Annotated in this window: 37 protein-coding genes (1 of these 37 running past the window's edge); 23 read left to right on the top strand and 14 right to left on the bottom strand. The window is 42.3% G+C overall.

Annotated elements, in window-relative coordinates; translation table 11 throughout:
- Nucleotides 1-345 carry the beginning of a S9 family peptidase gene (locus Q0993_RS05080; RefSeq protein ID WP_299530287.1) on the bottom strand. It extends 1,680 nt beyond the left edge of the window, so only the first 345 of its 2,025 coding nucleotides appear in the window; the start codon lies at nt 343-345; the stop codon falls past the left edge of the window.
- 211 nt (nt 346-556) lie between these two features.
- Between Q0993_RS05080 and Q0993_RS05085 the strand changes: the two genes are divergently transcribed.
- The 3 genes from Q0993_RS05085 (at nt 557) to Q0993_RS05095 (ending at nt 6,512) form a co-directional block, all read left to right on the top strand.
- Nucleotides 557-955: a hypothetical protein gene (locus Q0993_RS05085; protein ID WP_299530289.1), complete on the top strand. Its 399-nt coding sequence runs from the start codon at nt 557-559 to the stop codon at nt 953-955.
- Nucleotides 956-1,027: 72 nt separating this feature from the next.
- Complete coding sequence (locus tag Q0993_RS05090) at nt 1,028-5,362, top strand: CusA/CzcA family heavy metal efflux RND transporter (RefSeq protein WP_299530291.1); 4,335 nt, start codon at nt 1,028-1,030, stop codon at nt 5,360-5,362.
- 10 nt (nt 5,363-5,372) lie between these two features.
- Nucleotides 5,373-6,512 carry an efflux RND transporter periplasmic adaptor subunit gene (locus tag Q0993_RS05095; RefSeq protein WP_299530293.1) on the top strand — a complete coding sequence of 380 codons (1,140 nt, stop codon included), beginning with the start codon at nt 5,373-5,375 and terminating at the stop codon, nt 6,510-6,512.
- A 4-nt stretch (nt 6,513-6,516) separates the two neighbouring features.
- Here Q0993_RS05095 and Q0993_RS05100 read toward each other — a convergent pair whose 3' ends face one another.
- Nucleotides 6,517-7,338, bottom strand: coding sequence for a ZIP family metal transporter (locus Q0993_RS05100; protein WP_299530295.1), 822 nt, complete (start codon nt 7,336-7,338; stop codon nt 6,517-6,519).
- A gap of 2 nt (nt 7,339-7,340) precedes the next feature.
- Nucleotides 7,341-7,997, bottom strand: a complete 657-nt coding sequence (locus Q0993_RS05105; RefSeq protein ID WP_299530297.1) for a metal-dependent transcriptional regulator — start codon at nt 7,995-7,997, stop codon at nt 7,341-7,343.
- A 433-nt stretch (nt 7,998-8,430) separates the two neighbouring features.
- Here Q0993_RS05105 and Q0993_RS05110 point away from each other — a divergent pair, with 433 nt between their 5' ends.
- Entirely contained in the window at nt 8,431-9,585 is a 1,155-nt protein-coding gene (locus Q0993_RS05110) for a lycopene cyclase family protein (protein WP_299530299.1), read from the top strand.
- Here the strand turns inward: Q0993_RS05110 and Q0993_RS05115 are convergent.
- Complete coding sequence (locus tag Q0993_RS05115) at nt 9,582-10,556, bottom strand: polyprenyl synthetase family protein (protein ID WP_299530301.1); 975 nt, start codon at nt 10,554-10,556, stop codon at nt 9,582-9,584. The two genes, Q0993_RS05110 and Q0993_RS05115, sit on opposite strands and share 4 nt — an antisense overlap.
- Before the next feature lie 145 nt (nt 10,557-10,701).
- On the opposite strand from Q0993_RS05115, the gene Q0993_RS05120 reads away from it, so the two are divergent.
- From Q0993_RS05120 to Q0993_RS05145, 6 genes are all read left to right on the top strand, one after another.
- Nucleotides 10,702-11,244, top strand: coding sequence for an RNA polymerase sigma factor (locus Q0993_RS05120; protein ID WP_299530303.1), 543 nt, complete (start codon nt 10,702-10,704; stop codon nt 11,242-11,244).
- Between the two features lie 10 nt (nt 11,245-11,254).
- Complete coding sequence (locus Q0993_RS05125) at nt 11,255-11,659, top strand: hypothetical protein (protein ID WP_299530305.1); 405 nt, start codon at nt 11,255-11,257, stop codon at nt 11,657-11,659.
- Nucleotides 11,660-11,748: 89 nt separating this feature from the next.
- Nucleotides 11,749-12,354, top strand: coding sequence for a TetR/AcrR family transcriptional regulator (locus Q0993_RS05130; RefSeq protein ID WP_299530307.1), 606 nt, complete (start codon nt 11,749-11,751; stop codon nt 12,352-12,354).
- Nucleotides 12,355-13,701 (top strand): TolC family protein, encoded by a 1,347-nt coding sequence (locus Q0993_RS05135; protein WP_299530309.1) that lies wholly within the window; start codon nt 12,355-12,357, stop codon nt 13,699-13,701. It begins immediately after the preceding gene.
- 32 nt (nt 13,702-13,733) lie between these two features.
- Complete coding sequence (locus Q0993_RS05140; protein WP_299530311.1) at nt 13,734-14,900, top strand: efflux RND transporter periplasmic adaptor subunit; 1,167 nt, start codon at nt 13,734-13,736, stop codon at nt 14,898-14,900.
- 7 nt (nt 14,901-14,907) lie between these two features.
- Nucleotides 14,908-18,408, top strand: a complete 3,501-nt coding sequence (locus Q0993_RS05145; protein WP_299530313.1) for an efflux RND transporter permease subunit — start codon at nt 14,908-14,910, stop codon at nt 18,406-18,408.
- 73 nt (nt 18,409-18,481) lie between these two features.
- Here the strand turns inward: Q0993_RS05145 and Q0993_RS05150 are convergent, their stop codons facing one another.
- Nucleotides 18,482-18,829, bottom strand: a complete 348-nt coding sequence (locus Q0993_RS05150; protein ID WP_299530315.1) for a nicotinic acid mononucleotide adenyltransferase — start codon at nt 18,827-18,829, stop codon at nt 18,482-18,484.
- A gap of 255 nt (nt 18,830-19,084) precedes the next feature.
- Between Q0993_RS05150 and aspS the strand changes: the two genes are divergently transcribed.
- The 5 genes from aspS to Q0993_RS05175 all read left to right on the top strand — a co-directional run bounded on the left by aspS (nt 19,085) and on the right by Q0993_RS05175 (nt 24,457).
- On the top strand, nt 19,085-20,833 hold the full coding sequence (aspS, locus tag Q0993_RS05155; protein WP_299530317.1) for an aspartate--tRNA ligase: 1,749 nt from the start codon (nt 19,085-19,087) through the stop codon (nt 20,831-20,833).
- Nucleotides 20,834-20,895: 62 nt separating this feature from the next.
- Nucleotides 20,896-22,002 carry a hypothetical protein gene (locus Q0993_RS05160; protein WP_299530319.1) on the top strand — a complete coding sequence of 369 codons (1,107 nt, stop codon included), beginning with the start codon at nt 20,896-20,898 and terminating at the stop codon, nt 22,000-22,002.
- Nucleotides 22,003-22,080: 78 nt separating this feature from the next.
- Nucleotides 22,081-23,865: a chloride channel protein gene (locus Q0993_RS05165; RefSeq protein ID WP_299530321.1), complete on the top strand. Its 1,785-nt coding sequence runs from the start codon at nt 22,081-22,083 to the stop codon at nt 23,863-23,865.
- 51 nt (nt 23,866-23,916) lie between these two features.
- Nucleotides 23,917-24,168 (top strand): hypothetical protein, encoded by a 252-nt coding sequence (locus Q0993_RS05170; RefSeq protein WP_299530323.1) that lies wholly within the window; start codon nt 23,917-23,919, stop codon nt 24,166-24,168.
- 94 nt (nt 24,169-24,262) lie between these two features.
- Entirely contained in the window at nt 24,263-24,457 is a 195-nt protein-coding gene (locus Q0993_RS05175; protein ID WP_299530325.1) for a cold-shock protein, read from the top strand.
- A gap of 69 nt (nt 24,458-24,526) precedes the next feature.
- On the opposite strand, the gene Q0993_RS05180 is transcribed toward Q0993_RS05175, so the two are convergent.
- On the bottom strand, nt 24,527-24,976 hold the full coding sequence (locus Q0993_RS05180; RefSeq protein ID WP_299530368.1) for a nucleoside deaminase: 450 nt from the start codon (nt 24,974-24,976) through the stop codon (nt 24,527-24,529).
- 74 nt (nt 24,977-25,050) lie between these two features.
- Between Q0993_RS05180 and Q0993_RS05185 the strand changes: the two genes are divergently transcribed.
- Nucleotides 25,051-26,838 (top strand): 1-deoxy-D-xylulose-5-phosphate synthase, encoded by a 1,788-nt coding sequence (locus Q0993_RS05185; RefSeq protein WP_299530328.1) that lies wholly within the window; start codon nt 25,051-25,053, stop codon nt 26,836-26,838.
- Nucleotides 26,816-27,943, top strand: coding sequence for a DUF3078 domain-containing protein (locus Q0993_RS05190; protein WP_299530330.1), 1,128 nt, complete (start codon nt 26,816-26,818; stop codon nt 27,941-27,943). Before Q0993_RS05185 ends, Q0993_RS05190 begins: the two co-directional genes overlap by 23 nt.
- Here the strand turns inward: Q0993_RS05190 and dgt are convergent.
- The gene (gene dgt, locus Q0993_RS05195) at nt 27,940-29,283 is read right to left on the bottom strand and encodes a dGTP triphosphohydrolase (protein ID WP_299530332.1); all 1,344 of its coding nucleotides are present in this window, start codon (nt 29,281-29,283) and stop codon (nt 27,940-27,942) included. The two genes, Q0993_RS05190 and dgt, sit on opposite strands and share 4 nt — an antisense overlap.
- Nucleotides 29,284-29,459: 176 nt before the next feature.
- On the opposite strand from dgt, the gene Q0993_RS05200 reads away from it, so the two are divergent.
- From Q0993_RS05200 to Q0993_RS05210, 3 genes are all read left to right on the top strand, one after another.
- Complete coding sequence (locus Q0993_RS05200) at nt 29,460-29,858, top strand: carboxypeptidase-like regulatory domain-containing protein (protein ID WP_299530334.1); 399 nt, start codon at nt 29,460-29,462, stop codon at nt 29,856-29,858.
- A 502-nt stretch (nt 29,859-30,360) separates the two neighbouring features.
- Nucleotides 30,361-32,613 carry an inorganic phosphate transporter gene (locus Q0993_RS05205; protein ID WP_299530336.1) on the top strand — a complete coding sequence of 751 codons (2,253 nt, stop codon included), beginning with the start codon at nt 30,361-30,363 and terminating at the stop codon, nt 32,611-32,613.
- A 215-nt stretch (nt 32,614-32,828) separates the two neighbouring features.
- Entirely contained in the window at nt 32,829-33,815 is a 987-nt protein-coding gene (locus Q0993_RS05210) for a CAP domain-containing protein (RefSeq protein WP_299530337.1), read from the top strand.
- A 10-nt stretch (nt 33,816-33,825) separates the two neighbouring features.
- Here Q0993_RS05210 and nadD read toward each other — a convergent pair whose 3' ends face one another.
- From nadD to Q0993_RS05240, 6 genes are all read right to left on the bottom strand, one after another.
- Complete coding sequence (gene nadD / locus Q0993_RS05215; RefSeq protein WP_299530338.1) at nt 33,826-34,410, bottom strand: nicotinate (nicotinamide) nucleotide adenylyltransferase; 585 nt, start codon at nt 34,408-34,410, stop codon at nt 33,826-33,828.
- A 15-nt stretch (nt 34,411-34,425) separates the two neighbouring features.
- Entirely contained in the window at nt 34,426-35,025 is a 600-nt protein-coding gene (gmk, locus tag Q0993_RS05220; RefSeq protein ID WP_299530339.1) for a guanylate kinase, read from the bottom strand.
- Complete coding sequence (locus Q0993_RS05225) at nt 35,022-35,879, bottom strand: YicC/YloC family endoribonuclease (RefSeq protein ID WP_299530340.1); 858 nt, start codon at nt 35,877-35,879, stop codon at nt 35,022-35,024. Before Q0993_RS05225 ends, gmk begins: the two co-directional genes overlap by 4 nt.
- 37 nt (nt 35,880-35,916) lie before the next feature.
- A complete protein-coding gene (locus Q0993_RS05230; protein WP_299530341.1) occupies nt 35,917-36,732 on the bottom strand; it encodes a DUF1080 domain-containing protein in 816 nt (271 codons plus the stop codon).
- Nucleotides 36,733-36,835: 103 nt separating this feature from the next.
- Nucleotides 36,836-37,594, bottom strand: coding sequence for a DUF1080 domain-containing protein (locus Q0993_RS05235; RefSeq protein ID WP_299530342.1), 759 nt, complete (start codon nt 37,592-37,594; stop codon nt 36,836-36,838).
- Nucleotides 37,595-37,614: 20 nt separating this feature from the next.
- A complete protein-coding gene (locus Q0993_RS05240; protein WP_299530344.1) occupies nt 37,615-38,667 on the bottom strand; it encodes a sugar phosphate isomerase/epimerase in 1,053 nt (350 codons plus the stop codon).
- Between the two features lie 160 nt (nt 38,668-38,827).
- On the opposite strand from Q0993_RS05240, the gene Q0993_RS05245 reads away from it, so the two are divergent.
- The 3 genes from Q0993_RS05245 to Q0993_RS05255 are packed head-to-tail and all read left to right on the top strand — an operon-like array spanning nt 38,828 to nt 42,755.
- Nucleotides 38,828-40,528, top strand: coding sequence for a GMC oxidoreductase (locus tag Q0993_RS05245; protein WP_299530346.1), 1,701 nt, complete (start codon nt 38,828-38,830; stop codon nt 40,526-40,528).
- Between the two features lie 9 nt (nt 40,529-40,537).
- Nucleotides 40,538-42,247, top strand: a complete 1,710-nt coding sequence (locus Q0993_RS05250) for a GMC oxidoreductase (protein ID WP_299530348.1) — start codon at nt 40,538-40,540, stop codon at nt 42,245-42,247.
- Nucleotides 42,248-42,290: 43 nt separating this feature from the next.
- A complete protein-coding gene (locus Q0993_RS05255; RefSeq protein ID WP_299530350.1) occupies nt 42,291-42,755 on the top strand; it encodes an ASCH domain-containing protein in 465 nt (154 codons plus the stop codon).
- Between the two features lie 103 nt (nt 42,756-42,858).
- Here Q0993_RS05255 and Q0993_RS05260 read toward each other — a convergent pair whose 3' ends face one another.
- Nucleotides 42,859-43,998 carry a Gfo/Idh/MocA family oxidoreductase gene (locus Q0993_RS05260; RefSeq protein ID WP_299530352.1) on the bottom strand — a complete coding sequence of 380 codons (1,140 nt, stop codon included), beginning with the start codon at nt 43,996-43,998 and terminating at the stop codon, nt 42,859-42,861.
- Nucleotides 43,999-44,036 lie beyond the last annotated feature (38 nt).

Below are 44,036 nucleotides of genomic sequence, written 5' to 3' on the forward strand. Positions count from 1 at the left end.
AGCTATCCAATACACATAAATCTCCGATCCCTCTTCCGTACTGCTTACAAAGGCTAAACGATCTCCTTGGGGCGACCAGCGCGGATTGGATTCACCAACCTCCCTGGTGGTCAATTTTTGATGTGCCGAACCATCGTTCCTCACCATCCATAGATTGCCCAAAACCTTATCTTCCATAATGTCAAAATCCATTCTCCGATAGACTACCCACTCTCCATTGGGGGAAATCTGTGGGTCGGATACATATTGCAGGTCAAAAATATCAGTGTATGAGAAGTTTTGTTTTTGGGCCTTCAAGGATTGGAAGAGGGCCAGAAAGACAGCTAAAAAATAGAATTTGCGCATGAAAGAACAATTTGAATTCTATATGAAAATAGCAGAATGAGGTCAATTTCGCAAGCCATAGCAAGCTTTGTTAAGCATAGTAAAAAAAGAAAGCAATAACCCAACACTCCCTTAGTCCCTAAAGCTACTAAATGATGTCTTTAATGGACAAAGAGAATCTTAATTCTTTTCATACCTCCTCGGAAAATCGTATCTTTAGGAATCGTAGAAGATGACAAAACTTATTTCCATAACAATATCCTTGCTCATTCTTTTTCAGAGCTTTAACATCCATGTCAACGATTTGGTGGAATTGGACGAACTCATCGAGCACGCCCAATTTCATGCCGAGGCGTATGGCGATAGTTTTTGGGTCTTTCTTTCCAAGCATTATGGGGAACTCAAAACCGAACACAATCAAAAACATCAGGAAGAACAAAAGGACCATGAGGAGCTTCCCTTTCAACATCAATACTATTCCCTTTCACTTTCAGCCTTCGTTATCAACGACCCGCTGCCCTATACTTCCCAAGTGGAAATAATGTCCCATGATTCCGGCAACTTTCATTATGCCGATTCGTATTCTCCCCTACTTGGAGATGGACTTTTCCAACCCCCACGATACGCATAATCCTTACTGACATACATCATTTTTAGGCAGACAAATTCACATTAGTTTGCCATAACCCTTATTCAGTGGATTATGTTATCGCGAATCATTAAATTAAGTATACGTAATAAGTTTATCGTTCTCCTTTTTACCCTTTTTCTTATCTGTTTTGGGTTGTACTCCTTGACCCAAATACCTATTGGCGCCGTTCCCGACGTGACCAATAACCAAGTACAGGTCATTACTACATCGCGCAATCTTTCTACCCAAGATATGGAACAGTTCATTACCTATCCCGTGGAGCTGGAAATGGCCAACCTCCCCGGAGTTAAGGAAATCCGTTCCATATCCAAATTCGGACTTTCCGTAGTAACCATCGTTTTTGATGATGATATGGGCACGTATTTACCCCGTCAACTCATTGCCGAAAAAATAAAATCGGCCTCTGAAAAAATTCCGGAAGGTTTCGGAACACCTGAAATGGGACCCATTTCGACAGGGCTAGGAGAGATTTATCAATACATCCTAGACGTAAAGGAAGGCTATGAAGATCAGTACACGGTGACCGACCTCAGGACTATTCAGGACTGGGTGGTAAAACGTCAACTCTCGGGCATCCCAGGCGTGGTGGAGGTAAATACGTGGGGTGGTTTTTTAAAACAATATGAGGTGGCCCTCAATACCGAAAAGCTCAATGCTATGGAGATTGATGCCAGAGAAGTCTTTACCGCATTGGAGGACAATAATAATGTAGTGGGCGGTGGGTATATAGAAAAAAGGAATCAAGCTTATTTTATACGGGGTGAAGGGCTTGTTATTTCGCTATCGGATATTGAAGAAATCGTAGTAAAAACTAGGGACGGTATCCCAATTTACATTAAGGATATTGCCGAAGTAGGATACGGTAGTGCCATTCGGTTTGGTGCCATTACAGGAAATGGTGAGGGCGAAAAGGTATTGGGACAGGTGATGATGCTGAAGAATGCCGATTCTAAAAAGGTTATCGATGCCGTAAAGGAACGGGTCGCCAGTATTTCCAAAACGCTGCCCGAAGGCGTTTATATCAACGCCTTCCTAGACCGCAGCGAACTCATTGCCAAGACCACGTCTACCGTAACCGAAAATCTGGTCTTGGGTTGTCTCATAGTTACTTTTGTTGTAGTACTGCTCTTGGGCAATCTACGTTCCGGATTAGTGGTTACATCGGTAATTCCGTTAAGCTTATTTTTTGCCCTTTCACTTATGTATCTGTTTGGAGTGGATGCCAACCTCATGAGTTTGGGTGCTATTGATTTTGGAATTATCATCGATGGTGCGGTTATTATCGTGGAATTCATTGCCTTTCAGATTACCCAACAACGTTCACAACTAGTCGCGCTTTCTAAAAACGACCGACAGAAAAAACGTGATGCCATTACCGAGAGCAGTACTTCCAAAATGATGAATTCTGCCATTTTTGGTCAACTTATCGTCTTCATCGTGTTTATTCCTGTCCTTTCCCTAAGCGGGGTGGAAGGTAAAATGTTCAAACCCATGGCGCTTACGTTTAGTTTTGCGCTTATTGGTGCCATTGTGCTATGTTTTACTTATGTCCCAGTAGCTGCGGCACTTTTCTTGAGGCCTTCCAAAACCGCTGAAAAAAATATTTCTGTACGGTTAATGAACCTACTGAACAGGGGATATGAGCCAGTAATCGATTGGGCCTTGCGCAGTAAAAGATGGGTGCTTGGAATTTCAGGAGGATTGCTTGTGCTGGCCGGAATTCTATTTAGTTCAATGGGGGGGGAATTCGTGCCAACTTTGGACGAGGGCGATTTTGTAATACAGCCCATACTGAAAACAGGTACTTCATTGGAAAAGACCGTGGAGATTACCACACAAATCGAAACCATCCTGCTCGAGAATTTCCCGGAAGTGGAGCAGGTAGTAACCCGTATTGGTGCGGCCGAAGTCCCAACGGATCCCATGTCCATGGAAGAAAGTGATATCATCATTATCCTAAAGCCCAAAAACGAATGGGTCTCCGCAAGGACCAAGGACGAATTGGCCGAAAAGTTTAAGGAAGCCCTGAGTGTAATCGCAGGGATGGAGGTAGAGTTTACACAACCCATAGAAATGCGATTTAATGAACTCATTACAGGCGTGCGGGCAGATATTGCCATTAAAGTGTTTGGGGAAGATCTGGATATCCTAAGTAAAAAGGGCAACGAAATAAAGGACCTGATCCAAAACGTGAAAGGAGCAGCCGATGTTTCCGTAGAAAAAATAGTGGGTCTTCCTCAGATGAACGTAAAATACAACAGGACTAAAATAGCACGATATGGGCTTAATATTGCCGACTTGAACGACATGGTGGCCATGGGCTTTGCAGGTCGCAACGTAGGTAATGTCTATGAGGGGGAAAAACGGTTTGAACTGGTGGTGCGGTTGGACAAACGGCAAAGAAAAGACATCGATAATCTCAAAAATCTGTATGTGGACCTACCCGCTGGGGGAAAAATTCCGTTAAGGGAACTGGCGGATATCAGTTATCAAAAGGGGGCCGCCAAAATTTCCAGGGACGATACCCGAAGGCGTATCGTGGTAGGTATTAACGTACGTAATCGAGACCTGCAATCCGTGGTGAACGATGTGCGTCGATTAATCGACGAAAATTTGCAGTTACCCGTTGGGTACTCCATCACCTATGGCGGGCAATTCGAGAACCTACAAAGTGCCAAAACCCGACTTTGGGTGGCCGTGCCTATTGCCCTCTTATTGATTTTTATCCTCTTGTATTTTGCCTTCAGGTCCGTTAAGGAAGCTTTGCTCATCTTTTCCGCTATTCCTTTGGCGGCGGTGGGTGGCGTACTTTTGTTGTGGTCGAGGAGTATGCCCTTCAGCATTTCGGCGGGAGTGGGATTTATTGCTCTTTTTGGAATTGCAGTGCTTAACGGAATTGTGCTATTGGAACATTTTAAGGAACTCGGACACCAATCTTTTAAAACTATGGAAGCACTTGTAAAACAAGGAACAAAGGATAGATTACGCGCCGTGGTGCTTACCGCCTCGGCGGCGTCCCTGGGTTTTTTGCCCATGGCGGTATCTACCAGTGCCGGGGCCGAAGTGCAACGGCCATTGGCCACGGTGGTCATTGGTGGGCTGGTCACGGCCACGCTATTGACCTTGATAGTGCTACCCGTACTGTATATTATTTTTAGCGGCACGAAAACCAATCTCCCAAAAAAACGGAAGACAAGAAACAAGGTAATGCTGTTGTTGACAGGAATCCTGTTGCCCACTATGGCAAGGGCTCAAGAACGACCATTGGTCTTGGATGATTTGTTATCAATAGCCCTGGAAAACAATGCAGGTCTAAAAGCGGCCAAATTACACGTTGAACAGTCCGACGCGTTGATATCCAGTGCCTTCGATTTTAATAAGACCGAGATCTATTATCAATATGACGAAAATAACCTTACGCTGACGAACGAGCCCCTTCGTGTTTTTGGAATACAGCAAGATTTTCTGTTCCCAACCGTGTATTTCGCGGAAAAACGTCGAAATAAGGCTCGCGCCTTAATGGCGGTAAACCATTACGAAATCGTACAAAAAACTATAAAACGTGAAGTGGTCGCCACATATTACACCTACCTGTATGCCAAGGAAAAGGAAGCTATTTTTAAACGATTGGATAGCCTCTACCGAAGTTCCTCCCGAATGGCACAACGCCGTTTTGAACTGGGGGAAACCAATTATCTAGAAAAGATTACAGCACAGTCCAAACAACAACAAATGACTATTCGTTTGGAACGTGCCATTCAGGAAATCGCCATTGCAAGGACAAACCTGAGAAGAGTAATTCAGACCGATTCCCTTCCGACAATTGCCCTAATACCACTGACCAAATTTGTTTTGCATTCTCCCCAGATGGCCCTAAGTCCCGAGCTCCGATATTATGAAAACAATGCGACTTTGATGCAAGCGGAACGGAGCCTGGCCACACAACAATTGCTACCGGATATTGGCCTTAACTACTTTCAGGGTACCACACCTAACCTAAACGGCACATTGATAGGTTATCAATTAGGGCTTAAGATTCCCCTTTTCTTTAGCGGTCAATCGGCAAGGATAAAATCCAGCAAGATAGCCGAGGAAATAGCCGTAGAAGAATCCAAGGAATATAAAATTCGATTTAGTGCCCGTTATGACGAACTCATGGCCCAATACAAAGCGCATATGAAAGCCTTGGAATATTATGAAAAGGAGGGAAATCAGCTCTCCGAAGAACTTTTAAAGACCTCGGAATCGAGTTTTAGAAACGGAGAAATCGATTTCTTCCAGTATATACTTAGCTTGGAAAATGCCTATGAAATACAGTTGGATTATTTGGATAATCTCGACCTGTTTAACCAAACGGCCATCAAACTTAACTATCTAAACCTTTAAAATTTTATCTATGAAACATTTACCCTATATATCGCTCGTTACCCTGGCCCTTTTAAATACTTTGGGCTGTGGGGAAAACAAAAGTACCGGGGCCTCCGAAGAGAATGTGGAAACGGTTATCAACGAATTTATCGTAACTAGGGAACAGTTTAAGAAAAATGGGATGGAGTTGGGCCATTTGGAGGAAAAATCCTTTCCAATGACCGTAAGTACCAATGGTAGAATAGATGTCCCTCCCGAAAATATGGCGGTTGTAAATGCGATGATGGGTGGTTACATCAAAAAAACACCACTTTTAATTGGGGACAAGGTAAACAAAGGCCAGCTTTTGGTTACTTTGGAAAATCCTGAATTTATTGCCCTGCAACAAGAATATCTGGAAGTAAAGGAGCAATTAGTCTATCTGAAATCCGAATACGACCGACACAAAATCCTTTTTGAGGAAAAAATTTCCTCCCAAAAGAACTATTTAAGGACGGAAAGTGAATTTAAAACCGCTCAAGCCCGATATAATGGGTTGCAAAAACAATTAAAAATGCTGAATATTTCTCCATTAGAAGTAGAAAACGGGAATATCACGGCTACAACTTCACTCTATGCCCCTGTATCAGGCAGCATTACTAAAATATGGGTATCCAAAGGTGTCTACGTATCTCCTTCTTCCCCTATTTTGGAAATTGTGAACAATGAACATATTCATCTAGAATTGGTTGTTTTTGAAAAGGACATTATGCAAGTGGAGAAAGGACAGCCCATACATTTTAGGATTCCCGAAGCTTCGGACGAGACCTTCGAAGCAGAGGTATATTTAGTAGGTACGACCATAAATGAGAATCGTACCATTCAAGTCCATGCGCATCTAAAAAACGAGAAGGAAAACAGATTTCTAATGGGAATGTTTGTTGAGGCGGACATTGTTACGGATGAAGACCGGGCCCCTGCCCTTCCCTCGGAGGCTATTGTGACCATTGATGACAAGACCTACGCACTTCTCCTTGTTTCCGAGAATGATGGCAATTATCAATTCAGGAAACTGCAAGTACAAATAGGGCAGACCCATGCCGGTCATACCGCTATTGGGAACATTGAAAAATTGGATGCCAACGGCAAGTTTTTGGCCAAAGGCGCTTTTGGGCTAATAGGGGAATAAGGTTTTATCCCAATCCCACATCCAACGTCATCATAATAATAAAACCCCCGATAAAACCCATAGTGGCAATGTCCGTATATCTGTCTTGCTGCGTTTCGGGGATTACCTCCTCTACCACCACGAATATCATGGCCCCAGCTGCAAACGAGAGCGCATAAGGCAAAATAGGCTGGAAGGTCAATACGGCCCATGCTCCCAAAACCCCAGCTATGGGCTCAACGATAGCCGAGGCCTGACCGTAAAGAAAACTCTTATAACGGCTTAAGCCTTGACGGCGTAGTGGCATAGCCACTGCAAAACCTTCCGGGAAATTTTGTAAGCCTATGCCCAAGGCCAGTGCTACTGCACCACCAATGCTGGCTCCCTCAAACCCCGCTGCCACACCTCCAAAGAGTACCCCTACGGCCAAACCTTCAGGAATATTATGTAGGGTTATGGCCAAGGTAAGTAGGGTGGTCCTGTGCCAAGGGGTCTTAACACCTTCGGCCTCGCTTTCCTTAAAATTGATATGCAAATGAGGTAGAATTTTATCCAATCCATAGATAAAAATGGCCCCAAACAAAAAACCAATGGCCGCAGGAATCACTTTTACAAAGCCCTCCCCTGGACTCATCTCTATCCCAGGGGCCAAAAGACTCCAAAAACTCGCAGCGACCATAACCCCACCGGTAAAACCTAGCATCCCATCCAAAAGGGCCCTATTCATTCCCTTGAACAAAAAAACCAGGGCGGCACCACATGCCGTAAGCCCCCATGTAAACAAAGTGGCATAAAGCGCTGCTAAAATTGGGTTTATGGATTCAAAATAATCGATTACCTGTTGCATAGCTATTCTGTAATTTTAATATAGAGATTGGCTGCAATCTGTTCGGAAATATGAATATCCCGGCCTTTAATTTTTAAATGTAGCGAGCCATCGAACTCCTCCTTGTCCAAGACCTGTATGGCATCGCCCAAGGCGATATTGTTCTTGTCCAGGAATTTTAGGAAGGGGGGTGTGGAATCCTTGACCCCGACACATATTCCCTCTGCTCCAATGGGTACTTCGTTCAATAGTTTTTTGATCGCTTTCTTAAATTCGCCTTCCTTTGAAGGTATGGGGTCCCCGTGGGGATCAACTTGCGGATATCCCAAATGCTTATCCAAACGATCCACCAATTTTTCACTTTTTATGTGTTCCAACTGCTCCGCAACGTCATGTACCTCATCCCATGAAAAGTCCAATTTTTCGACTAGGAATACTTCCCAAAGACGATGCTTTCGAACCAAGGTCAAAGCCGTTTTCGTACCGAACTCGGTTAGGTATACCCCTTTGTATTTTTTGTAATTGACCAGTCCCTTTTCCGAAAGTTTTTTGACCATATCCGTTACCGAAGAAGGTTTGGTCTCCATTTGTTCCGCAATGGAATTGGTGGATACACTGGTAAGCTCCCCTTTGCTCAAGTGATAAATGGTTTTAATATAGTCTTCCTCCGAAAGTGTCATTCAAATTTCATTTTATACAAAAATACATTTTTATATGTAAAAACAAATTTTTAGACAACACTAAAAATTTGTTTTGCTATAATTAAAAAGAAATCTAATTATCTATTCTCCTTGCATTTCCCAGGTTTTTGTCCCTTTTGTCGGTATGAGTAGAACACTAAACCTGTGAGCTTATTGGAAGGTCTGGTACACACTGAAATGTAAAGTCCCGCTTTCCTTAAAAAAACCAACGGCCCGTATTTTTCCGACCCTACATATATCTATGGGCCAGCTATAGGTCTCCTGGGTTTTTCGGAATGTGCTATCGATTATACTTAAGATTACCCGCCTCCGACCAAAAGCCCAGGAAAGTAGATTAAAAAGAAAGGACTAAGCCGAACCGAAGTATTGCCAAACAGAGGATATTCCATACTTTTAAAGGCAAAACGGGCACTTGCAAAAAGAAAATACACTATTTGATTACATCATTATCGGTGCGGGAGCCGCAGGTCTTATGTTGGCCGAGGCCATGGGCAGGGATGTCTTTTTTAGGGATAAATCGATTTTAGTATTGGACAAGGACGCCAAAAAAATCAATGACCGCACCTGGTGTTTTTGGGAAAAGGGACCAGGCCATTTTGATGATATTGTACACCAAACCTGGGACCATATTTATTTTTCCGGACAACGGTTTTCCGAACGGTTTCCTATTGCGCCATATTCCTATAAAATGATCAAGGGTATCGATTTTTATACGTCATACTTCAGTCGGATTTCGAGCTTCCCAAATATTATATTCAGCCAGGAAAAGGTGTCAAAAATTCAAGAAGGAAAGGACGTGGTAAGGGTGATTACGGAAAAAAAGGAATATAGGGGAAAGCAGGTCTTTAACAGTATTTTTGACTATCGGATGGCTACCGGGCAAAAGAAGTATCCGGTACTACAACAGCATTTCCTTGGGTGGTTTTTGCGAACCACTCGTCCTATTTTTGATGTGAATCAAGCTACCTATATGGATTTTTCAGTTCCGCAACAAGGTAATACTCGATTTATTTATGTCCTACCTTTCTCGGAGACCGAAGCCCTAGTGGAGTATACCCTATTCTCCGAGGATTTGCTTCCAGAGGAAGACTACAAAGACGCCCTGGTAGACTATCTAAAATCTAAGTTGAAGAGTCCCGATTTTGAGATTATGGAAACAGAAAAGGGTAATATTCCCATGACCTGTTATAATTTTAGTGAACATAATACCTCAAAGATTTACCATATAGGAACAGCGGGCGGTTGGGCCAAACCCAGCACGGGTTACACTTTTATGAGTACATCCAAAAAGGTTCCCATTCTTTTGGAGTTTCTGAAAACCGGTAAGCCCCTGAACACATTTCGTTTTAAGAATAGATTTTGGTATTACGATTTGTTGTTTTTAGATGTACTAAAGGATAACAATGCCATAGGATTTAAGGTGTTTGAAGCTCTTTTCAAAAATAGGACGCCCCAACAGGTCTTTAAGTTCCTTGATGAAGAAACCAACATTTGGGAAGACTTGGGAAATATTTGGGGAAGTCCAAAAATTCCGTTTACCAAGGCACTCCTTAAACGATTGTTTTAAACTTGGCGGCGCATTAAATTTTCACCAAATTGCTGTAGTGAAGCCTTTTTATCGGTGGGAACATCCAGCCTTTCGAGACTTTTAAACGCTCTTTGGGTATAGCCCTCAATAGCTGTTTCCGTAATTTTGGCCGTACCGCTATCGATGAAAATCTCCTTAATGGAATTGATTTTGGCAGTGGGGTCTTCAGGTCTAATGGAATACAGGTCCAATAACTCCTTTTTTTGTTCCGGTTTAGCTAATTCCAATGCTTTTAGGTATAGGAATGTCTTCTTATTTTCAATAATGTCACCTCCTACTTGCTTACCAAAGGTCTCCGAATCACCAAAGACATCTAAAAAGTCGTCCTTTATTTGAAAGGCGATTCCTAGATTAAGTCCAAAATCATAGACCGCATCTTGCGCATCCTTTGGCGCTTTGGCCACAATGGCACCCATTTTTAAGGTAGCCGCGACAAGTACCGCCGTTTTATACTCGATCATCTTCAGGTATTCGGGAATGGTCACATCGTCCCTTTCCTCAAAATCCATGTCATATTGCTGGCCCTCACAAACTTCCAAGGCTGTTTTGCTAAAAAGTTTTGCCAAATCCCTGAACATTGGGTTTTCATAATTCTCAAATAACTGATAGGCAACAATGAGCATGGCATCACCTGAGAGAATTCCGGTATTTATATTCCATTTTTCATGTACCGAAGGTTTGCCCCTACGTAACGGGGCCCGGTCCATAATATCGTCATGCACCAATGAAAAATTGTGAAAAACTTCTACAGAAAGTGCTGCATCCAAAGCCTTTTTATAATCGACTTCAAAGATTTCCGCGGCCATCAAAACCAGAACAGGACGTAGACGCTTGCCTTCCAAATTCAGAATATAGGTAATAGGTTCATATAGGTTTCTGGGCTCCTGAGTCTCTACTCTCTTTTCCAAATACGAAATGAACTCGGAACGATAGAATTCTATGGATTGCATTGTAACAATTTTCCCCAAAAATACACCTATTGCCAACATCTTATGCAGTGCACCCCGGAAATAGTAGTGAATAAGTGAAATAAAGTGCAATAGATTAGAAAACCTTCGTCTATATAATTGAAGTTTTCCAATAACTCACTTTCGAATGGTTTCGAATACCGAAAACTATACCAAGTTAAAAACCTTTTTCAACGACGAATATCATTCGCTGAGATTCTATGTAAAATCGCGAATAGATAATGCGGCGGATAGGGATGCCGAGGATATTGTGCAGGACGTTGCCCTTAAGCTTTTTTCTAGGGCCGATAATCTTTCGCCTATTGAAAATATTGCTGGTTTCGTGTACAATTCCATACGCAATAAGATTATTGACCTAATGCGCACCAAAAAGTCCGAAACACGTTTGGAAAGCGAAATAGAAGATCGGTTTATGGAGTTTGCGGAAGTGTTCTACGGCAAAACGGACAATGCCTATTCAGATCATATGAAAAACGAGTTGAAACGGGCAATCTTCAATTTAAAGCCTGATTATCGCGATATTTTATTGGCCGTGGATTTTGAGGGTTATAGCTACAGGGAACTGTCCGATGAAACCGGGGTTCCCCAGGGAACATTGATGTCTAGGCGCCATCGTGCCCTAGCACTGTTATTGACACAATTAAAATCAGAAAAAAACAACAATAATTAAATGTAAAAAAATGGAAGATCATGTAGAACGTGTCGTAAAGACCAAAGTAAAAAAAGAAGTCACCAAAGCATTCAAGGTATTTTTCGCCATTACAGCCGCCATAGTTTTTGTGTTTCTCTTTGGCTATATCATCATGTGGCTTTGGAATTGGCTAATGCCGGATATTTTTGGTTTGACCAAAATTACTTACTGGCAAGCCGTTGGTATTCTGGCGTTGGCGAAAATTCTTTTTGGAAGCTTTGGAGGCCACCATTCGAAAAGCAAATCAAAGTCCGGAAGAAAATGGAAATCCATTGAGTGCCGGGGCTCAAGAAATGATTTTTCAGAATGGAAATATTATGACAGCTACTGGAAAGAAGAAGGCGAAAATGCCTATAAGGAGTATGTGGAGCGAAAAAAACAAGAGGAACAATGATATCTGTCAGTGGCAATGTTAAATAATTGCAAAACTTTGGAAACTTTTAATGTGTTTTAAGTTTCCCAGTGTATATTTGCGGCCTTATTATGAAGGAAGAAATCTTAGAAAAGGCTACGGATATGTTCTTGAACCTAGGGTTCAAAAGCGTTACTATGGACGACTTGGCCAACGAGATGGGTATCTCTAAAAAAACCATCTACACCCATTATGACAATAAGACAAAACTCATAGAAGATAGCACTTTTCATCTTTTTTGTGGCGTATCCGAGGGTATAGATTACATCTGTTCCCTAAAAAAGAATCCAATTGAGGAAATCTATGAAATCAAAAAATTCCTGATGCTTCATTTAAAGGGCGAAAAGTCTTCCCCGCAGTATCAACTGCAAAAATATTATCCCAAAATTCACGAAAACATCAAGCAAAAGCAATTCGAAATGATGCAGGACCGTGTCTTAGACAACATTAAAAGGGGAATGGAACAAGGCATATACCGGGAAAATCTGGATATCGGTTTTGTTGCGCGGATTTACTTTTTCGGGGTTACCAGTATAAAGGACCATAATCTTTTCCCAATAGAAAAGTTTCCAACGGAATCTTTAATGGACAATTATTTGGAATATCATATTAGAGGTATCGTAACGCCCAAGGGGCGAAAAATATTGAATGCAATTATCAACTCAAACCAGGAATAGATGAGGAATCTTTTTATAGTGTTCTTTGCACTTTGTGCCAGTACATTTGCATATTCACAGGAACAGGTGGAACAGACCTATAGCTTTTCCTTGGAAGAGGCCATTGCCTTTGCCATGGAAAACAATTATAGCTCCATTAATGCCAATAGGGATCTAACCGACGCCCAAAAACAAAAATGGGAAGTCATAGCATCTGGGCTTCCCCAAATCGATGGGACCGTAAATTATCAAAATCAATTGAAGCAACCGGTTTCTTTAATACCCTCTGAATTTTTCCCGGATGGGGAACCCGGCACATTTACACCGGTGGTCTTTGGTGTGCCCCAGCAGATTATCGCTACGGGAACCTTGAAGCAGCAGATATTCGATGGATCCTATATCGTGGGCGTACAGGCCACCAAGGCTTTTTTAAGGTACAGCGAGTATAATAAGGAAAAGACCGATTTAGATGTCAGGAAAGCAGTAGTGGAAGCTTACGGTAATGTTTTGCTGGCACAAGAAAGCGTAGAAATTTCCGAAAAGAACAAGGCCACCTTGGAGAAAAATTTATACGAAACACAAAAACTCTTTGAAAATGGTCTAGGGGACGAGGAAAGTGTGGAGCAATTGGAAATAACGCTTTCTTCGGTTGAGAACCAACTGAAGAATGCCATACGTTTCGAAAAGATTACGTTGCAAATGCTGAATCTTATCATGGGCATAGATATAGATGCGCCCACCAAACTGGAAGAAAATCTGGACAACTTGACACAAAGCCAGATACAGTTTGCGCTTTTGGAATCCGATTTCAATATCGAGAACAATGTGGATTACAAATTGGTCCAGAACCTTAATGAACAACGTTTCTACGAATTAAAATTGGCCAAAAGCAAGGCATTGCCAACATTGAACGCTTTCATCAACTATGGCACATCCGCTTTTGGGAATAATTTTGAATTTTTTAATAGTGATCAGGATTGGTTTGAATTTTCAACATTTGGCGTAGACCTTACCATTCCCATATTCAGCTCCTTGGGCAGAAGCGCAAGTACCCAACGTGCAAAAATTGCCTTTGACAAAGCCAAGACGCAATTGTCGGAAGCGGAAGAACAGATAAGACTGCAATGGGAAAGGGCAAAAAGTGATTTCATCTTTGCCACCGAAGAATATGAAACGGCCAAGGAAAATTTGCGATTGGCGGAACGTATCGAAAACAAAAACCAAATCAAGTATTCCGAAGGTATAGCCAGTAGTTTTGAACTGAGGCAGGCACAGACTCAATTGTATGACGCACAACAAGGCTATCTTCAATCCATGGTAGATGTCATCAATAGGAAAACCGATCTGGAAACCATTATAAACGAATAAGTATTTAACGTATCAACTATAAACCTTAAAAAATGAAAAAGACAATATATGTTTTAGTGTCCGTCCTGATGATTGTGGCCTGTGGGGGTTCTGGCGAACAATCTCTTGAGGCTTTGATCGCAGAAGGGAATCTTGAATCCCTACGTGCGGAAAAAACAAAAATTGCCGGAAAACAAAAGGAATTGGAATCCAGCATTAAGCTTTTGGATTCTGTAATTGCGGTTAAATCCGGTGAGGAAAATCTACCGCTGGTTACAACTTTAACCGCTACCCCTGAAAAATTCAATCACTTTTTAGAACTTCAAGGCAATGTAAAAACAAAACAAAATGTCTTGATTTACCCAGAGATGTCGGGCACCCTCCAAAAAGTCTATGTTAAGGAAGGGGACAAAGTTAGAAAAGGACAGTTGTTGGCCACCATAGATGATGGGGGCGTGGGAAGTCAATTGGCACAATTGAAAACTCAGGCTGCATTGGCCCAAACCACCTTTGAGCGGCAAAAAAGGCTATGGGACCAAAAGATAGGTTCAGAGATACAGTACTTGCAGGCCAAATCCAATTATGAAGCAGCTGAGAGTGCCGTCAACCAAGCAAAAAGCCAACTGGGAAAGTCATCGATTAGGGCCCCTTTTACGGGAATTATCGATGATGTCATAAAAGATCAGGGAACGGTAGTGGCTCCTGGGGTAGGTTCCGAAGTATTCCGTATTGTTAACTTATCGGACATGTACGTGGAGGTAGACGTTCCTGAAAATTATCTTAGCGGTGTTCAAGAAGGAAAGAAAGCCAAGGTTTTCTTTCCAGTCCTACGAGATACCGTGGTATCGACGATAAGACAAACCGGAAATTTCATCAATCCCGGCAATAGGGCCTTTCGAGTTGAAATATCGGTTCCCAACAAAAACGGTCATATAAAGCCGAATCTAACTGCCAAGGTGAGTCTTAACGATTATACCAATGAATCGGCCATCCTAATCCCCCAGGGCATTATTTCCGAAAATGCCGAAGGGCAACAATATGTATACGTTGCGGAAAAAATGGGTGAAGACAAAGCCACGGCCAATCGGAGGATAATTGAGACCGGACTGGCCCAGGGTAGAATGGTCGAGGTACTTTCCGGGATTGCGGAAGGAGAATTATTGATCGAGGAAGGAGCTCGAAACATCAAGGAAGGGCAAAATGTAAAAATATTGAACTAGCAAAGCGATGAGTAGACAACAGAAAAACGCCAACAAAGAGTTTAGGTTATCCTCCTGGGCCATAGACAACCCTTCGGTTATCTATGTAATGATTGCTATCTTCCTTTGGGTAGGGTTTAAGGCCTATCAGGCCATGCCACGAGAGGATTTCCCGGAAATTGTGGAAACTAAAATTTATGTGAGCACCTTGTTTCCTGGAAATACGGCCGAGGATATGGAACGGCTTGTTACAGATCCCTTGGAAGATCGACTAAAAAACCTGAGCAATGTCGTAGAGACCATTTCTACTTCTCAGGAAGACTATTCCATCATTACCGTGGAATTTGACGAAGAGATTACGGTAGAGCAGGCCAAACAGAACGTTAAGGACGAAGTAGACGTTGAAAAGGCAAGTGAGGATTGGCCCACTTTTAATGGCGCCAAAGTGGAGCCCAATATCTTTGACCTTAACTTGGCAGAGTCCTTTCCCATAATGAACGTTAATTTCACTGGAGACTACCCTGTTGAAAAGCTGAAGGAATACGCAGAGTATCTAGAGGATGAAATAGAAAACCTTCAAGAAATCAAGGAGGTAGATATTAGGGGGGCACAGGAAAAAGAGGTCGAAGTTGCGGTGGACGTTTACAAAATGATGGCCGCCAGAGTAAGCTTTCAAGATGTAATAAACGCCATTGCCAATGGCAATATGACGATGTCTGCCGGAAACATAAAGACCAGTGAGCAGCGCAGGACCATTCGTATACTCGGGGAAGTAGATGATCCCCAGGAGCTGAATGATTTTGTCGTTAAATCCGAGAATGGGGCAGTGTACCTGAAGGACATTGCTACGGTCTCCTTCGATGAAGAGGAAAAAACCACTTACGCCCGGGAATTTGGTGAAAGTGTGGTTATGCTTGATATTAAAAAACGGTCGGGCAAAAACATGATCGAGGCTACCACCAAAGTCCGGGAGCTCGTAAAAGAGGCAAAGGAGAATTATTATCCGGCCGATCTTAATATTTCCATCGCCAATGATTCTTCGGGAAGAACCTTGAACCAAGTGGATGATTTGGTGAACAACATTATTTTCGGGATTATCCTAGTGGTAACCGTATTGATGTTTTTCCTTGGATTTCGCAATGCCCTTTTTGTCGGTTTTGCCATCCCAATGTCCATGTTCATTTCGTTCACCATATTGAATCTATTTGGGAATACCCTCAATACGATGATCCTGTTCGGAATGATTATGGGTCTGGGAATGCTCGTGGATAATGGTATTGTGGTCGTGGAAAATGTATATCGTTTAATGGGCGAGGGCATGTCACGGGTCCAAGCCACCAAGAAAGGTATTGGGGAAATCGCTTTTCCCATTATCATTTCCACGGTGACCACGGTCGCTGCCTTCGTCCCACTGGGATTATGGCCCGGAATCTTTGGTCAGTTCATGATTTTCTTTCCGCTGACGTTGTCCGTTGTTCTGGGATCCTCATTGTTCGTAGCCATTTTCATGAATTCCATGCTGGTATCCCAGTTTATGGAAACCGGTCAAAAGGAACTCGACCTGAAGCAATTGATACGGACCACGGGTATTTTGGTAGCCATCGGTATTTTTATTTTCATTGTGGGTGGTACAGTTCGCGGGCTCGGTACGGTCATAGTTTTCACCGCTATAATGTTCTGGGTATACAAGTACTTCCTGAAACCAGGGGCCAACCGATTTCAGAATAGGATTATGCCACGATTCGAGAACTTTTACGAGAAGCAGATAAAGCACGCCTTAAAAGGAGGAAATGTATACTGGTATTTTGGTATTACCGTTTTCTTATTGGTGGCAACCTTTATGCTCTTCGGGATGTCCATAGGAGCGGGACGGACAAAAATCGAATTCTTCCCGGACAATACCCCAAATGAAATCTATGTATATATTGAATATCCGCAAGGCACTTCAATCGAAAAAACGAATGAATTGACCCAGAGTGTTGAAAAAAGGGTATATGAGGTAGTCAATAGGCCACAGTATCGAAATGGGGAAGAAAGCTATTTAGTAGAATCCGCGGTTTCCCAAGTTGGTGAGGGTGCAGGAAACCCCCAGACGGATGGAGGTTCCTCCGCCGAAATGCCTCATAGGGGCAAAGTGACGGTTTCCATGCGTGAATACAAATACCGGAACGGACTGGATACCGAGGAACTACGGGGTGCCATTCAGGATAATCTAAAAGGTATTTATCCCGGAGTTACCATTTCCGTTGAAAAAGATTATAACGGCCCACCGGCCGGTTATCCGGTAAACATAGAATTGGAAGGAAAAGATTACGATCAACTGATCAGCACCGCGGAGGAAATCCGGAACTTCATCAATACCAAGAGCATTCCTTTTATAGAAGAACTGAAAATTGACGTGAACAAAAGTAAACCCTCGGTACAAGTGGTTGTTGACCGTGAAAAGGCAGGGGAACTTGGTGTTGCCGTGGGACAAGTGGGTACCCAGTTGCGACGTTCGCTTTTTGGTGAGAAAGCAGGGGTCTACAAATTGGATGGTGAAGATTACGATATTAATGTCCGATTTGATGAAAGTATTCGGTTCGATAAGAATGCCCTGTTCAATCAAAATATCATTTTTAGAGATCAAGCAAGCGGGCAGATCAAGGAAGTACCGGTGTCGGCTGTGGCCCAACAACGAAATTCCTCCGGATTCAGTGCTATTAAACACAGGGACGGGAATCGCGTGGTTACCGTATATTCCGGACTAAAGGCAGGGGGCAATCCGGCCGAGGTAGTAGCTCAGGTCCAAGAAGAAATGAAGAATTTCAATGGTATTCCGGAAGGAGTGAAAATAGACTTTACAGGTGAAATTGAAGAACAGAACAAACAAATGCAATTTTTGGTCGGAGCATTTTTTGGTGGTTTGGGATTGATTATGCTTATCTTAATTTTCCAGTTCGGGGGCATTTCCAAACCGCTTATTATTATGATTGCTATTTTCTTGAGCTTCATCGGCGTCTTTGGCGGATTAATGTTGACCGGTTGGCCTTTTGTAATTATGATGACCATGATGGGTATTATTTCCCTAGCCGGAATCGTGGTCAACAACGGGGTGGTACTTCTTGACTATACCCAGATATTGATCGACCGTAAGAAAGTTCAGTTGGGTATGGATGACAAGGATTTGTTGAGTATGGAGGAGGTTACTAAAATAATTGTACAAGGAGGTAAGGCGAGGTTACGTCCTGTAATCTTGACCGCCATTACTACTGTCCTAGGCCTGATTCCGTTGGCCATTGGTTTGAATATCGACTTCTTCTCCCTTTTCTCTGAATTTAATCCCAAAATTTATATGGGTGGGGATAATGTAATTTTCTGGGGTCCATTGGCTTGGACGGTTATTTTTGGATTGATAGTGGCTACCTTCCTTACCTTGATCATAGTTCCCGTACTATTCAATATCACCTACCGCATTAAGGTACGGATATGGGGAACCGGGAAAACGACCAAAGTAAGTGATGAAAAAGAGCTGGAAGTTGCTGCTTAGTAAAATCTCTTCTTACGCTAAATAGAAACGGCCCCTTATCGGGGCCGCTTCTATTTCACCTCGTAAATTCGTATTAGTTTATAACAACGGGTTTTGTATCCGAGGATTCTATTATACTGGCAATCCTGTTATCCGCAAAATCCACCTCTTTGAGGACTTCCCCTTCCCAGAAATACCATTTTCCGGTCCGCTTGCCCATTTCATAGTTTCCCTTTGCTATTTTTTTCCCGGCTTCATCGAACATCGTCCATTGTCCGTGCAGTTTTCCTGCTAAAAAATAGCCGGTTTGTGCTATCTCGCCATTATCGTGAAAATACGTGGCCTTCGTTAAATCACCTTCCTTTTCAAAAGTGGGCTTATTTTCTTGGGCACAGATTCCTAAGCTGAATATAAGTGCCAATACTGTAGTAATTAATTTCATAATATTATCGGATTTAAGTTCGCATCTATTCAATATGAACGTTACAAAGATACATTTATTTTACACAAAAAACATGTTTGCATAACTTTTAATTAACATTAAATTTACATTGTGAATATAACACTCTCATTTATATATGTTTATGACTTTTATCAGTTTTTGATTCTTTTCGTCCTTTTTTGGGAAAAATGGGACGAAATACATATCCTTTAAACAGGGATACTTCTTAACTTTGCCGTCCTAAACCACAATATTATGTACAGGAGTCATACCTGCGGTGAATTGAGGGAGTCCCATAGCAATACTCTGGTTACGCTTACCGGTTGGGTTCAAAAGACCAGGGATAAAGGTTTTGTAGTCTGGGTAGATTTGCGAGATCGCTATGGTATTACCCAATTGGTCTTTGATGAAGAACGTACTTCCAAGGACTTATTGGAAAAGGCTAGGAATTTAGGCAGGGAGTTTGTAATCCAGGCGAAAGGAACGGTTATTGAAAGAGCTTCCAAAAATCCCAACCTTCCTACCGGGGATATAGAGGTTTTGGTGAATGAACTTATCATTCTCAATACGTCCAAAACACCTCCGTTTACTATTGAAAATGAAACCGATGGCGGTGAGGATCTGAGAATGAAATATCGTTATTTGGACATTCGCAGAAACCAGGTCAAAGACAATCTTATTTTTCGCAGTAAGGTAGCTATAGAGGTACGCAAATATCTCTCAGAGGAAGGTTTTATTGAGGTGGAAACACCGTATTTGATAAAATCCACACCTGAAGGTGCCCGAGACTTTGTAGTGCCCAGCCGAATGAATGAAGGACAATTCTATGCTTTGCCCCAGTCGCCACAGACTTTTAAGCAACTGTTGATGGTAGGGGGAATGGACAAATACTTTCAGATTGTCAAATGTTTTCGGGACGAGGATTTGCGAGCGGACAGACAACCCGAATTTACTCAGATAGACTGTGAGATGGCCTTTGTGGAACAGGAAGATATACTAAATACCTTTGAAGGCCTTACGCGACATTTGTTGGCGGAAATTAACGGAGTTGAAATAGATGCTTTTCCCAGAATGACTTTTGACGAAGCCATGAGGCGCTTTGGAAACGATAAACCAGATATCCGTTTCGGCATGGAACTGGGTGAATTAAATGAAGTCGCCCAACATAGGCATTTCAACGTATTCAATTCGGCCGAATTTGTAGGTGGTATTGCCGTTCCCAATGGTGCCGAATATACTCGAAAGGAGATCGATAAATTGATAGATTGGGTAAAACGCCCCCAAATCGGTGCAAAGGGAATGGTTTATGTAAAATGTAATGAGGATGGTACCTTTAAATCATCGGTAGATAAATTTTATGACCAAGATGACCTAGCCAATTGGGCGAAAGTTGTTGGGGCCAAGGTCGGTGACCTCATCTGTATACTGTCTGGCCGCACCGATGAAACCCGCGCCCAACTAAGCGCATTGCGTATGGAAATGGCGGAGCGTTTGGGGCTTAGAAAGTCCAACGAATTTGCCCCGCTTTGGGTCACCGATTTCCCTTTGTTGGAACTGGACGAGGAAACGGGTCGCTATCATGCCATGCATCATCCGTTTACCTCGCCAAAACCAGGTCAATTGGAATTATTGGAAACGGATCCTGGAGCTGTAAAGGCCAATGCCTATGATTTGGTCTTGAACGGTAATGAAATTGGCGGTGGATCCATCCGTATCCACGACAAGGATGTCCAAGCCACCATGTTCCGACATTTGGGCTTTACTCCAGAAGAGGCGCACGCCCAATTTGGATTTTTGATGGATGCGTTCCAATATGGCGCTCCTCCCCATGGTGGTATAGCCTTTGGTCTGGATCGTTTGGTTGCAATTTTAGGCGGACAGGAAACCATCCGGGATTTTATTGCCTTTCCCAAAAACAACAGTGGTAGGGACGTAATGATCGATGCTCCCTCTCCTATTGACCAAGAGCAGTTGGATGAGTTGGGGCTAAAACTTCGAACCTAGTAAGTTGAACCGGGTTTGGGACAAAGTCCCGTATTCTTTGGCAGGACACTTAACAGCGTACCATGAGAACTATTTTAGTAGTATTTACCGTCCTATCCCTTAGTTGTAGCAAAAACAGTACAGATACCGTGCCCATTGAGGCTAAAATAGACCTGGAAGGATTGACTTCCGGTATTGGTGAAATCACCTCTACTTCAATAGAGCTTCAATATACCTATTCAAATCTTACGACAAATGGAGGGGATTTGGCAACAGAAATTTGGTACAAGAAGGTTACCGATGAAGACTGGTATATTCTAGAAACCCCCATTGAAAATCAAAAGGTGGTGGAAATCAACAATCTTGATCGTGGGACTGCTTATCTCGTAAAGCCCGTATTCAAGGTAAACAATTTTGTAAAGGAAGGTGAAGAGATAGATTTTATAACACTCCCTTTTAATTACACGTTTATACGGGAAGAAAATCCCAATAGTATCTTGATTACCAACATATTTGGTGATGATAACTACAACGAGGTAAAAGATGGTATTGTTACATTTTTCAAAAGTGAAAACGACAGTATTCCTACGGAAGTTACCATTATCTCTAAGGATTCCCTACTAATCATGCCTTCGGATGAATTGCCCAACTTGTTTGATCCGTTCGTCTATGAAGAAAAGTTGGAAGCAACTTTAACACTTCGATTCAATGACTATTATAACGGTAGTTTTGGTACCATTAGTCTATTTAATCCGAAGCCAAAAATAGATGTGCTGAATTTTCAAAAGATAGTGCCCTGTAGTGAAACGGACAAGACAAAACTGCTTTTTCAGGGATTTTTTTGGGATTCATCAATTAGGACAGAAACCGACTTTAATAAACCTGAAGAATATCAGATTAAAATTACAAGTGTAGAGAATCCGCTTATAACCACACCAACTTACACGCTATTAGATCAGAGGGTCCATGACACCGATGACGTCAATTCGTTTTTGGCAAATAGCTGCGAGGAGGGTTTTACAATCATTGAGGATCCCCCGATCAGAAATTCGTTTCACCGGGGAAGCTTTATGTGGATTTCCTTTCCAACAGAGATTTTACCAGAAGGAACCTACGTATTACAATTCGATGTAATCAAAAACGGAGCACTCCTATCGGCGGAACCTTTCGAGTTTCAGTTGCAGTACTAGGGATCCCACTGAGGTACGCTTTGCAGTTTTCTTCAATGGAAATTGGATACCTTTGCCCTTAGTCAATGGATGGATGCAATGCCCTACCCTAAGAAAAGTCTATTAAAACGTGTGTTGGTCTGGAGATATAAGCACATCTCCAACAAAACATTTATCCAAATACTTAGTGTGGTAGTTGGCCTTTTGGCCGGTTTGGCTTCGGTTACCCTCAAGAACATCACGTATTTTATAGAATCTTCCCTGGAAAGAGGCATCCTTTTTTCCAACTATGGGATGTATTTTGTGTTACCCATAATCGGTCTGGCACTCGTGTATCTATACGTTAAATTTGTACACAAGGAAAAACTGCAACATGCCGTTTCCTCAATTCTTTTTTCACTATCCAAAAAGAAAGGCATCATTGCGCCCAAACATATTTATACCCAATTGATTGCTGCTCCGCTGACTGTGGGTTTTGGAGGTTCCGTTGGTCTTTTAGGGCCAGCTGTAGCCTCTGGGGCCGCAATCAGTTCCAATTTGAGCCGGTTGTTCCATATCAACACCAAGACCCGTTCCTTATTGATCGCTTGTGCCTCCGCTGGGGCTATTGCCTCTATTTTTCAGTCTCCCATTGCCGCTATCATTTTTGCCGTAGAAGTGTTTAGCCTAGACTTGACCATGTTATCCGTATTACCTCTTTTACTGGCCTCAATATCCGGCGTACTTACCTCATACTTCTTTTTAGGCAACGAGGCCCTTTTTAACTTTACGATCACAGAGGATTTTGAGGTAAAGGATACACTGTTCTATATTGTTCTCGGTGTGGGGACCGCTTTTGCCTCCATATATTTCACCAAAATGTACTTTGGCATTCAAAAACTCTTTAAGCCTTTCAGGAGTCCAAAGTACAAATTGCTTGTAGGCGGTTTGGCCATAGGGGTAATGTTGTACTTTATTCCTCCCCTCTATGGGGAAGGTTTTGGATTCATCAATAACCTTTTGGATGGTGAACATACAGTTGCCTTGGGCAGAACACCATTTGATGCCTATATTGAAAATATTTGGGTGGTAATAGCGCTACTTTTTGGCATTACTATTTTCAAAGCCGTAGCTATGACCACTACTTTGGCGGCAGGTGGTGCCGGGGGGATATTTATCCCCACCATGGTAATGGGCAGTGCCTTAGGCAATGTTGTCGCAAAAGTGATAAACCATTCGGGATTGGGAATCTCCGTTTCCGAAAGTAATTTCACATTAATCGGTATGGCCGGTCTTATAGCCGGCGTATTGCATGCCCCGTTGACCGCAATATTTCTAATTGCAGAAATCACAGGAGGCTATGTTCTTTTTGTCCCACTTATGATTACGGCCTCTATTTCTTATTTAATTACCAAGAATGCTATCGACCATTCCATCTATACCAGGGAATTGGCGCAACAAGGAGCTCTATTGACCCATAACAAGGACCAGGCGGTGCTTACTTTGATGCAATTGGATGATGTTATTGAAAAAAATTTCAAACCCGTATCCCCTGATATGACCTTGGGTGATATGCTACACCAATCGGTATCAAAATCTACCCGCAACATTTTTCCAGTGGTAGACGAAAAACAAGCCCTGGCCGGTATCATATTGTTGGACGATATCCGGGAATTTATGTTCGATACTTCTATGTACGATACGACACTGGTCAGGAATTTTATGCGAAATCCTCCAGAGCATATTTTTTACGGAGAGGACTCGATGCAAAAGGTAATGCGAAAATTTCAAGATAGTGGGGCTTGGAATCTTCCGGTAATTAAAGAAGGTAAATATCTTGGTTTTGTGTCCAAGTCTAAATTGCTGACCGCCTACCGCCGCGAGTTGATCAACTTTACAAGATAATGGACAGGATATTAGATTAGCTATTCATATTCTTTTTAATATTTTAGGTGGATGAAATACGTCATTATCCTTATTACCATTGCTTCATTTGCTTCTATTTTTTATGGGTTTTCCATCCAAGGGGAAGAACCCTTATTGGGCAACAAGTTCATTGGCTTTGGTACAGTTGGGCTTTTTCTTATTGCCATGCCCCTATTTTTGATAAAGGAGAGCAAGGGAAAAAAGATGAAGGATTATATGCTCAACGAGGAAAACATTCGAAAAATGCGAAGAAAAGAAAGTGAAAAGTCTGAAAACCAATGACTTTATCAATATTTGACCGAGAATCCCAGCCGATTTGCCTAAAAAAATTATACCTTAGTGAGACAAACATTTTTTCACAAATAATTTTAATTGAATGACCGGTACAGTAAAATTTTTTAATGACTCCAAAGGATATGGATTCATTACAAACGACGAAACGGGAAAAGACATCTTTGTTCATGCTACGGCATTGAATGGGGTTGAGCTAAACGAAGGCGACAAAGTAGAATACGTTGAAGAAGAAGGCAGAAAGGGTATGGTAGCTGCACAAGTGCAAGTATTAAGATAAGTATTGTATTATTGAATGGAATTGAAACCCTGGCGTACTGCCGGGGTTTTTTATCACAATACCAAACCCTTAGTTCAAATTCCTTTTTTGAATAAAGAAGCGTTTTAATAGAACGGAAGCTTCATTTTCCATTACCCCCCCAAGGACCTCTGTTTTCGGGTGTAGTTTTGCTCCCATAGCTGCAAATCCTCTTTTAGGGTCTTCAGCCCCGTACACTACTTTTGAAATTTGGCTCCAGTACAATGCCCCGGCACACATTTGACAAGGCTCCAAGGTCACATAGAGGGTACAATTTGTTAAGTACTTTCCTCCCAAAAAATTGGCTGCAGAGGTTATCGCCTGCATTTCTGCATGTGCCGTAACATCGTTCAATTGTTCGGTTAGATTATGCGCCCGCGCAATAATCCTCTCCTGCGTTACGATAACGGCTCCAATGGGCACCTCACCCTTCTCAAACGCTATATGGGCCTCCTCCAGGGCCTTCTTCATAAAGTACATATCATCAAAAGGCAAAACCATAGCGCCAAATGTACAATTTTGGGTCAAATTGTGAAGAGCCACACAACCATTTTACCGTACATTTGTCCCCGAAAATGAAAATACTTTCCCAAATAAATGCTCCAGAAGACTTGCGTGGGATTCCTATAGACGCTCTACCCCAGCTTGCCCAGGAGCTTAGGGATTTCATCATAGATATTGTAGCGGTCAAGGAAGGGCATCTCGGGGCGAGTCTGGGTGTAGTAGAACTTACCATTGCCCTCCACTATGTTTTTGATACCCCCAAGGATAAACTTATTTGGGATGTTGGACACCAGGCTTATGGGCATAAAATTTTGACGGGGCGAAAGGAAAGTTTCATTACCAACAGGCAATTAGGCGGTATCAGTGGATTCCCTAAAATTGAAGAAAGCGAGTATGACGCTTTTGGAACGGGGCATAGTTCAACTTCCATTTCAGCTATTCTGGGCATGGCGGTGGCCTCTAGATTAAAAGGCGAAATGAATAAAAACCATATTGCGGTAATCGGGGATGCATCCATTGCCAGCGGGATGGCTTTTGAAGGATTGAATCATGCCGGTGTTACCGATGTTGATGTTCTGATTATCCTTAATGATAACGCCATTGGAATAGACCCCAGTGTAGGTGCCTTAAAAAAATACCTGACCAACGTAAAAAGGGGTACGGCCAAGGACGAAAATATTTTTGAGTGTCTCAATTTTGATTATTCTGGACCCGTGGACGGTAACGATTTGCCAAATCTAATTGACGAATTGACGCGGTTAAAGTTGGTCCCTGGTCCCAAATTGTTGCACATAATCACTACCAAGGGAAAAGGACTGCAAAAAGCTGAAGAGAATCAGGTGACTTATCATGCCCCGGGAAAATTCGATAAATCCACAGGGGAAATACTTCCAAGACCTATTAAAAACGAGTATCCGAAATATCAAGATGTTTTTGGACATACCTTGGTCGAGCTCGCCAAGAAGAATCCTAAAATTGTGGGAATTACACCGGCCATGCCTACCGGTAGTTCTTTAAAATACATGATGGATGAGATTCCGAGTAGGGCCTTTGACGTAGGAATCGCCGAACAACATGCAGTTACGCTAGCGGCCGGTATGGCCTTAGAGGGCATGATTCCTTTTTGTAATATTTACTCTACCTTCCTTCAGCGTGCCTACGATCAGGTTATACATGATGTGGCCCTACAAAATCTACCCGTAATATTCTGTTTGGACCGCTCCGGTATTGTTGGCGAGGACGGTGCAACCCATCATGGTGTTTATGACATTGCATACTTGCGATGCATTCCCAACGTGATTATTTTTGCACCCATGAACGAAATGGAGCTTCGTAACATTATGTTTATGGCGCAGTTGGGGACGATGACCGGCCCCATTGCCATCCGCTATCCCAGAAGTAGGGGAACTACTATGGATTGGAAACGACCCTTCCAAGAGATAACGATCGGGTCTTCCCGAGAACTGAGAAAAGGAAGTAAAATTGCGATACTTTCAGTGGGCACTATAGGCAATAGGGTTGGCAAGGTTATTGATGAAAACGATAACGACCAACAAATAGGACATTATGATATGCGTTTTATAAAGCCCTTGGATACAAATCGCCTAGAGCACATTTTTCAAAACTACGCATATATTATAACCGTTGAAGATGGTTGCAAGGCCGGAGGATTTGGAAGTGCCATATTGGAAAAAGCCAATGAGATGGGATTTCATAAAAAAATTCATATCCTCGGCATAAATGATGTTTTTTTAGAGCATGGTACAGTAGATGAGCTCCATCAGTTGGCAGGGATAGACGCCACTGCCTTAAGAAATCTTTTAAATAGAATTTTTGATGCGCAACAAGAACCAACGTAACCTATCCTTTTTTCTTTTGTCCTTTAGCTTCACTATCGGATTTTTACTGGCCCAGGATCCCGTTCCTCCGGGCACACAATTGGATAGCATAGTGGTGGATACGACCGTTGTTGATACTATTGTGGTTCGCCGTATCCAAGAAAAGATAAAAAATATTCCTAGGGGCGTTAATCTAACTATTCCCGAGGTGTCGTTTAAAAAAACAAAGGCTCTTACGGAGAAGCCCAAAAGATTTCGTGTACCTTCTTTCTGGACCCGATTGAATAAGCTTGGGTTAAACCTAAGTGAAGTAGCCTTTGTAAACTGGAATGCGGGGGGAGACAATTCCATATCTGCCCTGGGCAATGCCAGTTTTGCCAGAAACTATAAATTTAGATATATCCAGTGGGACAACGAACTGCGTTTTCGATATGGAATAAATGTACAGGAAGGTCAACAAATACGGAAAACGGATGACCTGATCCGGTTTAGCTCCACATTTGGTTATCAAAGGGACACCATAAGCAATTGGTATTATTCCGTAAAAGCAAATTTTAATACCCAATTTTCCAATGGATTTAAATATCCGGATCGTACCACACCTATATCTCGATTTATGTCCCCAGGATATTCCTTTTTGGGAGCAGGAACCTCGTATATCACCAAAGACCAAAGATTCAATCTATACATTTCACCGGTAACCCAGAAGGCCACTTTTGTGTTCGACCAAGATTTGGCCGATAGAGGGGCATTTGGGGTGCAGAAAGCTATTTTTGACGCTGACGGAAACATAATACAGCAAGGGGAAAATGTTTTTTTGGAATTTGGCTTTCTGGTCAACAACACTTGGGAGACTCAATTGTCTAAAAATATGGGGCTGAAGCATCGGCTAAATTTGTATACTGATTATTTACGCAGATTTGGGAATGTTGATATAGATTGGGAACTCAACTTTAACCTTAAGGTCAATGAATATATAGTTACCACCATTGGCACCCATTTAATCTATGACGACGATATTTTGTTCGATGAGCAAGTAAATGCCGAAGGCGTTGTAATAGATCCGGGAGAGCCTAGGATACAGTTCAAGCAACTATTGGGTGTAGGGGTTTCCTATGATTTTTAAAGTTGTTTGCCCATAATCTTGTTATGTATATGGACGGCGGAACCATCTGAAAGACTGGCCACGTAACAAGAGGTATTTAATAGTATTTTATATAAGGATGTTTCCGTCTGCTGATAGAACTTGGGCAAAGTTTGTATCATCAATCTGTCATAATTGGAAAATTTGCCTTCCTTGCCCCGAACAAGTGCACCCGTATATACATCCAAAATATCTGAAATAATTCTATAACCGGCTATTTCCTTTTCCACCACCTCTTGGGAACGATAGACTTTATGGACGCTTAACGAAATTATATCGGCAATTTGAGCTTTGTACCTACTTTTGTCCAATAGGGAAGTATCAAATGAACCGTTAAGTATTTTCTCTTCGTTCTCAACAAAAACTTCAATGGCATCGCCTATTAGTGTATTAATGGCCAAAGCCCTGAGATAACTTAATCGGTCCTCTTTATATATCAATCCATTATACTTCTTGGTACTTATACTATCCTTAACCAATTTTATCAAATACTCCAACGCGAATTCCTCGGAAATAAGGCCAAGATTTATTCCATCCTCAAAATCAATTATGGTATAACAAATATCATCTGCGGCCTCCATAAGATAGGCCAAGGGATGTCTGGAAAAGGAAATACTTTCACCATTTGACGTGGATAATAGACCCAATTCTTGGGCAACTTCCCAAAAAAACCCTTTTTCGGACTGAAAAAACCCAAATTTCTTATCTGCGATATGTTGGGTAGGTTTCTTGGGAAGCGATTCTTTTGGATATTTCATAAAAGCCCCTAGCACCGCATAGCTAAGACGCAATCCACCTTCAACACCTTCTTTGGATTCGGACAACAACTTGAATCCATTGGCATTCCCTTCAAAATCAATCAGGTCCTGATATTCTTTTTTGGATAATGACGATTGGTATTTTTTTCCATTGCCATTTTTAAAATATTCACCTATCGCCTTTTCCCCGCTATGACCAAAAGGAGGATTCCCAATATCATGGGCCAGGGCAGCGGCGGCCACTATGGCCCCAAAATCATTGAATGTATATCCATGAACTTCGTGGAGGTGCGGATGCTTTTCCAATATGCGTTTCCCGGCTATCCTGCCTAAACTACGGCCTACTACGGATACTTCCAGACTATGGGTTAAACGGGTATGGACAAAATCAGTTTTAGACAAGGGAATAACTTGGGTCTTGTCCTGCAAACTCCGAAAAGCTGAGGAAAAAATAATCCGGTCATAGTCTACCTCAAATCCCAATCGGGTCTCATCCTGTTCCTTGCGTAATCTCTTATTGGTGTCACCATATCGCTTTAAGGAAAGTAAGCGTTCCCAATCCATGCTATTCCATTTAGGGGTGCAAGATACATCTTTTAACCATTTTCAGATTTCTTATCCCATCGATTGCCCAATAGCTAGCTAACGTTTAGTTAACCTTAAACAGTTTATTGATAACATATGCATAACCTTATCTTAAAACACTTCTGTTTTCTTTGCAGAAAACAGCGTTACCTAAGATGAAAAAAATAATTCTCATTGTTACATCCCTTTTTTCAACGGTCATTTTGGCCCAGCAGACCAGTTCTATATCCGGGAAGATTCTAGACAATGAACTTAATGGCGAGCCGATGCTATTTGCGGATGTTATGCTGAAAAATACGAAATGGAAAACACAGACCAATTTTCATGGTAATTTTGAAATTGAAGGAGTTGACCCAGGAAATTATGTTGTGGTAATTAGTTTTTTAGGTTATAATACCCTGGAAATTCCTATTGAGATAAAACCAAATAAAGTACTTCGAATAGAAAAAGGGTTAGATTCAAAAACCATCGATTCCGAATTGATTATGGTTTCCAGCACGGAATCCGAACCTTATGGGCCTCTAGTGTCCACAGAAAAAGAAACTCAAAAGTAGTTTAATACCCCACCATACTTAAAACTAACGGTTTGTATGAACCTGGCATATCCTTGGTCCTGTGATATCCCATTGTTTTTCTATCAAAGTTTTATTCCTTTGAAAACACAGAGCTAGCACCTAAGGTTAGGACATTATTGAATTTAGACCTCATATGGCATGTTTACCACAAAACCCCTAGTTCACATTAGTCGAACAATAAGTTAACAATAGATTTACATAAATGGCTCTTCGTAAAACCAAGGCTACTATTTCCCTTTGATTCCTTGTTAAAAATAAAGTCTATCATTTCATCTCTCCTTCCATCAAAACAGCAAAGAAAAACGGATTTTTCAATAACAGCCTATCAAAACTTCAACGGAATAGGTTCTCCAATAGCAATACAATCCAAAACCAAACCAATTTTCTTCCGCACGCCAGGAAATTAAGAAAACAACTTTCATAACTTTATTTTAACTTACTTGACAAATTATAATGTCATTTTTGTGCTTATTTGATGTTAATGGGCGAAAACATTTATCTGTTCATGATTATCGCTCTTGCTGTGCTGGCCATCACGGATCTGGTGGTAGGTGTAAGCAATGATGCCGTCAACTTTTTAAACTCAGCGATAGGCTCTAAGGCCATTTCCTTTAGGACCATTATGATTGTTGCGAGTGTTGGCATTGCCTTTGGGGCAATGTCTTCAAGCGGCATGATGGAAGTGGCAAGAAAAGGAATATTTAACCCTGGGGAATTTGTGTTTGCCGAAATCATGATCATATTTATGGCCGTCATGATTACCGATATCCTTTTGTTGGATTTCTTCAACACCTTGGGTATGCCAACTTCCACTACGGTATCTATCGTATTTGAATTGTTAGGTGCCGCCGTGGCTATTTCATTGATAAAAATTACGGCATTAGGTGGTGGGTTCGTTGATTTGGGTACGTATATCAACACTGAAAAAGCGACCGAGATTATTTTGGGCATCCTACTTTCGGTGGTAGTTGCCTTTTCCGTAGGTGCCTTTGTCCAATTTGCCTCACGTTTGCTTATTTCCTTTAAATTCAAGGAAAGACCCAAATGGATCGGGGCCATATTTGGTGGATTGGCCATTACATCCATAGTTTATTTCATCATAGTTAAAGGATTAAAAAGCGCCGATATTTTTGATCCTATCATTCTTGAGCACATTAGCTCTAATCCATTCCTCTTTATTCTTGAAAACTTTGTGGTCTGGACATTTATCTCGTGGTTGATTACTTCATTTTTTAAACTTAACATATACACCATAATCATTGTTCTCGGCACCTTCGCGTTGGCTATGGCTTTTGCGGGAAACGATCTGGTAAATTTTATTGGTGTTCCCTTGGCCGCACTTGAGTCGTATACGAGTTGGAGCCAAGCTGGGGTAACTGCTGAACAGTATACCATGGAAAGCCTGTCGCAAGCCGTGAGGACACCGACATTGCTTCTATTGCTATCCGGGGTCATTATGGTCATTACCCTTTGGTTTTCTTCTAAGGCAAGAAATGTGGTGAAAACCAGCGTAGACCTTTCAAGACAAGATGAGGGAGAAGAACGCTTCCAACCCAATTTCCTTTCCAGGCAAATTGTGAAATTTTCCATAAAGGCTACAGAAAACTTCTCAGGTATTCTGCCAATCTCCCTTAGATCCAAAATAGACAAGCGTTTTGAGAAGCCTTATGTGTATATTCCTAAAGTCCGGGCCCAAGATCTTCCAGCATTCGATTTGGTAAGGGCCTCCGTAAACCTTATGGTAGCCAGCGTGCTAATATCTATAGCAACTTCGATGAAATTGCCTTTGTCTACCACTTATGTCACTTTTATGGTAGCAATGGGCACCTCTCTGGCCGATAGGGCTTGGGGACCAGAAAGTGCGGTTTACCGTGTTGCCGGCGTGCTCAATGTAATAGGTGGATGGTTCTTCACGGCCATAAGTGCTTTTACGGCTGCGGCAATAATAGCATACCTTATTCATTTGGGGGGAATTGTAGCCATAGTGATTTTGCTCATTACCGCCTTTTTGCTCATTGGAAAAAATTACCTTTCCCACACAAAAAAAGTAAAGGAAAATAAGATTGAGGAAAGACTGCAAAAAGCGGAAAGCAGTTCTATAAAGGAACTAATTGAAGAAAGTGCGGACAACATTGCACTTACTATGAAAAGAGCCAACAAAATATATACCTATTGCATTGATGGTCTAGCAAAGCACGACATAGAACGATTGAAAAAAAGTAGACGAAGTATCTCCAAATTGGATAAGGAGGTAGAAGAATTAAAGGATAATATCTTTTATTTTATTAAGAACTTGGATGAATCAAGTGTAGGGACAAGTAATTTTTACATTACCATGTTAAACTACCTGGAAGATATGACCCAATCTTTGGAGTATATTTCCAAGGCTGGATATAAACACGTGAACAACAATCATAAAAAACTGCGTTTCAATCAAATAAAGGATTTGAAGGAAACAGACCAATATGTTAGCAATCTTTTTTCCAAGGTAACCCAAATCTTTGAAACCAAGGAGTACGTTGGCCTTACCAGTTTGATCATCCATAAACAGAGTCTTTTTGACCATATCAATAAAAAAATAGAAAAACAGGTTACCCGAACAAGGGTTGATGAAACCAGCCCAAAAAACACAGCACTATATTTTAGCCTTCTATCGGAAACCAAAGACCTACTTACCGCAACTTTGAACCTTTTGGAGATTTATGACGGTCATGTTAATGCCGTTACCGTCTAGTCCGGCGAAAACCCCCTCCTTATTTCAAATTTCAGAAACGGTTCGTGATAGGCCCATCCAATGAGCTTCATCGAAGTACATCTATTGGAGTATTTCCCAACACCATTTAACATAGTGCTGTCCTTGTTCCGTTAACCCAATTGTCCGTTTATCGAAAAGTTTTGTGCTTTTTGAAAATTCCTTCGTTTAAGTTGTACACCAAAACGATTTCTAACATGCAATTGCCCCATAAATTATTCTTATCCCTACTTATTTGTGTTTTCATAATAGCGGCTTGTAGTAAGGAAACTTCGCCCGACATTGATGATAGTACCGACGATGGGCAAATTGTGGATGACGGCACCGATAACGAACAAGCTCCATTGGATAACTCGGCCAGATTAACGGCCAAGGCACTCTACGAGGACTACTATTTAGCTTCCGCCAACACCAATGAAGATGTTCCCTGGACCGGGGATGAACCCTCCTGCAATGCAGGCTCTGTACCTCAAGGCACAAAAGAAAAAATCTTTATGCGCTTGGCCTATTTCAGAAAAGCGGTGGGGCTAAACAATGATATAACGGAAAATGCCACAAAGAGTGAAAAGGCCCAGGAGTCCGCCCTTATGATGCATGCCAATGGAACTTTGGACCATTCACCTCCCAATAGTTGGAAGTGCTTCAGTGAAGACGGTAAGGAAGGTGCTGGAAATTCGTTGTTGGCCATGGCCAGAAATGCCCCGGCAATTGATGCATACATCCGAGACCATGGATCCAGTAATGGTCCGGTAGGTCATAGAAGATGGCTGCTATGGCCACGATTGCAGGAAATTGGTGTCGGTAATACGGAAAGGGCCAACGCCATTTGGGTGCTTGGGAATGCAGGCTCGCCACCTGAGGACGAACCTGAATTCATTGCATGGCCGCCTTCAGGATACATTCCCAGTAATCTGGTGTATCCACGCTGGTCGTTCTCTATACGAAACGCTGATTTTACAGCTACCAAAGTCTCCATGATGGATGAAAATGGCGAATCCCTGTCGTTATCCTTGGAAGAATTGGACAATGCCTTTGGTGATCGTACCATTGTCTGGGTGCCCGAAGGTATAAACACTGGTGAATCTCAGGATATATCCTATACAGTAACCTTGGAGGATGTTAATCTCAATGGAGAAATGAGGAATTTCACTTATGAAGTTACGCTTTTTGAAGTGAACAATTAGGATTTCTGTATTACCTATAAAAATTCATTTCATCCATATATTCCCAAACAGCTTCCGGGAGCAGTGGCCTTACATTTTTTCCGGCCCTGTGATTTTTACGGATAAAGGTAGAGGAGATTTCCATTACGGGGGCATCAATATGATGGATTTTGGGGTGCTCCCGAAGTTTATTCTCTACAGTTCCCTTCGAAATTCTGGGATAAATATAAAGGGCATGATTCTCTAAAATGACCTCATAATTTTTCCATTTATGAAATCCTTTGAGATTGTCCTCGCCCATTAACAAGGAAAATACATGGTCACGGTCATATTTCTCATCCAAACGTACCAAGGTATCGATTGTATAGTTGGGTTGGGGCAAATCAAATTCTATCTTGCTTGGTTTAAGGCTGGGGTATTCCTTTACTGCTTCGAATACCATTTGATACCGATGATGGTTATCCAAAAGTGTCTGTTTGGTCTTAAAAGGGCTCCTTGGGGTAATTACAAACCAGACCTCGTCCAAGTCAGAAAACTCTACCATGTGGTTGGCGATAACCAAGTGGCCGATATGAATGGGGTTAAATGTGCCGAAATAAAGGCCAATTTGTTTCAACTTTAAATGATTTCTTTAGTCTCCGTTTTCCAATGCCGTTGTTTTCCCGATAAATTCTGCGACAAGATTATGGGCTTCTGTGAGAGCTTGGTCCAAATCGTAATTTTTGATAATCTTATCAAATTGCGGGGCAGTGGCCATTTCTACGGATGCTTTTGCAATACGCATATTAATCTTGTCATCACTTTCCGTGCTCCGTTTTTTTAATCTAATCTTTAGTTCATCCACACTGGGCGGTTTTACAAAAACGGCAAGTGTCCTTTCCGGGTACTTCTTTTTTATCCTGAGTCCACCCACCACATCAATATCAAAGATTACGTTCTTGCCTTCGGACCACAGTCTTTCTACCTCACTTTTTAGTGTTCCATAAAAATTATCGCGGTATACCTCTTCCCATTCAAGAAAATCATCGTTCTTAATGTGCTTTTTAAATTCGGAAACGGACATAAAATAGTAATGCTTTCCCTGCTTTTCCTTTCCCCTTCTTTGTCTGGAAGTCGCGGATACCGAAAAGGCCAGATTCAAATCCGGCTGCGCTAAAAGGTAACGTACAATTGTAGTCTTACCACTCCCGGAAGGTGCCGAAAATATAATCAATTTGCCCCCTTTCGTCATAAAACGTTCAACATTTGTTCCTTTATCTTTTCCAACTCATCCTTCATTTGAACAACCAATTGTTGCATGGGGGCATAATTGGCCTTTGACCCTATAGTATTGATTTCACGGCCTATTTCCTGACATATAAAACCAAGTTTTTTACCATTGGAATCCTTTGAACCCAACGTAGTGGAGAAGTAGTTTAAATGATTGGTAAGCCGAACTTTTTCCTCGGTAATATCATATTTCTCCAAATAATAAATTAGCTCCTGCTCAAATCGGTTGGCATCCACATCCGACTTCAAATCAGCTACAGCTTTTTCCAAACGTTCCCTAATTGTGGATTGCCGCTCTGGATCCATGGCCTTCACCTCCTCCAAAAGGGATTCCAAAGTAGTTATGCGTTCCGCAAAATCCTTTTCCAGTATTTGTCCCTCTTGGGAGCGGAATTTCTGTATTTCGGAAATCGCTTTTTTTAATGCTTCAAGGATGGCGGCATATTCGTCATCATCAATATCGTCCTTGTCCGTTTTTAAGGAATCCGGCAGTCGCAGGGCCATTTCCATAAGAAGAACATCCTCTCCTTGGGCAATGGACTTTAATTGTTTCATGTACTGCCGTACTACGCCTTCATTTATCTGGGCCGAAGTCTCATCGCCGGTGTACTCTATATAAAGCCCAAAATCAACTTTGCCTCTGGTCAATTCATTAGCAATAAGCTTTCGGAGTTCCAATTCTTTTTCGCGGTATGCCGAAGGCATTCGGGCATTCAAATCCAAGCTCTTACTATTGAGTGATTTTAATTCAATAGTAATTTTTTTTGTAGGAAGCTGTATCACATGCTTCCCAAAGCCGGTCATGGATTGAATCATATGTATGTTTTAATGGCTGAGTATCCAAGTGATAGGGTCACAGTTCCCGTACCCAAATATTTCTATATCTGACCCGACTGTCATCTCCATGATCCTGAAGTTTTAACGGTCCTTTGCCATGCGGCGGGTTTTTGGGCCATCCTATATACGGTGTGGTACCCTTAATTTCCGTATGGTCCTGAATCAATACGCCATTGTGGATAACGGTAATGGTACCCGATTTTGTTTTTTTGCCCTCCGCATTAAACTCAGGTGCATGATAGATAATATCGTAGGTGTTCCATTCCCCGGTAGCTACCGAGGCCATGGCCAATGGTGGTCCCTGCTTGTAAATGGATCCTACTTGACCGTTGATGTAAGTGGGATTATCATTTTGATCTAAAACCTGTATTTCATAGAGGCCACTGATAAAAATACCGCTATTTCCCCTGTTTTGGTTCGTACGTTGAACCGGTAAAGGCGATCGCCATTCAATGTGCAGTTGCATATCCCCAAACTTTTGTTTGGTCTGTATATCCCCTGTTCTATCGGCAACGGTCATACTTCCGTCATCGTTCAAATGCCATGGAACGGGAGAAGTGCCATCTTTTGAGCTCACCCAACCATCAAAACTAGTACCGTCAAAAAGAACAATGGCATCGCTCGGTGGACTCCCATTTGTTCCAGGAGTAACTTTAGGAACCTTAGGCTCATAGAATTCCGTGGCCTCTGGCTTGGTCGGCTCCGGACCCTCATATTCCGGATGTACGATTACCCCATCTCTTAATATTCCCGGGGTCTCCCCCACTATGGCTTCTTGTCCAGATACAACGTAAATTGAAAAAAATGTGATTAATGTGAGTAGTTTTTTCATGAATAAAGTATTAGTAAGGCAATTCAATCCTTAGTATTTATCTTTTTACAGCGTTATCTTGCAAAGGTCCGGGTTCCAATTCAAATGCCCTAGCCTTCTCCCGCTATAACTCCTTGATCTTTATGTTACGGAAGGCTACCCCATCTCCATGGTCCTGTAATCCAATTTTACCGGTGGTATGCTTCCCAAAATGCTCCCAATCCGCAAATTTCGAATCGGCCACCATGGCGCTCCATTCGGAATTGTTCACGGGAAACTCAACTATTTTCTCCCCGTTTAGCGAAACACTTCCCTTATTTGTTTTATGATTAATGGTCAATACACAGATGTTCCACTCTCCAATCGGCTTGGTAACATCCTTAGATGGGGAAACCATGTCGTACAAGGCCCCGGCTTGATGGCTCGTTCCATTTTTGCCATCAGGATGTTTCTCATTGTCGAGCACCTGTATTTCAGGCCCGGTTTGATACGGTTGTTTAAGCGAAGGCATCTCCGCAACACCCCAAAAGATACCACTATTGCCTCCTTCGGCAATCCTCCATTCCAGGGAAAGCTCAAAATCGGTAAATTCTTTTTCTGTCACCAGGTTATAACTATCCCCTTTTTTTCGATCCTGAGGAGGATAAAAGACCATGGCTCCATCCTCCAATTTCCAATGTTCGGAAACATCTTCCTTTAGATATTCTTTCCATCCATCGAAAGAGGAGCCATCAAAAAGAACAATCCATTCTTCGTTCCCGGCAGTTGTAACATCCTCTTCTGAAATGGCCTCACCCGTGGCCTCTTCCATAGATGTTTTTGCTTTCTCCTTGCACCCCAAAGCAAATAGGGTTACGAGCATAATACCAAAAAGCTGTTTCATGGTTTAAGTTTTAGCGGTTTTTAAATTCCTAGTATTTTTTTTAGCACTTCCTTGTCCGTCTCGCCTCCCGCGAAATCGTCAAATGTCCTTTGCGTAGCTTCGATAATATGGTCTTGAATAAAGATGGCACCTTCCCTGGCACCTTGCTCAGGGCTTTTAATGCAACATTCCCACTCCATTACGGCCCAAACATCACAGCCGTATTGCGTTAGTTTGGAGAAAATGGTTTTAAAGTCTATTTGGCCATCGCCAAGGGAACGGAAACGACCGGCACGATTCTCCCAATCATTATATCCACCATAGACTCCTTTTTTGCCCGTTGGGTTGAATTCGGAATCCTTTACATGAAAAGACTTGATAAACTCATGATAAAAGTCTATATAGGCTATATAATCCAATTGCTGAAGTACAAAATGGCTAGGGTCATAAAGTAAATTGACTCTTTTGTGGTTTCCTGTGGCTTTCAAAAAACGCTCAAAGGTATCCCCATCATGTAAATCCTCCCCAGGGTGTATTTCGTAGCAAACATCTACCCCTTCCTCATCAAAATGATCCAAAATGGGTTTCCACCGCTTGGCCAATTCCTCAAAGCCCATCTCCACAAGTCCAGGGGGCTGCTGGGGCCAAGGATATGAGGTATGCCATAAAAGGGATCCGGAAAAAGTAGCATGTGCAGTAATGCCCAACCTTCTGCTCGCTGTTCCGGCCTTCTTGACCACATCTACCGCCCACTCTGTGCGGGCCTTGGGATTGTTCCTTACCTGGTCTGGTGCAAAACCATCGAACATGATATCAAAGGCAGGATGTACCGCAACCAATTGACCTTGCAAATGTGTGGATAGTTCGGTAATTTCCAATCCATATGAATTTACCTTTCCCTTGAGTTCATCACAATAGGTTTGGCTTTCTGCGGCCTTGTCCAAATCGATTAAAAAGCTTTCCCATGTAGGAATTTGAATTCCTTTATAACCCAAATCGGCCGCCCATTGGCACATGCCGTCCAGCGAGTTAAAAGGTGCCTTGTTATCTACAAATTGTGCCAAAAAAACGGCAGGTCCTTTAATTGTCTTCATCGGTAAACTATTCTATGTTAATTTGATTATGATTTTTATATTTTGCGGAAGTGTCAGAATAAATCCTATATTTAGTTTTCTAAAATTCCCCTAGTTTCTGCTTTGCTTCGGGAAATCATAAATATAGGAAAACCATCAGAATTAAAATAAGAAATCCAAGATGAATCAAGAAGAAGTATATGATGCCATTGTGGTAGGAACGGGCATTAGTGGAGGCTGGGCTGCAAAGGAGCTCTGCGAGAATGGCTTAAAGACCTTGGTATTGGAAAGGGGAAGAATGGTGGAACACATTAAAGACTATCCCACAATGAATATGGATGCTTGGGATTTTCCTTTTAAAAAAGAACTTTCCGTTGAGGATAGGAAAAAGTATTATAAGCAACTGCGGGTCAATTGGGCTCCTAAGGACGATGTAAAACACTTTTTTGTAAATGACCTTGAACATCCGTATGTAGAGACCAAACGCTTTGACTGGATTCGTGGTTATCATGTGGGTGGTAGATCCCTGACATGGGGACGGCAAAGCTATCGTTGGAGCGATATCGATTTTGAGGCCAATAAAAAGGATGGGTATGGTGTGGATTGGCCTGTACGCTACAAAGATATTGCCCCATGGTACGATAAAGTTGAGGAATACATTGGGGTAAGTGGGGAGAACTTGGGATTGAAACAATTGCCCGATGGCAGGTTTCAACCCCCAATGGATTTGATCTGTGGCGAGGACGACCTCAAAAAGACAATGGCCGAAAAATATGACGATGGCCGTTTACTAACCATTGGACGGGTGGCTCATATTACGGATAAGCAGGCCAAGGTTGAAGGACGGAATCCTTGCCAGTACAGAAATAGATGCTGGCGAGGTTGTCCATTTGGCGGATATTTTAGTAGCAACTCCTCCACACTTCCAGCTGCCGAGCGAACAGGGAATATGACATTGAGGCCCAATTCCATTGTTCATGAAGTCATATATGATGGAGCCTCCGGAAGAGCAACAGGCGTAAAGGTCGTTGACACGGAGACCCATGAAAAGATGGAATTTAAGGCACGGGTCATTTTTCTTTGTGCCTCCGCGATGGCCTCGGTTGGAATCTTATTAAAATCCAAATCCGATCGTTTTCCCAATGGTATGGGCAATGATTCCGGGATGCTTGGCAGGAATATCATGGATCATCATTATAAACTAGGCGCTACTGCTAAAATAGACGGCTATTTGGATAAGTATTATAAGGGCAGGCGACCCAACGGATTTTATATTCCCCGGTGGGTAAATTTAAGCGAAAAGACCAAGCGCGATTATCTTCGAGGTTTCGGATATCAAGGCAGCGCCAGTAGGGAAGATTGGTCCGCCTCCATTAAGGAGATGGGCTATGGAAAAAATTTAAAAGACTCTATATTAAAACCTGGAAACTGGCAAATTGGAGTTACTGGTTTCGGGGAGTTTCTTCCCTATGATGACAATAAAGTGACTTTAAGTACTACCGAAAAAGATCAATGGGGATTGCCCCAACTTGATTTTGATGTGGAGTTCAAGGAAAATGAATACAGAATGCGAGAGGATATTATACGCGAAGTATTGGATATGTTTACCAAGGCCGGTTTTAAGGATGTACAACCCTATGAGGAATCTACCGGTCCAGGTTTGGGAATCCATGAAATGGGCGGAGCCCGGATGGGACATCATCCCACTACTTCAGTTACGAACAAAAACAATCAAGTACATGCGGTTCCCAATGTTTATATTACCGATGGGGCCTTTATGAGTTCGGCAAGCTGTGTAAATCCTTCCCTAACCTATATGGCCTTCACGGCAAGGGCGGCCAACCATGCGGCAGGACAATTCAAGGCCGGAAAGTTTTCATAAACCCCGAACATGTCAGCAAATCCAAATACAATATATGATGCCATAGTGGTAGGCACCGGAATTAGTGGAGGCTGGGCAGCCAAGGAACTTTGTGAGAATGGTTTAAAAACATTGGTCCTGGAACGGGGAAGAATGGTAAAGCATATTGAAGATTACCCAACCATGAATGACGATCCATGGGATTATGAATTCAGGGGCAATCTCACTCGTGAGGAAAAGCAAATCTTTTCCTTATTGCCGAGAGGTAGTGTGAACAGACAGCGTGAAGCCAAGCATTTTTTTGTCAATGCCTATGACCATCCCTATGAAGAAACCAAAAATTTTGATTGGATCAGGGGTTATCAGGTAGGTGGCCGATCATTGACTTGGGGACGGCAAAGCTACCGATGGAGCGATATTGATTTTGAGGCCAATAAGAAAGATGGGCATGGTGTAGATTGGCCCATACGCTATAAGGACATTGCCCCATGGTATGATAAGGTGGAGGAATACATTGGGGTAAGTGGGGAAAGCCTGGGATTAAAACAATTACCCGATGGTAAATTTCAACCTCCCATGTCGCTTAATTGTGTAGAAAAGGAACTTCAGGCCAATATGTCCAAAAATTTTGATGATGGACGCTTACTTACAATTGGTAGAGCGGCCCATATTACGGAAAAAACGACTGATTTTGAAAATAGGGGGCCCTGCCAATACCGAAATAGGTGCAAGCGAGGTTGCCCTTTTGGGGGATATTTTAGCAGTAACTCTTCCACGCTTCCAGCTGCGGAAAGAACGGGGAACATGACGCTCCGTCCAAATTCCATTGTGCATGAAATCATTTATGACGAAACTGTGCAGAAAGCCGTCGGTGTTCGTGTTATTGACACCGAGACCCATGAAGAACTTGAATTTAAAGCCATGGCGATTTTTTTATGTGCTTCGGCTATGTCATCCGTAGGTATTTTGTTGAAATCGAAATCCAATCGTTTTCCCAATGGAATGGGCAATGATTCTGGAAAGCTAGGAACCAATATTATGGACCACCATTTTAAAGTGGGTGCAAGTGCCACGGTAAATGGCTATTTGGACAAATATTATAAAGGACGAAGGCCCAATGGCTTTTATATTCCCAGATTCACAAATCTCGGTGGGAACACTGAGCGCCAGAGCTATTTACGTGGATTCGGCTACCAAGGAGGCGCCAGTAGAAACAATTGGTCCAATTTGATTGCAGAAGCAGTTTACGGAAATAAGTTAAAAGAAGCCATCCTTAAACCAGGGCAGTGGCAGATCGGGATGACCGCCTTTGGGGAATTTTTGCCCTATGATGACAATAAGGTAACATTAAGTTCCGTTAAAAAAGACCAGTGGGGCCTGCCTTTATTGGACTTTGACGTGGAGTTGAAAACAAATGAGCTTGAGATGCGGAAGGACATGATGAACGAGGCCATTACCATTTTTAAGAAAGCCGGATTTGTGGATGTTGAGGGATATGATGCGACTTCCAATCCTGGATCGGCCATTCATGAAATGGGAGGCGCCAGAATGGGTCACGACCCAAAAACATCAGTGGTGAACAAGAACAATCAAGTACATGCCGTTAAAAATGTATATGTTACCGATGGAGCCTTTATGGCTTCTTCAAGTTGTGTGAACCCATCCTTAACATATATGGCGTTTACGGCAAGAGCGGCCAATCATGCAGCCGAACAATTGAAAAATAAAACTATTTTCTAGATAGAAATTATGAGCGTATTTTGCGATACCAAAACACTGAGCAATGGACAACGCTTCCGCTAGAAATATGTGGGGCGACTTTTTGGATGCCCATTTGGAATTTGCCTTTGTAGACGCACCGAACGTCATCCATTTTTGTGACAACAAGGCAGATGCGAATGAATGTGCTGAACTGGTGAAAAGAGGGATTAAAAAGGCCACCTCCGATTCATTATTGGGACTCCAATACCGAAAGGAGACCTTACCTAAAATTGGCGATTTCATTGTTGTTACCAATTGGGAAGGCAAAGCACAGTGTATTGTGAGGCTCACCAAAGTCTCATTTAAACCCTACTTCAGTATCGACCGGGAATATGCCAAACTTGAAGGCGAAGGCGATAAATCACTGGAGTATTGGAAACGTGTACATTGGGAATATTACATCCGGGAGTTGGAGCCCTTTGGGCGAGTCCCCAGGGATAGTATGATTATTGTATGCCAAGAATTTGAAAAAGTTTTTGAGCGATAGCCCTAAATCGTTTATAGTCTGCACTTTTACTGATAAGGCCCTAAAAGTCAAAACTTTTAGGGCCTTATCATCTTTATGGTTTTTCGATACGTTTTTGCCAAAATCAGCTCTCCATCTCCACCCAAACATTGCCTCCCTTATGGGATTCTACTGTAGCTTCGATGAAATTCATGCCGCGGACGCCGTCCAGCATGGTGGGAAATTCCCCATCATTATATTGCTCTCCCCTTATGGCCCTGGCCGCTCCTAAATAAATGTTGGCCATGGAATCGAATATACCTTCGGGATGCCCTGGCGGTAGTTTCGTACCATCTAGGGACAGTTCAGAATTGTAGGCATGCCCAGGTTTGTATACTTGGGTGGGTTCGGTATCACTCATCCTATACAGGAAATTAGGCTTTTCCTGTTCCCATCGGAACGCGGCCTTTTCACCATAGATAGCTATGGCCAGTCCGTTTTCCTCCCCAGTAGCTACCTGGCTTCCACGGATAACCCCTTTAACGTGATCATCCATTCGAACAAGGACCGTACCGTCCACATCCATCTTATTGTCTTCGTACAAATAGTTAAAATCGCACAATAGGGATTTTATCCGAAGTCCCGTGGTATATTCCACTAAATTAAAGGCGTGCACCCCAATATCTCCCATACAGGAACTGATTCCTGCTTTTTCAGGATCTAAGCGCCATACCGATGATCGCTTTTCCTTATCATGGATAATAGTATTGATCCAACCCTGATAATACCGGGCATCTACCTTGTGAATTTTTCCCAAAGCCCCGGATTTAATCATTTCACGCATTTGACGCACCATAGGATAACCGGTATAGGTATGGGTAAGGGCAAATACCGTTCCCGCCTTTTCGTGCGCCTCCTGTAATATTTTTGCCTCTTCCAAGGTGGTGGTCATCGGCTTTTCACAAATAACGTGAAATCCGTTATCCAGCAATTTTTTGGCCATGGGAAAATGCAGGAAATTGGGGGTTTGTACCGAACAGACCTGAATACGCTCTTCTTCGGGCAATTTCATTTCTCCCTCGATAAAAGCATCAAAATCCTTGTAAATACGGTCGGTAGGAACATCTATTTCCTTGGCGAAACCTATGTTCTCTTCATAAACCGGATTGAAAACTGCTCCTACTATTTCATAATTGTCATTGATATGGGAAGCGACCCGGTGCAAAACTCCTATGAGAGAATCCCCGCCCCCTCCTAAAATTCCTAATCTAATCTTCTTTGGCATAATGGTAATACTTTAAAATAGGTGTTGATTTTTATGTG

The organism is Ulvibacterium sp., assembly GCF_028285715.1.
Taxonomy (GTDB): Bacteria; Bacteroidota; Bacteroidia; order Flavobacteriales; family Flavobacteriaceae; genus Ulvibacterium.

Excerpts from the sequence above, each read along its gene's own strand:
- Q0993_RS05225 (WP_299530340.1), bottom strand. The coding sequence starts at position 35,879 with ATGATTCAATCCATGACCGGCTTTGGGAAGCATGTGATACAGCTTCCT.
- Q0993_RS05125 (WP_299530305.1), top strand. The coding sequence starts at position 11,255 with ATGGAAGATCATGTAGAACGTGTCGTAAAGACCAAAGTAAAAAAAGAA.
- Q0993_RS05085 (WP_299530289.1), top strand. The coding sequence starts at position 557 with ATGACAAAACTTATTTCCATAACAATATCCTTGCTCATTCTTTTTCAG.
- Q0993_RS05170 (WP_299530323.1), top strand. The coding sequence starts at position 23,917 with ATGAAATACGTCATTATCCTTATTACCATTGCTTCATTTGCTTCTATT.
- Q0993_RS05235 (WP_299530342.1), bottom strand. The coding sequence starts at position 37,594 with ATGAAACAGCTTTTTGGTATTATGCTCGTAACCCTATTTGCTTTGGGG.
- Q0993_RS05175 (WP_299530325.1), top strand. The coding sequence starts at position 24,263 with ATGACCGGTACAGTAAAATTTTTTAATGACTCCAAAGGATATGGATTC.
- Q0993_RS05105 (WP_299530297.1), bottom strand. The coding sequence starts at position 7,997 with ATGACACTTTCGGAGGAAGACTATATTAAAACCATTTATCACTTGAGC.
- Q0993_RS05095 (WP_299530293.1), top strand. The coding sequence starts at position 5,373 with ATGAAACATTTACCCTATATATCGCTCGTTACCCTGGCCCTTTTAAAT.
- Q0993_RS05135 (WP_299530309.1), top strand. The coding sequence starts at position 12,355 with ATGAGGAATCTTTTTATAGTGTTCTTTGCACTTTGTGCCAGTACATTT.
- Q0993_RS05165 (WP_299530321.1), top strand. The coding sequence starts at position 22,081 with ATGCCCTACCCTAAGAAAAGTCTATTAAAACGTGTGTTGGTCTGGAGA.
- Q0993_RS05140 (WP_299530311.1), top strand. The coding sequence starts at position 13,734 with ATGAAAAAGACAATATATGTTTTAGTGTCCGTCCTGATGATTGTGGCC.
- Q0993_RS05120 (WP_299530303.1), top strand. The coding sequence starts at position 10,702 with ATGGTTTCGAATACCGAAAACTATACCAAGTTAAAAACCTTTTTCAAC.
- Q0993_RS05210 (WP_299530337.1), top strand. The coding sequence starts at position 32,829 with ATGCAATTGCCCCATAAATTATTCTTATCCCTACTTATTTGTGTTTTC.
- Q0993_RS05090 (WP_299530291.1), top strand. The coding sequence starts at position 1,028 with ATGTTATCGCGAATCATTAAATTAAGTATACGTAATAAGTTTATCGTT.
- Q0993_RS05190 (WP_299530330.1), top strand. The coding sequence starts at position 26,816 with ATGCGCAACAAGAACCAACGTAACCTATCCTTTTTTCTTTTGTCCTTT.
- Q0993_RS05160 (WP_299530319.1), top strand. The coding sequence starts at position 20,896 with ATGAGAACTATTTTAGTAGTATTTACCGTCCTATCCCTTAGTTGTAGC.
- Q0993_RS05205 (WP_299530336.1), top strand. The coding sequence starts at position 30,361 with ATGGGCGAAAACATTTATCTGTTCATGATTATCGCTCTTGCTGTGCTG.
- Q0993_RS05185 (WP_299530328.1), top strand. The coding sequence starts at position 25,051 with ATGAAAATACTTTCCCAAATAAATGCTCCAGAAGACTTGCGTGGGATT.
- Q0993_RS05150 (WP_299530315.1), bottom strand. The coding sequence starts at position 18,829 with ATGAAATTAATTACTACAGTATTGGCACTTATATTCAGCTTAGGAATC.
- Q0993_RS05145 (WP_299530313.1), top strand. The coding sequence starts at position 14,908 with ATGAGTAGACAACAGAAAAACGCCAACAAAGAGTTTAGGTTATCCTCC.
- Q0993_RS05240 (WP_299530344.1), bottom strand. The coding sequence starts at position 38,667 with ATGAAGACAATTAAAGGACCTGCCGTTTTTTTGGCACAATTTGTAGAT.
- Q0993_RS05245 (WP_299530346.1), top strand. The coding sequence starts at position 38,828 with ATGAATCAAGAAGAAGTATATGATGCCATTGTGGTAGGAACGGGCATT.
- Q0993_RS05100 (WP_299530295.1), bottom strand. The coding sequence starts at position 7,338 with ATGCAACAGGTAATCGATTATTTTGAATCCATAAACCCAATTTTAGCA.
- Q0993_RS05250 (WP_299530348.1), top strand. The coding sequence starts at position 40,538 with ATGTCAGCAAATCCAAATACAATATATGATGCCATAGTGGTAGGCACC.
- aspS (WP_299530317.1), top strand. The coding sequence starts at position 19,085 with ATGTACAGGAGTCATACCTGCGGTGAATTGAGGGAGTCCCATAGCAAT.
- Q0993_RS05255 (WP_299530350.1), top strand. The coding sequence starts at position 42,291 with ATGGACAACGCTTCCGCTAGAAATATGTGGGGCGACTTTTTGGATGCC.
- Q0993_RS05260 (WP_299530352.1), bottom strand. The coding sequence starts at position 43,998 with ATGCCAAAGAAGATTAGATTAGGAATTTTAGGAGGGGGCGGGGATTCT.
- Q0993_RS05115 (WP_299530301.1), bottom strand. The coding sequence starts at position 10,556 with ATGCAATCCATAGAATTCTATCGTTCCGAGTTCATTTCGTATTTGGAA.
- dgt (WP_299530332.1), bottom strand. The coding sequence starts at position 29,283 with ATGGATTGGGAACGCTTACTTTCCTTAAAGCGATATGGTGACACCAAT.
- Q0993_RS05130 (WP_299530307.1), top strand. The coding sequence starts at position 11,749 with ATGAAGGAAGAAATCTTAGAAAAGGCTACGGATATGTTCTTGAACCTA.
- gmk (WP_299530339.1), bottom strand. The coding sequence starts at position 35,025 with ATGACGAAAGGGGGCAAATTGATTATATTTTCGGCACCTTCCGGGAGT.
- Q0993_RS05230 (WP_299530341.1), bottom strand. The coding sequence starts at position 36,732 with ATGAAAAAACTACTCACATTAATCACATTTTTTTCAATTTACGTTGTA.
- Q0993_RS05180 (WP_299530368.1), bottom strand. The coding sequence starts at position 24,976 with ATGGTTTTGCCTTTTGATGATATGTACTTTATGAAGAAGGCCCTGGAG.
- Q0993_RS05200 (WP_299530334.1), top strand. The coding sequence starts at position 29,460 with ATGAAAAAAATAATTCTCATTGTTACATCCCTTTTTTCAACGGTCATT.